General features: G+C 66.5%; 61 protein-coding genes (1 of these 61 cut by a window edge). 33 read left to right on the plus strand and 28 right to left on the minus strand.

All coding sequences use genetic code 11. The features are described 5' to 3' along the window. Positions 1-260 precede the first annotated feature (260 nt). Positions 261-740: a hypothetical protein gene (locus ACFQ50_RS00005; protein ID WP_377993448.1), complete on the minus strand. Its 480-nt coding sequence runs from the start codon at positions 738-740 to the stop codon at positions 261-263. 245 nt (positions 741-985) lie between these two features. Here ACFQ50_RS00005 and ACFQ50_RS00010 point away from each other — a divergent pair, with 245 nt between their 5' ends. From ACFQ50_RS00010 to ACFQ50_RS00020, 3 genes are all read left to right on the plus strand, one after another. After that, positions 986-1,519 carry an alternate-type signal peptide domain-containing protein gene (locus tag ACFQ50_RS00010; RefSeq protein ID WP_377993449.1) on the plus strand — a complete coding sequence of 178 codons (534 nt, stop codon included), beginning with the start codon at positions 986-988 and terminating at the stop codon, positions 1,517-1,519. Positions 1,520-1,655: 136 nt separating this feature from the next. Next, the gene (locus ACFQ50_RS00015; protein WP_377993450.1) at positions 1,656-2,255 is read left to right on the plus strand and encodes a hypothetical protein; all 600 of its coding nucleotides are present in this window, start codon (positions 1,656-1,658) and stop codon (positions 2,253-2,255) included. A gap of 97 nt (positions 2,256-2,352) precedes the next feature. Next, positions 2,353-2,997 (plus strand): signal peptidase I, encoded by a 645-nt coding sequence (locus ACFQ50_RS00020; protein ID WP_377993451.1) that lies wholly within the window; start codon positions 2,353-2,355, stop codon positions 2,995-2,997. 6 nt (positions 2,998-3,003) lie between these two features. Here ACFQ50_RS00020 and ACFQ50_RS00025 read toward each other — a convergent pair whose 3' ends face one another. Genes ACFQ50_RS00025 through ACFQ50_RS00035 form a run of 3 tightly spaced genes read right to left on the minus strand, consistent with a single transcriptional unit; the run spans position 3,004 to position 7,406 of the window. Then, positions 3,004-4,191, minus strand: a complete 1,188-nt coding sequence (locus ACFQ50_RS00025; RefSeq protein WP_377993452.1) for a glycoside hydrolase family 26 protein — start codon at positions 4,189-4,191, stop codon at positions 3,004-3,006. A gap of 23 nt (positions 4,192-4,214) precedes the next feature. Then, positions 4,215-6,776 (minus strand): Ig-like domain-containing protein, encoded by a 2,562-nt coding sequence (locus tag ACFQ50_RS00030; RefSeq protein WP_377993453.1) that lies wholly within the window; start codon positions 6,774-6,776, stop codon positions 4,215-4,217. 21 nt (positions 6,777-6,797) lie between these two features. Then, positions 6,798-7,406 (minus strand): hypothetical protein, encoded by a 609-nt coding sequence (locus tag ACFQ50_RS00035; protein ID WP_377993454.1) that lies wholly within the window; start codon positions 7,404-7,406, stop codon positions 6,798-6,800. A gap of 176 nt (positions 7,407-7,582) precedes the next feature. Here ACFQ50_RS00035 and ACFQ50_RS00040 point away from each other — a divergent pair, with 176 nt between their 5' ends. From ACFQ50_RS00040 to ACFQ50_RS00050, 3 genes are all read left to right on the plus strand, one after another. Further along, positions 7,583-8,320 (plus strand): GAF and ANTAR domain-containing protein, encoded by a 738-nt coding sequence (locus ACFQ50_RS00040; protein WP_377993455.1) that lies wholly within the window; start codon positions 7,583-7,585, stop codon positions 8,318-8,320. A 131-nt stretch (positions 8,321-8,451) separates the two neighbouring features. After that, positions 8,452-9,723, plus strand: coding sequence for a glycosyltransferase (locus ACFQ50_RS00045; RefSeq protein ID WP_377993456.1), 1,272 nt, complete (start codon positions 8,452-8,454; stop codon positions 9,721-9,723). A gap of 5 nt (positions 9,724-9,728) precedes the next feature. Next, entirely contained in the window at positions 9,729-10,403 is a 675-nt protein-coding gene (locus tag ACFQ50_RS00050) for a class I SAM-dependent methyltransferase (RefSeq protein ID WP_377993457.1), read from the plus strand. Between the two features lie 51 nt (positions 10,404-10,454). Here ACFQ50_RS00050 and ACFQ50_RS00055 read toward each other — a convergent pair whose 3' ends face one another. Further along, positions 10,455-10,751, minus strand: coding sequence for a hypothetical protein (locus ACFQ50_RS00055; protein ID WP_377993458.1), 297 nt, complete (start codon positions 10,749-10,751; stop codon positions 10,455-10,457). 101 nt (positions 10,752-10,852) lie between these two features. Continuing rightward, entirely contained in the window at positions 10,853-11,230 is a 378-nt protein-coding gene (locus ACFQ50_RS00060; RefSeq protein WP_377993459.1) for a MarR family winged helix-turn-helix transcriptional regulator, read from the minus strand. A gap of 97 nt (positions 11,231-11,327) precedes the next feature. Between ACFQ50_RS00060 and ACFQ50_RS00065 the strand changes: the two genes are divergently transcribed. Further along, a complete protein-coding gene (locus ACFQ50_RS00065; RefSeq protein ID WP_377993460.1) occupies positions 11,328-12,779 on the plus strand; it encodes an MFS transporter in 1,452 nt (483 codons plus the stop codon). 132 nt (positions 12,780-12,911) lie between these two features. Continuing rightward, entirely contained in the window at positions 12,912-13,085 is a 174-nt protein-coding gene (locus tag ACFQ50_RS00070; protein ID WP_377993461.1) for a hypothetical protein, read from the plus strand. 177 nt (positions 13,086-13,262) lie between these two features. On the opposite strand, the gene ACFQ50_RS00075 is transcribed toward ACFQ50_RS00070, so the two are convergent. After that, positions 13,263-14,171, minus strand: a complete 909-nt coding sequence (locus ACFQ50_RS00075; RefSeq protein WP_377993462.1) for a helix-turn-helix transcriptional regulator — start codon at positions 14,169-14,171, stop codon at positions 13,263-13,265. 145 nt (positions 14,172-14,316) lie between these two features. Between ACFQ50_RS00075 and ACFQ50_RS00080 the strand changes: the two genes are divergently transcribed. From ACFQ50_RS00080 to ACFQ50_RS00100, 5 genes are all read left to right on the plus strand, one after another. Continuing rightward, positions 14,317-15,690 (plus strand): DHA2 family efflux MFS transporter permease subunit, encoded by a 1,374-nt coding sequence (locus tag ACFQ50_RS00080; RefSeq protein WP_377993463.1) that lies wholly within the window; start codon positions 14,317-14,319, stop codon positions 15,688-15,690. Positions 15,691-15,725: 35 nt separating this feature from the next. Beyond that, positions 15,726-16,157 (plus strand): cupin domain-containing protein, encoded by a 432-nt coding sequence (locus ACFQ50_RS00085; RefSeq protein ID WP_377993464.1) that lies wholly within the window; start codon positions 15,726-15,728, stop codon positions 16,155-16,157. Positions 16,158-16,167: 10 nt separating this feature from the next. Further along, entirely contained in the window at positions 16,168-17,025 is an 858-nt protein-coding gene (locus ACFQ50_RS00090) for an aldo/keto reductase (protein WP_377993465.1), read from the plus strand. 12 nt (positions 17,026-17,037) lie between these two features. Then, positions 17,038-17,736, plus strand: coding sequence for a flavodoxin (locus ACFQ50_RS00095; protein ID WP_377993466.1), 699 nt, complete (start codon positions 17,038-17,040; stop codon positions 17,734-17,736). Between the two features lie 69 nt (positions 17,737-17,805). Then, entirely contained in the window at positions 17,806-18,138 is a 333-nt protein-coding gene (locus tag ACFQ50_RS00100; RefSeq protein ID WP_377993467.1) for a carboxymuconolactone decarboxylase family protein, read from the plus strand. 42 nt (positions 18,139-18,180) lie between these two features. Here the strand turns inward: ACFQ50_RS00100 and ACFQ50_RS00105 are convergent, their stop codons facing one another. From ACFQ50_RS00105 to ACFQ50_RS00130, 6 genes are all read right to left on the minus strand, one after another. Next, complete coding sequence (locus ACFQ50_RS00105; protein WP_377993468.1) at positions 18,181-18,570, minus strand: DUF202 domain-containing protein; 390 nt, start codon at positions 18,568-18,570, stop codon at positions 18,181-18,183. Positions 18,571-18,573: 3 nt separating this feature from the next. Continuing rightward, positions 18,574-18,975, minus strand: a complete 402-nt coding sequence (locus ACFQ50_RS00110) for a YidH family protein (RefSeq protein ID WP_377993469.1) — start codon at positions 18,973-18,975, stop codon at positions 18,574-18,576. 106 nt (positions 18,976-19,081) lie between these two features. Further along, positions 19,082-20,278, minus strand: coding sequence for a type II toxin-antitoxin system HipA family toxin (locus tag ACFQ50_RS00115; protein WP_377993470.1), 1,197 nt, complete (start codon positions 20,276-20,278; stop codon positions 19,082-19,084). After that, on the minus strand, positions 20,278-20,481 hold the full coding sequence (locus tag ACFQ50_RS00120) for a helix-turn-helix transcriptional regulator (protein ID WP_377993471.1): 204 nt from the start codon (positions 20,479-20,481) through the stop codon (positions 20,278-20,280). The genes ACFQ50_RS00115 and ACFQ50_RS00120 overlap by 1 nt, the downstream gene beginning before the upstream one ends. A gap of 502 nt (positions 20,482-20,983) precedes the next feature. Then, on the minus strand, positions 20,984-22,405 hold the full coding sequence (locus ACFQ50_RS00125) for an FAD-binding oxidoreductase (RefSeq protein ID WP_377993472.1): 1,422 nt from the start codon (positions 22,403-22,405) through the stop codon (positions 20,984-20,986). Positions 22,406-22,464: 59 nt separating this feature from the next. Further along, positions 22,465-23,517, minus strand: a complete 1,053-nt coding sequence (locus tag ACFQ50_RS00130) for a hypothetical protein (protein ID WP_377993473.1) — start codon at positions 23,515-23,517, stop codon at positions 22,465-22,467. 224 nt (positions 23,518-23,741) lie between these two features. Between ACFQ50_RS00130 and ACFQ50_RS00135 the strand changes: the two genes are divergently transcribed. From ACFQ50_RS00135 to ACFQ50_RS00145, 3 genes are all read left to right on the plus strand, one after another. Then, positions 23,742-24,386 carry a DUF998 domain-containing protein gene (locus tag ACFQ50_RS00135; RefSeq protein WP_377993474.1) on the plus strand — a complete coding sequence of 215 codons (645 nt, stop codon included), beginning with the start codon at positions 23,742-23,744 and terminating at the stop codon, positions 24,384-24,386. A gap of 1 nt (position 24,387) precedes the next feature. Then, positions 24,388-24,669 carry a hypothetical protein gene (locus ACFQ50_RS00140; RefSeq protein ID WP_377993475.1) on the plus strand — a complete coding sequence of 94 codons (282 nt, stop codon included), beginning with the start codon at positions 24,388-24,390 and terminating at the stop codon, positions 24,667-24,669. Positions 24,670-24,859: 190 nt separating this feature from the next. Further along, positions 24,860-25,477 (plus strand): hypothetical protein, encoded by a 618-nt coding sequence (locus ACFQ50_RS00145; RefSeq protein WP_377993476.1) that lies wholly within the window; start codon positions 24,860-24,862, stop codon positions 25,475-25,477. A 13-nt stretch (positions 25,478-25,490) separates the two neighbouring features. On the opposite strand, the gene ACFQ50_RS00150 is transcribed toward ACFQ50_RS00145, so the two are convergent. Further along, complete coding sequence (locus tag ACFQ50_RS00150; RefSeq protein WP_377993477.1) at positions 25,491-26,531, minus strand: NAD(P)-dependent alcohol dehydrogenase; 1,041 nt, start codon at positions 26,529-26,531, stop codon at positions 25,491-25,493. 95 nt (positions 26,532-26,626) lie between these two features. On the opposite strand from ACFQ50_RS00150, the gene ACFQ50_RS00155 reads away from it, so the two are divergent. The 3 genes from ACFQ50_RS00155 (at position 26,627) to ACFQ50_RS00165 (ending at position 28,488) form a co-directional block, all read left to right on the plus strand. Beyond that, on the plus strand, positions 26,627-27,304 hold the full coding sequence (locus tag ACFQ50_RS00155; protein WP_377993478.1) for a TetR/AcrR family transcriptional regulator: 678 nt from the start codon (positions 26,627-26,629) through the stop codon (positions 27,302-27,304). A 72-nt stretch (positions 27,305-27,376) separates the two neighbouring features. Further along, on the plus strand, positions 27,377-27,682 hold the full coding sequence (locus tag ACFQ50_RS00160) for a hypothetical protein (protein ID WP_377993479.1): 306 nt from the start codon (positions 27,377-27,379) through the stop codon (positions 27,680-27,682). A 116-nt stretch (positions 27,683-27,798) separates the two neighbouring features. Continuing rightward, positions 27,799-28,488, plus strand: coding sequence for a VTT domain-containing protein (locus ACFQ50_RS00165; RefSeq protein ID WP_377993480.1), 690 nt, complete (start codon positions 27,799-27,801; stop codon positions 28,486-28,488). Between the two features lie 19 nt (positions 28,489-28,507). Here ACFQ50_RS00165 and ACFQ50_RS00170 read toward each other — a convergent pair whose 3' ends face one another. Next, complete coding sequence (locus tag ACFQ50_RS00170) at positions 28,508-29,878, minus strand: sensor histidine kinase (RefSeq protein ID WP_377993481.1); 1,371 nt, start codon at positions 29,876-29,878, stop codon at positions 28,508-28,510. Continuing rightward, the gene (locus ACFQ50_RS00175; protein WP_377993482.1) at positions 29,875-30,573 is read right to left on the minus strand and encodes a response regulator transcription factor; all 699 of its coding nucleotides are present in this window, start codon (positions 30,571-30,573) and stop codon (positions 29,875-29,877) included. The genes ACFQ50_RS00170 and ACFQ50_RS00175 overlap by 4 nt, the downstream gene beginning before the upstream one ends. A 111-nt stretch (positions 30,574-30,684) precedes the next feature. Between ACFQ50_RS00175 and ACFQ50_RS00180 the strand changes: the two genes are divergently transcribed. Together ACFQ50_RS00180 and ACFQ50_RS00185 are read left to right on the plus strand one after the other, a co-directional pair. Beyond that, positions 30,685-31,956: a hypothetical protein gene (locus tag ACFQ50_RS00180; RefSeq protein WP_377993483.1), complete on the plus strand. Its 1,272-nt coding sequence runs from the start codon at positions 30,685-30,687 to the stop codon at positions 31,954-31,956. A gap of 245 nt (positions 31,957-32,201) precedes the next feature. Further along, entirely contained in the window at positions 32,202-33,293 is a 1,092-nt protein-coding gene (locus tag ACFQ50_RS00185) for an EAL domain-containing protein (RefSeq protein ID WP_377993484.1), read from the plus strand. Here ACFQ50_RS00185 and ACFQ50_RS00190 read toward each other — a convergent pair. Next, positions 33,290-33,802, minus strand: coding sequence for a VOC family protein (locus ACFQ50_RS00190; RefSeq protein ID WP_377993485.1), 513 nt, complete (start codon positions 33,800-33,802; stop codon positions 33,290-33,292). The genes ACFQ50_RS00185 and ACFQ50_RS00190 overlap by 4 nt on opposite strands. Positions 33,803-33,867: 65 nt before the next feature. Here ACFQ50_RS00190 and ACFQ50_RS00195 point away from each other — a divergent pair, with 65 nt between their 5' ends. Next, positions 33,868-34,662: a helix-turn-helix domain-containing protein gene (locus ACFQ50_RS00195; protein ID WP_377993486.1), complete on the plus strand. Its 795-nt coding sequence runs from the start codon at positions 33,868-33,870 to the stop codon at positions 34,660-34,662. On the opposite strand, the gene ACFQ50_RS00200 is transcribed toward ACFQ50_RS00195, so the two are convergent. The 4 genes from ACFQ50_RS00200 to ACFQ50_RS00215 are packed head-to-tail and all read right to left on the minus strand — an operon-like array spanning position 34,663 to position 37,748. Beyond that, the gene (locus tag ACFQ50_RS00200) at positions 34,663-35,706 is read right to left on the minus strand and encodes a sulfate/molybdate ABC transporter ATP-binding protein (RefSeq protein WP_377993487.1); all 1,044 of its coding nucleotides are present in this window, start codon (positions 35,704-35,706) and stop codon (positions 34,663-34,665) included. Further along, positions 35,703-36,524: an ABC transporter permease gene (locus tag ACFQ50_RS00205; RefSeq protein WP_377993488.1), complete on the minus strand. Its 822-nt coding sequence runs from the start codon at positions 36,522-36,524 to the stop codon at positions 35,703-35,705. Before ACFQ50_RS00205 ends, ACFQ50_RS00200 begins: the two co-directional genes overlap by 4 nt. 7 nt (positions 36,525-36,531) lie before the next feature. Next, positions 36,532-37,341, minus strand: coding sequence for a molybdate ABC transporter substrate-binding protein (gene modA, locus ACFQ50_RS00210; protein ID WP_377993489.1), 810 nt, complete (start codon positions 37,339-37,341; stop codon positions 36,532-36,534). Beyond that, positions 37,338-37,748, minus strand: a complete 411-nt coding sequence (locus ACFQ50_RS00215; protein WP_377993490.1) for a molybdopterin-binding protein — start codon at positions 37,746-37,748, stop codon at positions 37,338-37,340. The genes modA and ACFQ50_RS00215 overlap by 4 nt, the downstream gene beginning before the upstream one ends. Before the next feature lie 210 nt (positions 37,749-37,958). Between ACFQ50_RS00215 and ACFQ50_RS00220 the strand changes: the two genes are divergently transcribed. From ACFQ50_RS00220 to ACFQ50_RS00235, 4 genes are read left to right on the plus strand one after another with little or no spacing between them, the layout of a single operon-like run. Then, positions 37,959-38,702 (plus strand): phosphatase PAP2 family protein, encoded by a 744-nt coding sequence (locus tag ACFQ50_RS00220; RefSeq protein WP_377993491.1) that lies wholly within the window; start codon positions 37,959-37,961, stop codon positions 38,700-38,702. 38 nt (positions 38,703-38,740) lie between these two features. Continuing rightward, positions 38,741-39,412 (plus strand): response regulator transcription factor, encoded by a 672-nt coding sequence (locus ACFQ50_RS00225; RefSeq protein WP_377993492.1) that lies wholly within the window; start codon positions 38,741-38,743, stop codon positions 39,410-39,412. Continuing rightward, entirely contained in the window at positions 39,409-40,392 is a 984-nt protein-coding gene (locus tag ACFQ50_RS00230; RefSeq protein WP_377993493.1) for a sensor histidine kinase, read from the plus strand. Before ACFQ50_RS00225 ends, ACFQ50_RS00230 begins: the two co-directional genes overlap by 4 nt. A 20-nt stretch (positions 40,393-40,412) precedes the next feature. Then, entirely contained in the window at positions 40,413-41,048 is a 636-nt protein-coding gene (locus tag ACFQ50_RS00235) for a DedA family protein (protein WP_377993494.1), read from the plus strand. A gap of 28 nt (positions 41,049-41,076) precedes the next feature. On the opposite strand, the gene ACFQ50_RS00240 is transcribed toward ACFQ50_RS00235, so the two are convergent. Together ACFQ50_RS00240 and ACFQ50_RS00245 are read right to left on the minus strand one after the other, a co-directional pair. Next, a complete protein-coding gene (locus tag ACFQ50_RS00240) occupies positions 41,077-41,367 on the minus strand; it encodes an antibiotic biosynthesis monooxygenase family protein (RefSeq protein WP_377993495.1) in 291 nt (96 codons plus the stop codon). 68 nt (positions 41,368-41,435) lie between these two features. Next, complete coding sequence (locus ACFQ50_RS00245) at positions 41,436-42,086, minus strand: dienelactone hydrolase family protein (RefSeq protein WP_377993497.1); 651 nt, start codon at positions 42,084-42,086, stop codon at positions 41,436-41,438. A gap of 237 nt (positions 42,087-42,323) precedes the next feature. Between ACFQ50_RS00245 and paaA the strand changes: the two genes are divergently transcribed. The 6 genes from paaA to ACFQ50_RS00275 are packed head-to-tail and all read left to right on the plus strand — an operon-like array spanning position 42,324 to position 47,175. Next, on the plus strand, positions 42,324-43,355 hold the full coding sequence (gene paaA / locus ACFQ50_RS00250; protein ID WP_377993498.1) for a 1,2-phenylacetyl-CoA epoxidase subunit PaaA: 1,032 nt from the start codon (positions 42,324-42,326) through the stop codon (positions 43,353-43,355). Further along, a complete protein-coding gene (gene paaB, locus ACFQ50_RS00255; RefSeq protein WP_377993499.1) occupies positions 43,352-43,654 on the plus strand; it encodes a 1,2-phenylacetyl-CoA epoxidase subunit PaaB in 303 nt (100 codons plus the stop codon). The genes paaA and paaB overlap by 4 nt, the downstream gene beginning before the upstream one ends. Further along, the gene (gene paaC / locus ACFQ50_RS00260) at positions 43,651-44,562 is read left to right on the plus strand and encodes a 1,2-phenylacetyl-CoA epoxidase subunit PaaC (protein WP_377993500.1); all 912 of its coding nucleotides are present in this window, start codon (positions 43,651-43,653) and stop codon (positions 44,560-44,562) included. The genes paaB and paaC overlap by 4 nt, the downstream gene beginning before the upstream one ends. Continuing rightward, on the plus strand, positions 44,559-45,119 hold the full coding sequence (paaD, locus tag ACFQ50_RS00265; RefSeq protein ID WP_377993501.1) for a 1,2-phenylacetyl-CoA epoxidase subunit PaaD: 561 nt from the start codon (positions 44,559-44,561) through the stop codon (positions 45,117-45,119). The genes paaC and paaD overlap by 4 nt, the downstream gene beginning before the upstream one ends. 10 nt (positions 45,120-45,129) lie before the next feature. Next, positions 45,130-46,356: a 1,2-phenylacetyl-CoA epoxidase subunit PaaE gene (gene paaE, locus ACFQ50_RS00270; RefSeq protein ID WP_377993502.1), complete on the plus strand. Its 1,227-nt coding sequence runs from the start codon at positions 45,130-45,132 to the stop codon at positions 46,354-46,356. 39 nt (positions 46,357-46,395) lie between these two features. Beyond that, positions 46,396-47,175 carry an enoyl-CoA hydratase/isomerase family protein gene (locus ACFQ50_RS00275; RefSeq protein WP_377993503.1) on the plus strand — a complete coding sequence of 260 codons (780 nt, stop codon included), beginning with the start codon at positions 46,396-46,398 and terminating at the stop codon, positions 47,173-47,175. On the opposite strand, the gene ACFQ50_RS00280 is transcribed toward ACFQ50_RS00275, so the two are convergent. Continuing rightward, a complete protein-coding gene (locus ACFQ50_RS00280) occupies positions 47,172-47,651 on the minus strand; it encodes a VanZ family protein (RefSeq protein WP_377993504.1) in 480 nt (159 codons plus the stop codon). The genes ACFQ50_RS00275 and ACFQ50_RS00280 overlap by 4 nt on opposite strands. Positions 47,652-47,737: 86 nt before the next feature. On the opposite strand from ACFQ50_RS00280, the gene galU reads away from it, so the two are divergent. Then, positions 47,738-48,628: a UTP--glucose-1-phosphate uridylyltransferase GalU gene (gene galU, locus ACFQ50_RS00285; protein WP_377993505.1), complete on the plus strand. Its 891-nt coding sequence runs from the start codon at positions 47,738-47,740 to the stop codon at positions 48,626-48,628. 148 nt (positions 48,629-48,776) lie between these two features. On the opposite strand, the gene ACFQ50_RS00290 is transcribed toward galU, so the two are convergent. The 4 genes from ACFQ50_RS00290 to ACFQ50_RS00305 all read right to left on the minus strand — a co-directional run. Then, a complete protein-coding gene (locus ACFQ50_RS00290; protein WP_377993506.1) occupies positions 48,777-49,409 on the minus strand; it encodes an LPXTG cell wall anchor domain-containing protein in 633 nt (210 codons plus the stop codon). 170 nt (positions 49,410-49,579) lie between these two features. Beyond that, positions 49,580-51,451, minus strand: coding sequence for a DUF4012 domain-containing protein (locus tag ACFQ50_RS00295; protein ID WP_377993508.1), 1,872 nt, complete (start codon positions 51,449-51,451; stop codon positions 49,580-49,582). A gap of 30 nt (positions 51,452-51,481) precedes the next feature. Further along, positions 51,482-52,855 (minus strand): sugar transferase, encoded by a 1,374-nt coding sequence (locus ACFQ50_RS00300; RefSeq protein WP_377993509.1) that lies wholly within the window; start codon positions 52,853-52,855, stop codon positions 51,482-51,484. A gap of 152 nt (positions 52,856-53,007) precedes the next feature. Beyond that, positions 53,008-53,077, minus strand: the end of a protein-coding gene (locus tag ACFQ50_RS00305) for a sugar nucleotide-binding protein (RefSeq protein WP_377993510.1). The gene runs 1,361 nt beyond the window's last position; the window shows 70 of its 1,431 coding nt (coding positions 1,362-1,431); its start codon lies off the right edge, out of view; it ends in the stop codon at positions 53,008-53,010.

Here is a 53,077-nt window from a genome sequence, read left to right on the forward strand (position 1 = left end):
GAAGCTCTGAGAACGACGGCGGCCGGTTACCTTTTGTCCCCAAGGTGACCGGCCGCCGTCGTACGTCCCCAAACGTCTGGAGTTTTTGTCCAGATAATGGGGGTTAAACGCCCCGGAAGTCGCGACAAATGGACAAAAACTCCAGGCCGGCCTGTTCGAGCCTGCTTCTTGCTGCACGTCCTGACCTGCTTTGGCTGCCGGTAGTCCGCGGCTCGAAGGCACGACGGCGGCGCCCTGGCCACCGCCGAAGTCGCAGCCGGTCAGGGGCAGGCGATCTTGTTGTTCGAGTCGGACAGCGTGAGGACGAGCTGGGCTGATGCCGTGGTCCCGTCACCGTAGGTGGCCGTCACCTTGAAGGTCAGGGCGCCGGCCGGGCTGTCCTTGATGATCTGGGAGTTGATGTCCAGGCTGATGCTGGACCCGGGTGCACCGGCGTTGACTGTTCCCCAGGTATACGTTTTGGGGATGGAGCCGTTGCTCTGGAGCGCCCCGTAGGTAACGGCCGCGCTTTGGGGCAGCTGTAGTGTCAGCGTCGCGATCTTCTGGCTCGCGTTGTTGGCGCACGTCAGCGCGGTCACGGCCGGGCCGGGCCAGACTGATGCAGCAGAGACCGTCATGGTGGCCGTGGCGGACTGCTGCCACAGGGCGTGCGCGGCCGCGCCGCCGGCACCCAGCGTTACCGTCAGCCCGAATGCGATCATCGCAGTCCTGGCTCCCGGTACCCGGTCCACACGGCTCATTCTGCTCCTCGGTTGGCTGCGACGATTTCGCCTCCCATTGTTCTCCTTCCAGCTCAGGACTGCCGGCGGGTAAGCCACAGGATTGGCACAGGATCACGCCAGGTCAAGGGAGACCGAACAGGCGATCCGGATTGGTTGAATTCTTGAGTAACTCTTGACGGTCTTCAGCATGGATCCCTGAGCCGGCCACGGCATTGTTCATTTCAGAAGGAAATCCATTCAGCATTCACCCGAAGGGTCTCATCATGAAGAACAGCGCACTGATCAAGGGAACCGCCGCCATCGCCGTTGGCGCGGCACTGCTGCTGGGCGGCGGCGGCACCCTGGCGTCCTGGAACGCATCCCAGACCGCCACCCCCGGCACCATCGTCGCCGGCGACCTGAACGTCGCGGCAGATACGGGCGTCTGGACGGACCGGCTGGGCAACCCGGTCACCATCTCCACCTACAGGGTTGTCCCCGGCGACAAGCTCACCTACAGCCAGGTCCTGAACGTCACCCTGACAGGCAACAAGATGGCCGCCGACATCACCGCAACAGGCACCGGCGCGGACAACGGCTTCAACGCCGCAAACGTCATCGTCTCCGCCCCGGTCCTGACGGCGGGTACCTCCAGCACGGTTGTCAGCAACCCGCTGAAGACGTCCGGAACGGTCACCGCGACCATCACGTTCGAGTTCAAGTCCGGCACCGCGAACCGTGCCGACGTGACCAAGTCCTACGACTTCGGCAGCGTCGCCTTCGACCTGAACCAGGTCACCCAGACCGGCCTGTCCTAGGCTTAACGGAGCAAGAAACCTGATCGCGACCATCCGGTTTGGCCGGCGAGTCCGGCCGGCGGATGGCCGCCTTCAGGTTTCAGGCCGGGGGCAGCCAGTTCCCGGTGGGACAAACAGTGAGGCGGCAGGAGGGGTGATGCGCATTCCGCGGGCTTTGCGGGCGGCGGCGCTGACCGCCGCCGCGGTGCTGCTGGGCCTGCTGGTGGTCCAGGGCAGCTATGCGCTGTGGAACGCCACCGCCCCGGCGGCGCCCGGAACCGTCAACGCGGCATCCTTCGACGTGACCATCACCGGCGCACCGTCAACCCAGAGCATGACAATGACGACGCCGGCAGGGCAGCAGGCGTCCCTGGCGCTGACCACGCAGACCAACGGGTTGTCCGCGCTGACCCCGGGTTCTGCCGCGTACGCCAGCGTCACCGCAGCCAACAATTCCGACGCCGGCGGCCCGTTCAGCATCAGCCTCACCGCCGGGATACCCCAGAAGGTCAACGCCGGGTCCGGCACCCTGGCCGATTATCTGACGGTCAGGGCCAAGAACGCCTCCCTTCCCGCCGACTGCACCTCCGCCGCCGGGTACCAGGTGCCGGCCGGTGCCGGAATCACCTCGGGACCCGTGGCCAAGACCCGAACCACCATAATGTGTTTTGAAGTGACGCTCTCGGCGTCCGCCCCGACGAGTGTGAAGGGGCAGTCCGTGACCATCACAGTTCCCCTCACCGCTTCCCAGCTCTGAGCCGGCCCCGCGGACTGGTCAGCCCCGCCCCGAGCAGCCCGGACTGAGCAGCCCGCCCCGAGCAGCCCGGGGACGGCGTCTTGATACGCTTCCGTTCATGGGCAATCCGGATCGCGGGGGAGTACCCGGAGGACAGGGCCAGCCGGCAGGGGAAGCGGTTCCGCCGGACAGCTCGGCCACCCCGGAAGGGACAGCGCCGTCGCGTGGGAAACGCGTGTGGTCGGCTGCGGGACGGCTGGCCAGCATCGTTGTGTTGACGGTCATGGTGTTTGCCGCGCTGGTGCTCATCATCGTTCCGCGGGTTACGGGCTCCCACACCTACACGGTCCTGACCAACTCGATGGCGCCGAAGTACCCGCCAGGCACGTTCCTGGTGGCCAGGCCCGCAGCGTACAGCGAACTGACCTACGGCGACATCGTCACGTTCCAGCTGGAGTCCGGCAAGCCGGCTGTGGAGACGCACAGGATCGTCGGGTTCGGCTCGGCCCAGACCGGCGAAAAGACCCTGATCACCAAGGGCGACAACAACGACGTCAACGATCCCAACCCCGTCCGGGAAGTGCAGGTGCAGGGCAAGCTCTTCTACGCCGTGCCGTACGCGGGCTTCCTCGCCAACGCCGTGGGCAACAGCGACCGTGGCCTCTGGCTGAGCGTCGGCGCCGTCGTCCTCATCGGCTACGGGATCGTCCTCATCCTGAAAACCGTCCGCGGCCTCCGCCGAGGCACAAAAGCGGCCCCGTAAACCAAGTCACTGCGCCGGCGTGCATTCCTTGGGCTCTGGGGCGAACTGGAACCAGTCGGGAAGTTCCGCGGTGTAGGCCTTGGCGATCGCAGGGGTCCCGGCGGATCGCCAGTCAACCACGGCCTTGACCTCCACCTCGTTCTTGTTCCATTCGAACCAGTTGATCATCTTCAGCTGCGGGTAGTCCTTCGGGATCCGCGCGTCGAAGAGTTGCCGCCACCAGGCCTGCTTGATGGCCAGTTCCTTGGCGCCGCCGCGGCTGGGAACACTGAGTGCGGCGGTCTCCGGGATCGCCACCGGCTTGCCCCGGCGCTTGCCGTACTCGCCGTAGAAGTCGGGGACGGCGAGGTCGTTGCCGCCGGCGCCGTTGTAGGTGCCGGTCAGCTGCTGCAGGAATTTGCCGGGCTCGGGCACCACGTTGGCGCCCCAGGGGTAGGTGTTGCCCCAGTGGTAGAGCGACATGCCCACCCAGTCCACGGCGTCGTCGCCCGGGTAATAGGGCGCGTAGGGGTCGTCCGCCCCGGTCACTTCACCGTTTTTGTCGGTGTCCAGCGCCGTGAAGGCAGCGGTGCCGGCGACCGCCTGGTGCGCCCCGCCCGTGAACGGGTAGCCGCCGCCGTAGTTCGGCGCCCACATCGTGGCGCTGCCGGGCGCGAGCCGGTGGATCGAGCCGGCAACCCGCCGGAACGCGGCCTTGTACTCCGCCGGCTGCTGGCCCCATTCGTACCAGGAACCGTTCATCTCGTGGGCGAACCTGACGATCACCGGAACGCCGGCTTTGTTGAACCGGTCCAGCGTGCCGGCCAGCTTGTCCGTCACCTCCTGCGTCACGGCGGCGAGGCCCTTCCGCGGCTCCAGCGTCAGCAGCAGGATGCCGCCGTCGCCCCGCACCTGCCCGTAGGCCGCCTCGAGGTTCGCTTCGTCGGCGGTCGTGAACGGGAACTGCGTGAAGCTGACCACCACGGCGGGCCTGCGGCCCAGCCCGCCGGCGTACTGCCGCAGCGTCTCATGCTCCCAGTCCAGGTTCACCCCGGACAGAATGCCCGACGCCGGCGCCAGCTTGGCTCCGGACGTCACCTCGCACACAGCCACAGTCGGCGACGGAGCCTTCTGGGTTTCCGGCGCAGGGGAGCACCCTGCCAGCACCAGGCCCGCTGCCACCGCTATTGTTGTCCGTCCCCGGCTGATGTTCACAGGCTCCAATCTATGCCACCCCATCAGAAGTCCCGGTCCAGTGTGCCGGTTTCGGTTGCGGGGGCTGTGGAGCAGGCGGTGCCCGCCGCGTTTGTCACGGCCGCCAGGGGAGTCCACACCATGGCGGCTGCGGCACCGGCGGTCCGGATGCTCGACGCGGCGCTGGCAACGGTTCCCAGGGTGACCGTGACCACCGTCCGCGGGACGCCGCCGACGGTGACCGTCGCCGCAGTCATCGTGGCGTTGAACGTGACAGTCTTGCGGTTCTTGACGTAGTTCTGGTTCAGGTTCACGGCGCCGAGATTCACCGAGCTGCCCGTTCGTTGGACGTCAAGGCTATCCGCTGCGTTGCCCAGGCCCAGGAGGTTTCCGTCGCGGAGGCGCACGGTGACGGCCAGCGGCGTTCCGGTCCAGCCTGGGCTGACTGTGGCGGTGTTGACCTGCTGGGTGTAGGTGAAGTTCATGGCGTCGCCGGTTTCCAGCCGCCCTGCCGTGGCGCCGGCGTTGACGGTCTGGATGTCGGCCGCCCGGAGCGGGCTGTTGTCCACGCGGCGGCCCGTGACGGTGGCCGACGTCGTCTCCCGGCCGGCCCCATCCAGCAGTACCGCTCGCATGTCGTAGAGCCCGTCGGCAACCGTGGTGGTGTTCCAGGGGCAGGTCAGCGGCGTACCGGTGATGGTGCAGCGTGTGGTCCAGGTGGAAGTACCCGACGGCGCCGTCTGGATCCTGATGCTGGTGATGCCGGACGGTGCATTTGCGGCAGCCTTGAGGGTGACGGTGCCGGTCAAGTACGCGCCGGGGTCTTCCACCGAGACCGAGGAGACGGTGTTGTCCACGGTCCGCGCGGTGACCGCCGTCGAGATGGTGCTGGTGCCGGCGGCGTCGGTGGCAATGGCGCGGAAGGCGTAGCTGCCGTTGGCCAGGGCCGTGGTGTCGAACCGGCAGCTGAACGGAGCCACGGCCACCGTGCAGAACGTGGTCCAGTTGGTGGTTCCGTTCGGCGAATACTGGAGCTGGACCTGGGCAACGCCGGAGTCCGCGTCGGCAGCCGTGGCGGTGAACGTGCGCGTGCCGGCCAGCGGTGTTCCAGGATCGGTCATGCTCACCGTGGGCGCCGTGTTGTCCACCAGGACGTCGGTCAGTGTGGCCGAGTACGTGGTGGTGGTTCCGGCCACGGCCACGGCGCGGAGGTCGTAATAGTCGTTGGCGAAGGCCGTGGTTGCCCAGGTGCAGTTGTACGGGGAGAGCAGATTGGCGCAGAGCGTGTTCCACTTTCCGGCACCGGCCAGCGAGTACTCGATCCGCACGGCGTAGACGGCCGTGCCCTTGTTGAAGAGGTTGGCGGTGAGCGGGGTCTGGCCCTTGACGATCTCGCCGGGGTCAGACAGGGTGACCAGCAGGCTGTTGGCGACGACGGTGTCCACGGTGGCCGAGGTGGTGGCGAGCCCGGCCTTGTCGGTGGCGGTGGCGCGGAGGCTGTAGGTGCCGTCGGCACCGGCCTTCGTGTTCCACGCGCACGCATATGGCGAGGCGGCCGCAGTGCAGAGGGTGGTCCAGGCCGACGCGCCGGGGGCCAGGTACTGGATGGTGACGTCGCGGATGCCGGACTCGGCGTCGGCAGCGGACGCGCTCACGGTCACCGTGTCCTTGACCGTTGTTCCGGGATTGGCCAGCGTCACCGTGGGAGGGTTCCAGTCGGCGGCCGCGGCAAAGAGATTGCCTTCGTTCCTGGTGACGGAGGTGAAGGCCGCGGAGGCGAAGGCGGCTGCCCCCGCCAGAACCAGCGCACAGAGCGAGGCCACAACGCCCAGCACCCGGCCGGCTGTTTCGTGGCGGCGTCCAAAACGCGCTATTCGGCCGGCGGCCCGCCGGATCCGCGGCAGTCTCCGGCGTGCGGGAACGGACGTGCCCGACGGCGGCGGGTCACCGCCGTCGGGATCCTGACCGCCGCCGTCGGAATCCGGACCATCGCCGTCGGGGTGAGGTCCGCCGTCGTCTTCTTCCGGGCCTGTCCGCGCACGGCCCCCGACCGCTGCCCAGAGGCAGAGGAGGGTGACAGCCAACCAGAGGGCCAGCGCGGCGATGTTGCCGGTGCCCAGCCAGAGCCCGGGCAGGCCTACGGCGGGGACCAGCAGCCGGGCCATCCCCACGATCTGTTCACGGTATAGGGGAGCGGTGTCCAGCTCGGCGTTCGCGTCGCCGGCTGTGGTGTAGCTGCCGTCCGTGTTCTCGGAGACGATCCGGTGCAGCACGGTGGTGCCCGCATGCGGGCCACCCGGATCGGCAGGAGTGAACCGCACCACCCCGCCCACCGGAACGATGTCCCCGTCCGAGAAGGCGGTGGACAGCACCACGTCGCCCACGCTGACGTGAGGTTCCATCGACCCTGACCGCACCACGCTGCCCTGCCAGCCCAGGAGGACCGGTATCAGGGCAACGCCGGCCAGGCTCAGCAGAACGCCAAGATACAGGCGGGAGACGGTGGAGAGCACAAAAACAGGCCAGCCCTCCGGCGAGAGGATCCCGCGCACGCCGGAAGGGCCGGCAGACTCGGGGCTCTCCGGATTCACGGAGCGGCGGGGCATGCCGGGAGGCTCAGTGGGTGACTAGTCGGACTGCAGCTCCCAGACGAGGTCGATCGTGATGCGGGCGCCCTGCATGGCGTTGATCTGTGTCTGCGTCAGGCCCGTGGTGTCGAAACGCCATGACGCCCGGTAGCTCTGAGTTTCACCAGGCGTTCCCGTGGTCTGCCACTGAGAAGCACCCGAGGCATAGTCGTGGTACGTGGAGGCCAGCGCCGAGACCGCCCCGGCCGGAATGCCGTTCCCGGTCGGAGTGAAGCCCGTGCAGTCGTTGAACGATCCGCCAGTGCCCTGCTCCAGGTCGAAGATGATCCGGTCTTCCAGGCCTCGGGAGGCAACCAGGTTTTCGGCGTAGTCGCGCACCTTGCCCGGGACATTCGCCTGGGACGTGACCACGATGCACCTTTGTCCCGTTTGGCCCGGGACGATGTTCTCGACATGGAACGCCGCGGCGCCCTGGTCGTCATCAGCCAGGAGCACACTGCCGGTGCTCCAGGAGTTGCCGGCGTTGCGGGTGGTGGCCGTGAACGCGGCCGTTGAACCCTGCCAGACAAGGCCGCCAGCCAGAAGGACCGACAGGGGCCCTGCGCCGTAGGCGGCTATTTTATGTAGACGTGCAGAAGGCTTTTTCATGCTCAATCCCCCCAGGGTTGAAACCGATTGACATAACTGTCGTACGCCACGAGCATACTCATCCGGTCAACAGAACTGAAGCGGCCCATGACACACTCTGTCAACAGCTGACGCCGTAGCTGCCCACCGCGGGGTGGTCTTGTTCTGCTGTGCCGCGGCTCTTAACGTTTTAGGGTATGAGCACCGGAGATCAGTCGGACGACTTTGAGCAGCTGCATGCCCTGATCACCAATGGCGAGGACATCAAAGGGTTCCTGGACGGGATGACGGGTTTCGCGGCCGCAATGATGTCGCGTTCCACGGGCGACCGGATTGAGTGCGCCGTGACCCTGCACCGGCGGAAGCGCAGCGCATCGATCGCGGGCAGCAGCGACGAGGCAGTGGTGCTGGACGAAATCGAACAGCGCCTGGGCCAGGGGCCCTGCGAGGAAGCGCTTGAGACCGGGGCTCCGGTGCTCCTCGGTGATGTCGCCACGGATCGACGCTGGCCGCAGTACCGCGAGACCCTCGAGGCGGCGGGGTGCCGCAGCGCGCTGGGCATTCCGCTCAAGCTGGGGCCGGACGCCGCCGGGGTTCTGAACTTTTTCGCCCCGGCCACGGGTCTGTTCACCGAGGACGCCATCGCAAACGCCCAGGTTTTCGCCGTCATGGCCGGGCAGGCGCTGCATCTGGCGCTGCGGATTGCCGCCGCCGACCAGCTGGCCGAGAACCTCCGGGCAGCCATGGAAGGCCGGACCGCGATCGATCTGGCCTGCGGGATCATCATGGCCCAGAACCGCTGCTCCCATGACGAAGCCTTTGAGATCCTTCGGCGCGGCTCCAGCACACGGAACCAGAAGCTGCGCGCCCTCGCGGAGGAGATCGTCGGGGGGTTCTCAGGCGCGCCGGCGGCGGCCACCCACTTCGAGGACTGAAGGCGTCGGTTACGCCCTGGCCGGGTCAGGAATACGTTCGACGGCGGGAGGCTGGCCGACGCCGCATAAGTACGGCGAAATGGCCGGCCTCTGCACTATCCCCGGGCCCCCGCAGGCCATAAGCTCCGAGCATGTCATCAGTCATCGTTTGCAGCGGCCCCCACGACGGCCACGTTTCGCCCATGCTCGGAGTCGCTCGCCACCTGATCGACCGCGGTCACCGGGTGCGGTTCCTGACCGGCCCCGCCTACCAGGACGCGGTGAAGGCCGTCGGGGCCGAGTTCCTACCGCTGGGTCCCGGTGCGGAGTACGGTACAGAGCCCAGCGCGGCCACCGGCGTGCAGGCGATCCGCGAGGGCATCCGCGGGCTGGTGATCGAGCCGGCTCGCGGCCAGTACCTGCCCCTCGAGGCGGCGATCGCAGCCGAGCACACGGACGCCGTCCTGGCGGAGGTCACTTTCATGGGTGCAGCCACCCTGTCCAGGCTGCCGCGCCACCAGCGCCCCGCCGTCATCGCCTGCGGAATCCTGCCGCTGACACTGTCCAGCCCGGACTGCGCCCCCTATGGCTCGGGCCTGGCACCCGGCAAGGGAAAGGCAGCCCGCCTGCGGAACCGCGTGCTGAACTGGATGGTTTCCGACGTCGTGCTGAAGGACAGCCAGCAGCAGGTGGACGCCCTCACCCGCGAGCTCGTGGGCGTGGGGCTGGAGGGGCTGTTCATCCTCGACTGGGCCCGCCGCGCGGAACTCATCGCCCAGTTCACCGTGCAGGAGTTCGAGTACCCGCGCTCGGACGCGCCGGACAACCTCCGCTTCTTCGGGCCGATGTCCCGGCACGCCGCCTCGTCCTCGGTGACCCCGAAACCGGACTGGTGGGGGGAGCTGAACGGCTCCCGCCCGGTGGTCTACGTGACGCAGGGGACCGTCTCCAATGAGGACTTCACCGCCCTGGTGGGCCCCACGCTCGAAGGGCTCGCGGACGAGGACGTCACCGTCGTCGTCAGCACCGGCCGCCGCCCGCTGTCGGCCCTGCCGCCGCTCCCGGCCAACGCCCGTGCCGCCGAGTTCCTGCCGGACGCGGAACTCCTGCCGAAGGTGGCCGTCTACATCACCAACGGCGGCTACGGCGGCCTCCATTACGCGATGGAAAACGGCGTCCCCATCGTGGTTGCGGGGGACACCGAGGACAAACCGGAGGGGGCCGCCCGGGTGGCCTGGGCCGGCGTCGGAATCAACCTCAAAACGGGACGGCCCAAGCCGGCGGCCATCCGCCACGCCGTGCGAAAGGTGCTGGCCGACGGCCGGTACCGGGCCGGCAGCCAGCGGATCGGGGCCGCGATCGCCGCCTCCCCGGGTGTTGACGGGCTCCTCGACGAGATGGAAGCGATGCTGCGGAAGGTGTGAACGGCATGGACAGTGCAGGGGACGGCGGCAATACGCTGGAGCACCTCCAGCATCCCCGCTTTGCCCGCGCCTACGCGCGCGCCGTCGGGCGGATGAACCGCCGGGGCGCCACCGAACACCGCCGCCGCATGCTGGCTGGCCTGCACGGGACGGTCATCGAGATTGGCGCGGGGGACGGATCGGCCTTTGCGCTCTACCCGGTGGCAGTCACCCACGTCCTGGCCCTGGAGCCCGATGACTACCTGAGGAGCCTTGCCCTGCACCGCGCCGCCACGTCCGGCGTGCCGGTGACGGTGAGGGCCGCCGCGGCCGAGTGCATCCCGGCCGACGACGGCAGTGCGGATGCCGTCGTCGCCAGCCTCGTGCTGTGCAGCGTCGCCGACCAGGCTGCCGCCCTTGCGGAAATCCGGCGCGTCCTGCGCCCCGGCGGAACCCTGGCCTACTACGAGCACGTCCGTTCCGAGCGCCCTGTCCTGGCCGCCGTCGAAGACCTGCTCACGCCGGCATGGCAGCGCCTGGCCGGAGGATGCCATCCCAACCGGGACACGCTCGGCGCCATCACTGCGGCCGGATTCACCATCCAGGACAACCAGCGGTTCGGCTTCGCCGTCCAGTCCATGACCCCGCCGGTAGCCCACATCCTGGGCCACGCCACCAGCCCGGTACCGCCCGGGGATTGACGACGGCGGCGCCCGTGGGTCAGGCACCGCCGCCGCGCCGTCCGTCACTTGTCAGGCGTCAGCGCCAGGAGTGAAGTAGTTGTGCGCTTCGTGATAGGTAATTTTCGGCTGCTCCGGTATCCCGGCCTCTGCGCTGTAGGGACCGATCTGGTCCCGCGCGAAGGCCTCGTACTGCTCGCGGGATTGCCAGAGGTCCGTGACGAGCAGCCCATCGTCCGTTGCCGCCACCCAGTGCCCAAGGGCGCCGGCCGGACCAGGGCCGCCCTTGGTCAGGTTCATTTTTTCGATGACCTGGTCGTATTGCGCCAGCGTGGCGCCCTTGAATTCCATAATGACCGCGACTGCCATCTCCTGCTCCTCACACCTCGTTGTGCAACGGCCCGCATCTGGACCGATACGGCTGGTTTTACGCGCAGGAGGTAGCCCCGTCAAGGAGCAGTAAGAAGGGGTCAGGCCAGGTTTTCCTTGAGGAGCGCGCGGTGTTCGACGGCGGCGGCCTGGTGGAGCTTCCGGCCCGCCTCGGTGAGTTCCAGGTAGAGCGAACGGCGGTCGTGGGCACAGGACTGGCGGGTCAGCAGCCCGGCCTTCTCCAGCCGGTCCACCACCTTGGAGACGGCGCTCTGGCTCATGGGGGTGCGCTCGCCGAGTTCCTTCATCAGGCACGCTGCCTTGCTGTCCTCTGCCACGAGGTCCAGGATCTCGAACTCGTTCAGGCCGATGCTGAACTCGGCCTCAAGGGCGCGGTCAAGGGCGCACGATGTGCGGAAGTACGCGTCCTGGATGCTGCGCCATTGCTCAACCAGCAGGCGGTCCGTCGTCGAAGCCATGGACTGATTTTAGCCGAGACACGAACTCAAGTCCACGTCATAATATTCCGCGTCATATTCCTTGTCATTGAATGACGCGTCATATAGATTTTTGGACATGACATCACCCACCACCCTCGAACGAACTGCAGGACCCCTCGCCTCGGCCGTCCGCTGGACCCGTGCCCAGTGGCTCCTGCTGATGGTTGTCTGCACCGTCCTGGCCCTGGACGGGCTGGATGTGTCCATGGTGGGCGTGGCCCTGCCGTCCATCGGGCACGAACTGAACCTCGGCACGGACGCCCTGCAGTGGATCGTCTCCGCCTACGTCCTCGGCTACGGCAGCCTGCTGCTTCTGGGCGGCCGGCTCGCGGACCTCCTGGGCCGCCGCCGCATCTTCCTCATCGCCCTCTCCGTCTTCGCGGCCGCCTCTCTGCTGGGCGGACTCGTGGATGACCCCGCCATCCTCATCGCCACACGGTTCGTGAAGGGCCTCGCGGCCGCGTTCACCGCGCCCACGGGCTTCTCCATCATCACCACCAACTTCGCTGAGGGCCGCGAGCGCAACAAGGCCCTCTCCATCTTCACCACGTTCGGGGCCAGCGGCTTCTCGCTGGGGCTCGTCGTCGGCGGTCTCATGACCAGCCTGAGCTGGCGCTGGACGTTCCTGGTCTCCGTGCCGATCGCCGTCCTGGTGGTCATCCTGGGCAACCGCTTCATCCCGCGGGATACGCCCGACGCCAAGGACAGCGGCCACGACATCTGGGGCGCCGTCACGCTCGCGCTGGGGATGCTGGGACTCGTGTACACGCTGGTGTCCGCACCGGAACGGGGCTGGGGATCTGTGGCAACAATCGCCGGATTCGTCATCTCCGCCGCGGTGCTGGCGGCCTTCGCTGTCATCGAGAACAAGGTCAGACACCCGCTCATCCGCTTCGGCATCCTGCGCGAGGGCTGGGTGGCGCGGGCCAACCTCAGCGCGGTGGGGCTGTTTGGCTCCTACCTCAGCTTCCAGTTCATCGTGACGCTGTTCCTGCAGTCCGCCCTGGGGTGGAGCCCGCTGGCGATGGCACTCGCCCTGCTGCCCACCGGACTGATTGTCGCCACCAGCGCGCCGTTTGCCGACCGCCTGATCAACGCGTTCGGTGCCACCCGGCTGATCCTGGCCGGGCTGGCCGCCATGGGGCTCGGCTACGTCCTGTTCCTCCGGGTGGGCACCACGCCCAACTACGCCCTGGACATCCTGCCCTCGATCATCCTGCTGGGCATCGGCTTTGCCCTGGCGTTCCCGTCCATCAACGTCCAGGCCACCGCGGGCATCAGGGACTCCGAGCAGGGCCTGGCAGCCGGACTCATCCAGACCAGCACGCAGGTGGGGGCCGCCCTGGTCCTGGCGGTCACCACCGCCATGGTCAGCGGAGGGCATTCCGGCGGCGGCGCTGTCCCCAGTGCCGCAGCCATGCTTGAGCAGTACCGGCCGGGCCTGATGCTGAGTGCCGCCGTCGCCATCGCCGCGCTGCTGGTTGCGGCTGCGCCGGCACGACGGCGGACGGTCGCCTTGGCGGCGTAGCCGCCAGTCAGGCTCCGCCAGCTATACGCCCCGAGGGCAACGAAGGCTCCCGTCCGGCTCGCCGCCGGGCGGGAGCCTTCCGTCGAACCATTCCGGACAACCGCGCCATCCCGGACAACTTGGAGCGATCTCATGACCGGATCCAAGGGTGCTTCCAGTTTCCCGCGGTACGACTGGAACATGCAGGGCAAGAACATTGACGATTCGGCTCCGGGCCGCAACTGGTGGCCGTATATCAAGTACGGCTCGGTCATCCTCCTGGCCGCTTTTGCGGTGTGGATCCTCGTTGTGGGTCTTTCCGGATAGTTCCGGCCTGCTAGTTCCGGGATTATCATCCCTGCATGAAGGCGAAGCTCTACGTGTACCTCACACAAGGCCAGGAATGGAGCGCGGGAACATACCGGCCCGGAGCCAGTTGGTGACGCATCCGGCGAACGGGCCCCCGCAGCCATAAACTTCGGGGGCGTTTTGGGGCAGTGTTTCTCAGCCGGCGTCGGCAGGGCCCGCCGCTGATGGCGTTGGCGGGTTGGCTGGTGCTGGTTTGGCCGTGTTGCTGTTGGCGCTCCAGCTGGCGAGAAAGTTCAGTTGGTCCTGGGCGTGGCTGCCGGCTTCGGCGGTGTAGGCGATCAGGGTGAGTCCTTCGCCGGGGAGATCGAGGGCGTCGCCGGTGAGTTCGATGTCGCCCACCAGCGGGTTGTGCATGGTTTTGCGGGCTGTGCGGTGGAAGCGGACGTTGTGCCGTGCCCAGCGTGTAGAGAACTCGGTGCTGCCGGCGGCGAGGTCGCCGATGAGGTTGTTCAGGTTCCGGTCGCGCGGGCTCCGGCCCGATTCGGTGCGCATGGCCGCGGCGAAGTCGTCGGCGAGGGTCTCCCACTCCACGAAGAAGTCGCGGGAACGCGGGTCCAGGAACATGAACCGGGCAAGGTTCATGGGCAGCGTGGCTGGGCTGAGGATGTCCGTGTAGAGGGCGAAACAGAGGCTGTTCGCCGCCACGACGTCCATGCGGGCGTTGCGGACGTAGGCGGGCGTCCCGGTCATCCCCGCCAGCAGCCTTTCGATGCTGGGACGCACCTCGGACCGTGCCCGACGGACACCGGATGCCGGGGCGGGCGCGGCGGCTTTGGCCAGATCGTACAGGTGGGCGCGTTCGGCCTCGTCGAGCTGCAGCGCGCGGGAGAGGGAGTCCAGAACGGATTCGGACACTCCCCGGAGGTTTCCCCGTTCCAGGCGGGCGTAGTACTCGGTGCTGACTCCGGTGAGCATGGCCACTTCCTCGCGCTTGAGCCCGGCCACCCTCCTGGTTCCTCCGTAGGCGGGCAGCCCCGCCTGGGCCGGCGTGATGCGCTGCCGCCGGCTCATGAGGAACTCTCGAACGTCGCTCGTGTTGTCCATGGGGTCTACGCTACGGCGGGCCGGGCCGGTCTAACAGGAACTGCCAGTACACCTCACAGCAGACACTCCCGCGCTCATGAAAGTACTGGTTTTCTTGAAAGAGATCCCGTTCCCTCCGTGGAACTTCCTGTGTCGAAAGGACTCCATGTCCGTGTCTACCGTCAGCCGCCCGGCAGTTGCGGCCCGCCCGAGGGCCTCCCTGGCAGTGGCCATGCTGGGGTTCTTCGTTGTCGCTTTGGATGCCCAGATCGTCAACGTTGCGCTGCCGGGAATCCGGAACGACCTGGGTGGCGGCCTGTCCGGGCTGCAGTGGGTGGTCACCGGCTACACGCTGATGTTTTCCGCCCTCCAGCTGTTTGCGGGCACGTTCTCGGATCGTGTCGGCGCCCGCCGGGCCTACGGCCTGGGCATGATCGTGTTCGTCGTTGCCTCCGCTGCATGCGCGTTCAGCCCCGCCCTCCCGGCACTTGTGAGCGGCCGCATCCTGCAGGGCATCGGAGCGGCGATCATCACCCCGGCTTCCCTGGCCCTGATCCGGGAGGCCTATCACGACGCCGCCGCCCGCGGCCGGGCCATTGTGTATTGGGGGTTGGGTGGTTCCGTCGCTGCCGCCGCGGGGCCGGTGGTTGGCGGTCTGCTCACCCAGATCGACTGGCGGCTTATTTTCTTCGTCAATGTGCCCGTCGGAGCGGCAGCCCTTGCCGTCCTGTCCCGGGTAACCCCGTCGCCCCGGCGGCCGGCTCCCTTCGACTGGGCCGGGCAGATCAGCGCCGTGGCCGCGCTCGCAAGCCTGACCTACGGCATCATCGAGGGCGCCGAGGCAGGCTACGGGGCCCCGGGAATTCTGCTGGTGTTTGCCGTCGGCGCCGTGTCGGCCGCCGCGTTCATCATGCTCCAGGCCAGAGGCCGGCACCCGATGATCCCGCTGGACCTGTTTCGCTCACGTGCCGTGTCCACGACGCTGGTCATTGCCGTGGTCACCATGGCGGCCTTCTACGGCGTCGTGTTCGTTCAAAGCCTCTACTTCCAGCAGGTGCGCGGCTCCTCTGCCTTGGAGACCGGGCTCCTGTTCCTGCCGATGACGGCCCTGGTGGCACTTCTCAACCCCTGGGTTGCCCGTCTCATGGCCCGGTATGGGCACGCGGCCATGATCGCCACGGGCCAGGTGGTCATGGCCACCGGACTCGCCGGACTGTGTCTGCTGCCGCCGGATGCCCCGGTCCTGCTCGTCGCCGCGCTCATGGTTCCGGTCGGCGTCGGGGGTTCCTTCACCGTCCCGTCAATCATCGCCGTGGTGCTGGACCACGTTCCTGCCGAGCGGGCCGGTACGGCCAGCGGAGTGGTCAACACCGCCCGGCAGGCCGGCGGCTCGCTCGGTGTGGCCATCTTCGGGGCGGTACTGGCCAGCGGTGAATTCATGGCGGGCTTGCGCACCAGCCTCGGCGCCACCGCGGCTGTGCTCATCATCCTGGTGTTGGCGTCGCTGTCCCTGCGCCGGCGGCGCCAACGGGAAATCTGACCAATCGCACCTCACGTCAAACCAAGGAGCAAAGCATGCATCTTGCAGTTCCCGGGCCCACATCCAAGGGCCCGGCCGAAAAATTCACCGGCGACGTCTACCTCAACGCCCTGCACGGCGCCGAACACCCCTCACGGCTGGCATCCGCCATGGTCCGGTTTACCCCCGGAGCCCGCACACACTGGCACTCGCACCCCGTGGGCCAGACCCTGCACTGCACCGACGGCACCGGACTCGTGGCAAACCGTGACGGCGAGGTCATCCTCATGCGTGCCGGAGACACCGTGTACACCCCGGCCGGGGAGGAACACTGGCACGGCGCGACGCGGGACAGCCTGATGTGCCACCTGGCGCTGGTGGAACACGACGCCGGACAAACCGCCACGTGGTTCGAACCCGTCACCGAGGACGACTACCGCGCCGCCCACGCCACAACACACCCTGAAACCTTCAACGAACAACGCTAAGGAATCCCCCATGAAAAGTGTCACCCTCAACAACGGCGTCGAAATGCCCATCCTGGGCTTTGGTGTCTTCCAGATCCCCGAAGAGGAAACCCAGGCTGCGGTCGAAGCGGCGCTGGCCGCCGGCTACCGGCACCTGGACACCGCCGCGTCCTACGGCAACGAGGAAGCCGTCGGGGCGGCCATCAAAGCCAGCGGCATCGCCCGCGAGGAGCTGTTCATCACCACCAAGCTCTGGATCCAGCACGCACCCACGGGCAGCGTCTACGAGGACAGCAAGCTCTCGTTCCAGAATTCCCTGAACCGGCTCGGGCTGGACTACCTGGACCTCTACCTGATCCACCAGCCGCTCGGGGACTACTACAGCGAATGGCGCGCCATGCAGGACCTGAACAAGGAAGGCCTGGCCCGGGCGATTGGTGTCTCGAACTTCCATCCTGACCGGCTGGTGGACCTCATCGAGCACAACGAGATCGTCCCCGCCGTGAACCAGATCGAGACCCACCCGTTCCACCAGCGCGCCGCCGACCAGGAGCTGATGCGCGAACGCGGCGTCCAGATCGAGTCCTGGGGACCGTTCGCCGAAGGCAAGAACAACCTCTTCACCGATCCTGTCCTCAGCGCCATCGGTGCCGCGCACGGCAAGTCCGTGGCGCAGGTGGTGCTGCGCTGGCTCATCCAGCGCGGCGTCCTCGTCATCCCCAAATCGGTCCGGCCGGAGCGCATGGCCCAGAACCTCGACGTGTTCGGCTTCGACCTTACCGATGAGCAGATGACCCAAATCAGCGCCCTGGACACCGGCGCCAGCCTCTTCTTCGACCACCGTGACCCCGCCATGGTCGGCTGGCTGGGCGGGCGCCGGTACAGCTAAGTACGGACACCCTTGAGCACCAATCTGTTGGGCATCAGCCGGCGGTCCGCCCTTCGCGGGGCGGCCGCCGGCCTGACCGGAGCGCTGCTGGCCGCAGGAACAGCAGGCTGCACACCAGGAGGAGACAGCTCTGTGGCTTCAACGCAGCCATCGCGGCCGCCAGCCGGTTCGCGGGAGAGTAGCGGGCGCGTCCTGTTGGCCTACTTCTCCCGGGCCGGTGAGAACTATTACTACGGCGGCCGCACCAACCTCGACGCCGGCAACACCGAAGTGCTCGCTGGCATGATCAGCACGCGGGTCACCTGCGACGTGCACCGCATCGAGGCTGCAGAGCCCTACCCGGACGGCTATGACGCCACCGTGGCGCGCAACGTCCGCGAACAGGATCAGGGTGCCCGGCCTGCAATCGCCAACCCGCTGCCCGCCATCGACCACTACGACGCCGTCATCCTGGCCAGCGGCATCTGGAACGTCAGGGCACCGATGATCATGGCCACCTTCGCCGAAAACTACGACTTCACCGGCATAACCATCTATCCCGTCACCACACACGCCATGAGCGGGCTCGGCACCACCGTCCGCGACTACGAGGCGTCCTGTCCGGGCGCCACCATCGCGGAAGGCTTCTCGGTCAAAGGCGAGGAAGTGCGCCAGGCCGGAGCGGAGATTGACTCCTGGCTACAACGCACGGGACTCATCCGCGCCGGATAGAGCGGCGTCCCGGATAAACGGGCCGCCCCCACAGCATCAAACATCACACATCCCCCGAAAGGACCTCACATGAGCGCTTCACACCAGACCAGGGCCCAGCAACTCATCGGCGACTTCGCCCCAAAACTCGTCGACCTCACGGACGGCGTGCTCTTCGGCGACATCTGGGAACGGGAGGAACTCTCCGCCCGGGACCGCAGCCTCATCACCGTCGCCAGCCTGATCACAAGCGGCAGCACCGAACAGCTCCGCGGGCACCTCGCCCGGGCCCGGGCCAACGGACTGACCGAGACAGAACTGAAGGAGGCCATCATCCATCTGGCGTTCTACGCCGGATGGCCCAAGGCGATGTCAGCCATCACCGTCGCCAAGGACGTCTTCGCCGCAGCCGAACAGCCCTAGCTCCGCAACGGCAAGGATGGGTCCATCACGCCATGAGGATTCCTAGGACAGCACCAGCCAGATGCCCAACGCCCCGAGGGCAACGCAGGCTCCCGCGGTCCAGAGGACGGCTGCCGTGTCCGGTGTCAGGCGCCCTGCCCGGATTCCCTCGATGCTCCGCCGGTAGCGCCGCCGCTGGGTGAGGTAGATGCCGCTTCCCGCGGTGACGGTCAGCCCGAACATCGCCAGGACGAACGGCCCCTGGTCCGGAATCCAGCGGAGCGTCACGGCGCTCGCGGCAATCAGCGTGAGCACCGTCCGGCCCCAGGCAAGAGCGGTGCGTTCGGGCTGCAGCCCCGGGTCACCGTGAAGGTGACGGTCGGCGTGAACGGGACGGCCGCCGTCGTACGGGCCGTTGCCCGGCAGGGGAGCGGGGGCAGGGTTCTCGGTCAACGTTTAGGCAAGAACGACGACGGCGATCACCACCGCCGCTGCCACGGCGCAGCCGGCGGCGAGCAGCGGGCCGATCAGCGGCAGGGGCAGCGGACGGTTGGAACGCAGGCTGCGCTCCACCCGCAGCCAGCGGAGGGCAGAGCCAGCGCTGAGCAGCATGCCCAGCAGCAGAAGCAGGACCGACAGCCCGCGGCGGATGGGTTCCGGGAAGACATCGGACGTGAAGGCCTCCACCGCGATGCCGCCGGCCAGCAGGGCCAGGGACGTGCGGATCCACGCCAGGAAGGTGCGTTCGTTCGCCAGGGTGAATCGCGGGTCCGGCTCGGTGCCGCCGGGCAGGAGCCTTTCGGCGAGCCTGCCCCTGCGGGGGTCGGGACCGGACGGGGACGGCGGGGTGGACGGCACGGTCACAGTCTAGCTTCCGCGCTCCCACCCAACTGACTCGCAGTAGATGTCGTTTTGAGCGCCCAAAACGACATCTACTGCGAGTCAGTTGGGCAGCCGCGCGCACTTAACCGGTTAGTTCCGCCCGGCGGTGGCGCAGCTCCCTCACAGCCCGGTTCAGAGGGGACCCGTGGAACGGCAGCGCTTCGAGATCCACCGAGGCTGCGGCCTTCAGGGCTGCGGCGTTGGCTGATGCGGCGGCCCTCTGCGGCAGGCCGATCTCAGCCGCGAACTCGGCCCAGTGCCGTGCCCTCAGGTTCTTCGATCTGCCCGCGACCGGCAGCGCCATGGTGATGTCGCCGTAGACGAGCGTGCAGGGCACGTCATAGACGGGCGCGACGGCGTAGCCGCCTCCGTGCCGGCCGCCCAGGACGGAAACATTCTTGGCGTGCAGGTCACCGTTGCCGGTCAGCCAGGCGAACAAAAACTGCAGGTACAGGTTCCGGGCGGCCACGGCCGGAGCCTTGGACACCCGGGCCAGGGCTGCGACAACTTCTTCCGCGGCCACGCTGTACTTTGATGCGGGCGGCAGACCCAGCACCTGCGCCCCGTCCTCCGTCGGCAGGTGCGTCCACTGCCCGCCGTCACTGACCCGGTCGAAGCGTGTGACGAGCAGGCCTGGCAAGGCGTTCTTGTCGTGGACGATGGTGGCGGCCGCGACGGGGATTTTCAGCACCTTGGCCGCAGCCAGATGGGCTGCCTCGTTCTGGATGAGGTTGGCGTGGGTGGGCGGGTTCATCTTCAGGATGTATCGGCCGTCGGCCAAAGCCAGGGGCGCGGACAGCATGGAAGCGCTGACTTTGGGCTGGACGCCGGGCAGTCCGTGCAGGTCGAGCGCTTCGGCGAGGACGGTGAAGTCCAAGACCGCCGGATCTGTCGTGTCCGCGAGGGGCTCCGGCTCGGCCAGCGCTTCGCCTGCCGGGACGATCTGCACGTCGCCCGGCACATCGGCACCGACGGCCATGATCAGCGTCAGCTCATCGTCGAGGCTGGTCTTGGCAGCGTTCTTCAGCACGGTCAGCCGGTGACCTTCGGGCAGCAGGCCCGCGAAGAACGCAGGCAGGCCGCCGCCGTGGGTGACGATAGGTGCCTCTCCCGGCGGCAGTGTGGTGGCAATGCCGGGCAGCCCGGCCTTCAGGTAATCCGGGACATATGTGAATTCGCTACCGCCGTTCTCGGTCCTGGCCAACCGGCCGGCCAGTTCCCCTTGCTTGTAGACGTCGGCGGCCGGGAGGAAGCGCAGCCGCTGCAGGCCACCGGCCATCAGGCGGCCGCCACATGCAGGCCGAGTACGTTCGCAACAGATATGACGGCTGCCAGCGTGGGGTTGCCGGTGCCCGTCTCGATGGCCCGGACGGTGCGCTCTGAGACTCCGGCCAGATCGGCCAGGTCACTCTGCTTCAGGCCTGCTTCCTTGCGCGCCAAACGAACTGACAGCCCGATGCCCTGCACGTCTTCTTCTGTCACTGTCCCAGCCCGCTTCCATCGGCATCATGTTGCCGTTTCCGGCCCTTACGACCCACAGTCTTCCCCATGCGGGACATTTCGGCAATATATTGCCGTTTCGGGGCCTGGCTGGCTCTTGGCGGACGCCCACGAGCCGGATCGGCAGGATGTTGCCGGACTTGCTGCTGGGGGAAGTTCAACCGCTAACCCGCGATGCCTTCGCGATGCGTACATGAGTCACCGGGGCCGGAACGTATTGGGGGGACACTCCGGCCCCGGTAACCGGGGGCTAGCCAGTGGGGCCGGAACGTATTGGGGGGACAGTCCGGCCCGGCACTTGACCCGCAGCCTTGCTCAGAGACTGCGTCCCGTTGGGGTAGCAAGACCACTCTGTCCTGCACAGGCTACGGAAACCTTGAGGAAACTTGGGAAACCTTCCCGCAAAATGGCTGGCGCGCTGTGTCCCGGAGCCTGAGGTTGGCCTTGGGGGCCCCGGCCCGGCGTGGCCGGCGGGGACCGCGAATCAGGCGGGCGTCGGCAGGATGTTGTGGTTGTAGCGGAACACATTCTGCGGGTCGTAGCGGTTCTTGATGGCCACGAGGCGCCGGTATTTGTCCTGCCCGTAGGCCCGGCGCGCGGCATCCAGAAAGTCCTGCTGTCCGAGTTCGGCGCCCAGGAAGTTGACGTATTCGCCGTGCTCGGAGAACGGCTGCATGAGGGCGTACGCCTTCCGGGCGAAGGCGGTGAGCCGTTCATCCTCGGACGGGTCCTGCCAGAACCCGTACACGTTGAGCCAGTAGCGCGCGGACCGGTTCGGGAACGCTGTGGCATCTTCCGGTATCCGCCCGAAGGCGCCTTCCAGGTGGTGGATGTCAATCCCGGTCCCTTGCCAGGTCACCTCGGAGGCGAAACCCAGCAGGACGTCCACCACCTCCTCGTCCAGGCGGGAGAACGAGACGTTCTTCCAGTAGCCGCGCGAACCTTTGGGGAACACCGTGTCCATGGCACTTTGCCAGTCCAGCCAGGAGGTTGCGCCTACCTCCTGTTCGTCGGGCGGGGCCGCGGAGCGCAGCTGTTCAACCAGATCCAGGCCGGTCTGATGGTCTGCACCGGCCCAGGCGAATCCGATCACCATCCACGGATCGTCACCCATTCCGAACCCGGGCGGCAGCACCAGGAAGGAGATGATCGCGTTCATCGTGTCGGGCAAGTCCCGGGTCCAGGCCGCGAACGCCATGGGGGCGTTGCGCCATTGGGGTTGCCGGTAGAAGAGGTTTCCGCCCAGCGGCGACGGCAGCGGGTGCGCGCGGAAGGTAAAGGAGGAGACCACGCCGAAGTTCCCGCCGCCTCCGCGCAGCCCCCAAAACAACTCGGGGTTCTCCCGTCCGCTGGCGTGCAGGTGGTCTCCACCGGAAGTAACGACGTCGGCGGCGTCCAGGTTGTCCAGGCTCAGGCCGTAGGAGCGCGTCAGCCAGCCGACGCCGCCGCCCAGGGCGAGTCCGGCCACCCCGGTTCCGCTGATCACCCCCAGCGGAACGGCCAGGCCGTGTGCCGCCGTCGCCCCGTCCGCGTCCGCCAGCGTCGCCCCGGGTTCCACCGAGACGAGCCCGTTCCCGGCGTCCACATGCACGCCCCGAAGCGGTCCCAGATCCAGGACGAGGCCGCCCGCAACAGTGCCGTGCCCGGCGATGTTGTGCCCGCCGCCGCGGACAGCCAGCGCCAGTCCGCTGCGCCGCACGGCATCGAGCGCCGCGTCGATATCCGAGACGGCGCCCGCCCGGGCCACGGCGAGCGGACGGACATCCACCATGCCGTTCCATACAGCACGGGCCTCCTCGTAGAGCGGATCCCGCGGCTCGATCAACTGTCCGGACAGCCGCCCGCGCAACTCGTGCAGCGTCTGCTGGATCTCACGTTCGGGGCCGTTGTGCTGAACTGTAGCCATCGGTCGATGCTTCCGGGTCAAAGGGTGGGTGCGCGGCCGGACTCGGCGCGCCTGTGAGGTTACCGTGGTGCGGCATGTCTGCCTGCGTCCGTGTCCGAGCCCGACGTCGGAACGAAGTTCCAGTCGAAAGACCCGTCGGCCCGCAGGGTCAGCCGAAGGAAACCGTGGGTGTTGCTGAACCGCTTCACGATGTACGGCGGACTGCTGGTGAACGATCGGAGACCGATGCCTCCCGTGGAAACCTGGAACGCTGTCATCCCATCCTTGACGCACTGGTCAGCGTTGTTCACCGGACATGAGCGTTCGTAGTTGTGTTGTGACCCGGACAGGGTGAGCCGCACCCGGTGCTTCCACATCACGTCGATCCACGGTTTGAGCTCAGTGGACCGCCCATGTGCGTCGGTGTTCGACGTGAAGTACGGGTCGTGGTGCACCACCGCCAGGTACTTTCCCGCCGCCTGCGCGGCAGCGAGGTCCTTGTCCAGCCACGCCGTCAACGCCCGGGCCTGTACCGGGTTGTACCGCCAGTGCGCGGAGGACAGGAACGCGAAGTGCCACCGCCCGAAGTCCTTCGAATAGGGTTGCCCGTTCCCGATGAACCCGCGCTGCTGGTTGATCGCCGCCTTCGCGGGGGCACCCGGGCATTGGCCATTCATGAAGTTGTCGAGGTCCTCGTTCCGTCCGGGCTCCCAGTCATGGTTGGGTGCGGACACCCAGTACAACTTGGGTTTCGTGCCACCCCAAAGCGGCGTCCAGTAGTTCACGTAGTCAGCGCAGTAGGCGGTGCTGTACTGGAAGTCCCCGAGCCCCAGGAACGCATCAATCTGGTTCTTCTGGACGAGCCGGGTGATGGCCGCGGCGTTCCGCCCGGACGGGCTGTCCGGTGCGGCCATGTTCGCGCCGTTCATGTCGCCGACAGCAGCGATCCTCACGTCACCCGGACGTGAAGCGGTCTCGATGGGTGACGGTGTGGGTGGCCCGGCGAGAGTCGTCGTTGGTTGCGGCACTTCCCCCTCGGCGTTCCCGCTGCCGATAACGAGGGACACGCCCCAGAGGCCAGCGACGCCGAGGAGAAGAGCGGACGTTCCAGCGATAACACGATTGCGGCGCATGGGGCTTCGCCTCCCTTAATCGGGGTGCGGTGTGCACTGCTTCGGGCAAACTGCTCCACTCCAAGTGTCCGCCGGGACCCTCTTGTGATGTCCAGAGTTTAAGTTCACGGCCTGCGCTGGGCAACAGCGGATTTGTTCATCGCCGGGGCATTAACGCCCGACGGCGATCGTCCGGGCATCCGCTGTTCCCGCGGTCACCAATCACCGCTAGGCTCCACTTTGTGATGTCAGGCTATGTCCCGGCACAGCCGGTGCCCCGGCGACGGCGGGTTGGGCCGGCCGCCGTTTCAGGCATGGCCGGGGCGGTCCTGTTCGTGGCCGCGTTCACCGCCCAAGGGTGGATGGACCCCGGCTACTCCTGGACCGGCATGTTTGTCAGCGAGCTGTCCCTCGGACCCCGCGGCTGGGTCCAGATCCTCAACTTCCTGCTGACCGGCGCGCTGATGCTGATCTTCGGCCGCGGCCTCGGCACCCATTTCAGCACCGGTCCGGCTTCACTGGCCGGACCGCTGGTTGTGCAGTGCATGGGGAGTTGCCTGATGGCGTCCGGGCCTTTCACCACCGATCCGTCGTCGTTGTCCGGCCAACCCACCACGCACGGCCTGCTGCACGGGATCTTCGGGGCCCTGTTCTTCACGTTGGCGCCCGTCTGCTGCTTTGTCTTCCACCGGCGCTTCCGCGGCGAGCCGGCCTGGCGCCCCCTGGCGGGGTGGACGCTGACCGCCGGAGTCCTCCTGAGCCTGGGGATCGTCATGCTCAAAATCAGCCAGCAGCCCGGGACGGGACTCTTCGCGATCATGGCCTGGATCTTCGCCGTCGCGTTCCGCCTTCGCACCAGTTCCGCACATCATGGAGGGGGAGGTACTTAAGATGTCTGATTCCGAGCTTGCAGCACTCCGGGAGCAAGCGGCCCGCGGGGACCTCGACGCCGTCGCCGAACTGATTGAACGTGCCGCGGAGCGGGAAGACTTCGAAGAGCTGCGGAGTCTTGCGGAGCGCGGCAGCAGGGACGCCGCAGACCAGCTTGTTGAACTCGCCGCAGAAAAATCGGACCTGGATGAGCTTCGGCGGCTCGCCGCCGGCGGCAATAGCGATGCTGCCGACATTCTCGCCGAGCTCACGGATGAAGGCTCCGACGACGACGACGAATAAGGGTCCGTGGCCGACGCCGGGTCAGCCCCCTCCCGGGGCCGGCGCATTAAGAGAACGTCAATTTCTGCCCTGCTGGCGTATGGAAAGCGTTAAGGCCCGTTCCCTGAGCCGTCGCCGGTGGTGCCATTAAAGGAAGAGGACACAGCAGCCACCCTGGCCGCCGTCCGATCCTTGGCAGGAGCCAACCAGCATGAACACCACCTCGCGGATGGAGGACGCATCCGGTCTTTCCTCCGCTGCCGGTCCCGACCGGGACTTTGTGGCCGTCGATGAGAGCGGGGAGTTTTCGTATCACCGGTCCGAACAGGATCTGGTGGCTGCATTCGAGTACCCTGCCGAGGCTGCGTGCATCATCGACCGCAGCGGCGGCGGCTACCGGCTGGCACTGGATCCGGACAGGCACCTGGTTCTGGGGCCTGCACGCGGCCCGGTGGAATTCCATTGGCTCCGGCAGGCGTGGCTGGACGCGCAAAACGACCACCCGGAACGGCACCGGCTCCGGCGCTTCTTCCCGCCTACCCGGGAAGAGGTGATGCAGGACGTGTTCGAAACCCTCGCCCTGGAACACGGGCCAGAGCCGGCCGAGGGTTCGTGGTCTCTGGGCGTCAACGGCACCGCGTTCTATCCAGCGAATCTGGCGGACCTCGACAGCTGGCTCGCACGCCAGGACCGGATGGAGCATATTCTCGTGAAGGACCCCTTCGGGCACCTTTACCGGCCGTCGCGGCACCGCGGACACTGGTACCTGCCCGCGGACGCGGGGTTCATCCTGTACGTTGAAGTCCCGGCGCCGAACGTCTCCCGCTGAATCCTGCCAACGGTCATTTATCGTCGCTGAGAACCCTGATGGCAATTTTGCCGCGCACGTCCCCGGCCTCAAGGTGGCGCATGGCATCCGGAACCTCGTCGAGCGTGTAGGTCCTGTCGATGCTCGGCGTCACCTGGCCGGACTCGATAAGCGGGGTGAGCCGTTCGAGGTCGCTGGCGCGCTCCTTGGAAGCGAGCATGGTCAGGCGCTGACGCAGGAACAGGGACACCAGCGGTGCCCGCAGGCTCCGGCCGAAGCCTCCCGTCCACCTGCCGCCTTCCTCGCCTCCAACGATGACGGCGGTTCCCGTGGGCGTGAGGGCGCGCCGCAGCCGTGAGAGCGGAGGGTTCCCTCCGATGTCGAGTATCAGGTCGTATTGGCGCGTTCCGTCGGCGAAGTCATCCTGCGTGTAGTCCAGCACGTGGTCGGCCCCGAGGGAACGCACCAGATCTGTCTTTGCGGTGCTGCTGACGCCGGTGACCTCGGCCCCGAGGGCCTTGGCAAGCTGCACGGCGTAGCTGCCGACGCCGCCCGAGGCGCCCAGGATGAGCACCTTCTGCCCGTGCTGCGCCCTCCCGGCGTCGTACAGGGCCTGGATGGCCGTGCCGGCCGAGATCGGAACCACCGCCGCCTGCTCGAATGACAGGTTCGCCGGCTTGTGGGCGAGCTTGTCCTCCAGCGCCGCGGCGTACTCGGCGAACGATCCCCGGGACATTCCGTACACCTCGTCGCCGACGGCGAACCGGGTCACCGAGGCGCCGACGGCGGCGACTGTTCCGGCGACGTCGATCCCGGGCACCCGGTTCTTCGGCGCGCGGAACCCGAACCCCATGATGCGCATGAGGTACGGACGGCCGGCCATGACGTGCCACGTTCCGCGGTCCATGCCCGCCGCGTGCACACGGACCAGCACTTCGTTCTCAGCGATATCCGGGAGCGCCATCTGGCCGCGACGAAGAACGTCAACGGTGCCGTATCCGTCCTGCACGATGGCCTGCATAGTGTGGGCGATAGCTGCGTTGTCCGCGGACTTCGGGCTTGTGGGGTCAGTCATGTCGATCCTTTCAATGTGTTTGCCTTACAAAGTACGGTTAATGTACCGTACAAAGTACGAACGGTCTATGCCCCGAATCAAAATCTGGAGTCTGCATGCCTGCGCCAACGAACAACAGCCGCCCCCGCCTCAGCCGGGGGGAAGTGCTGCGCGGCGCCGTCGCCGTTGCCGATGCCGGCGGCATCGCATCCCTGACCATGCGCTCACTGGCCGACGCGCTCAAGGTCAAGCCAATGTCCATCTACCACTACGTCGCCAACAAGGACGAGGTCCTCGACGGCATCGTCGACATGGTCTTCAGCGAGATCGAGTTGCCCACAGTCGGCGGCGATTGGCGGGCAGAGATGCGGCGGCGGGCCGCCTCCGCGCGTGAAGCGATGCGGCGCCATCCGTGGGCGATCGGCCTCGTCCAGACGCGAACAAGCCCCGGTCCGGCCACCCTGAAGCACCATGACGCCGTCATCGGCGCCCTGCGCGGGGCGGGCTTCTCGGTGGCGATGACCGCCCACGCCTTTGCCCTGATCGACGCGTACGTCTACGGCTTCGCCCTCTCCGAGGCGACGCTGCCAATCAGCGGCCCCGAGACCGTCACCGAAGTCGCTGAACAGATGATGGGTCAGTATTCCGCCGGGGACTACCCCCACCTCGTCGAGTTCTCAATCGAGCACGTGATGAAACCCGGCTACGACTACGGTGCGGAGTTCGAGTTCGGTCTGGACCTGGTCCTCGAAGGCCTCGCCAAGGTGTCAGGGGCGCCGGGCACCTTGAGTTGATGCCACGGTATTGCCGCCCTCGCAGGGTGCTACTACGATGTGCGCATCTTGAGACCAAAGGAGGTCCTTGCCATGTCATGCATCGTCACGGTTAAGATTCACGGTGATACGGATGCCTTCACCAAATCGCTCGAGGAACGCTCGGACGAGTACCGCGAGATCTCCGGACGCGGCCGGGAGCAGGGCGCCATCCACCATCAGTTCGCCGTCGGGGATGGCTTCATTCTGGTGGTCGACGAGTGGGAGTCCGCGGAAGCATTCGAGAAGTTCTTCAGCCAGCCAGACCTGAAGGCCTTCATCGGATCCGTCGGCGGCGACCCCAACACACCCCCGGAGATTACCTTCGGGGAATCCATCGACTCTGCGGACAGGTTCTAAGCTGACCACGCTCTTGGCGCAGCCCGCCGTCGACGTCATCGATTCGACGTAGACGAACGGGTTGTGCCAGGTGGGGACCCTTCACGCGGGCCGGGCACGGGCATACGCTGGGGGCCATGCATCCCGTGGGTATCACCGCCGTCCTGTCTGTCCGGCCGGTCACCGGGCTTCTTCCGCCGTGGATGGATCCGAACGTGTTCCTCCGCGATCCCGCCGTCGCGCCCTGGGTCATCGTGGTGGTGTGCGCGTTCCTGTTCATCGAAACGGGCATTCTGGTCGGGTTCTTCCTACCCGGGGATTCACTGCTGTTCACCGCCGGGCTGCTCGTCGCCACCGGCACAGTGCATGTGAACATCCTGCTCCTGGGAGCCGCCGCGTTCGTTGCGGCGTTCGCGGGCGACCAGACGGGCTACCTGATCGGGCGCAAGGCCGGACCCGCGGTCTTCAAAAAGCCCGGCTCCCGCTGGTTCCGCAGCGAATACACGGACAGGGCCCACGAATTCTTTGAAAAATACGGGCGCCGGTCCGTTATCCTGGCCCGCTTCGTGCCGATCGTGCGGACCTTCCTTCCCGTCACCGCCGGCGTGGGCAGGATGGGGTACCGGACGTTCATCGCGTTCAATGCGATCGGTGCGCTGCTGTGGGGTGTGGGCGTGCCGCTGCTCGGGTTCTGGCTGGGCAGGTACGACTGGATCGGCGCGAACATCGACCTGATCTTTATCCTGATCGTGCTGATCTCCTTGGTTCCGATCGGGATCGAACTGTTGAAGAACCGGCGGACAAAGTCTGGTGACACCCAGGCCTGAACCAAGCCGGACGGTCAAGCTACCGGACGTCCAACTGGAGTACGGGGATCGTCAGCCGCACGATCAGGCCGGAGTCGGCTGCGTTCTCGAGGGTGACCGTGCCGTTGACCGAGGCCGCTGCGGCGGCGACGATTGCCAAACCCAGACCGGACCCGTCCGCGGTGCCGCGCACTTTGTCTGCCTGCGAGAACCGGTCGAACGCGTGGGGGAGGAACTCCGGATCGATGCCGGGCCCGTTGTCAGCCACGATGGTGGTGAGGTTCGGGGGATCCCACCTGATGGCGGCGGTGATCTGCCCTTTCCCGTCGAGGGCGCGGAGGGCGTTCGATAGCAGGTTGTCGAGCACCCGGCCGTAGAGGAGTGCCGGCATCGCCACCGGTGCTTCGTGTTCGGCGCGGTCGGGCACGATCAGGTCAATCTCGACGTCGTCGCTCATTGCCCGGAGCCGCGCCCGGTCGATGGCCTCGCCGGCCTCGTCGACCAGGGCGCCCACGGTGGTTGGTGTCGGCGGGCGTCCGGCGTCCAGGCGGGACAGTTCGAGCAGGCTCTCGACGAGTTCGGTCAGGCGTGTGGTTGCCCGTTCGGCGCCGGCGATGTCGGAGTCGATGCTGCTGCGGTCGCCGGCGCGGAGCAGCTCCAGTTGCGCCTGGAGAACGGCCAATGGCGTGCGGAGTTCGTGGCTGGCATCCGAAACCAACTGCCGTTCCCGCGAGGCTGAGGCCCGGAGGTCGTCGATGAGCCGGTTGAGGGTCCTCGCCAGATCCGTGATTTCATCCTTCGCCGGGCCCACGGGCAACAGTTCTTCGGTGCCGGAGGCGACGATTGCTTCCGCGCTCCGGCGCAGCTGGGTGACCGGCCGGAGAGCGGCCCCAATCAAATGCCAGGAGACAGCGCCGAACAAAAGGGTGAGGGCGCCCAGGCCCAGGGTGAGGCCGGCCGTGAGGTCTGTGAGGACCAGGGCGGATTCGTTCTGGTTGCGGGCAGAGATGATGGTCCAATTACCGGCGCGGGTCTGGACGGTTTCGACGGCCACCATGTAGGTGGCGCCGCCCGCGGACACCTGCTGCGGGCCGGTGTCGGCGAGGTCGATGAGGGCCATATTCGAGGTGATCGAGGCCGGCAGTGTCGAAGTCTTCGTGGTCCCGGCGGGGTCGATGACGGCCACAAGCTGACCTTCACCGGGATTATCGGCCGGTTCGTTCGGCTCCTGCTGGATGGCCGTCTCGAACGGGACGGCATCGTCTTGGAGCACTTCGAACGCCGCATTCTTTACGATCTGATCGACCTGCTGCCGGACGAGGAGGGAGACGGAGCCGAAGAAGACGGCGGCCAGCAACAGCGTGCCGATGGTGATCCGGGCGCGGACGGAGAGCCTGTTCAGGGCTGTCATCGGTCCCGCGTCAGCTCGAAGCCGACACCCCGCAGGGTGCGCAGGCTCACCCCGGTGGGGAGGCGTTCAAGTTTGCGGCGGAGGTAGCTGATGTACTGGTCGACGATGTTCGGATTGGTGTGCTGAACCGTCCCCCAGATCTCCAGCAGGATCGCCTCGCGCTGCACCGTCTCGTCGACGTTCTGGGCCAGGAACCGCAGCAGCGCGAATTCCTTCGGGCTCAGCGGAACCACCTTCTCGCCCGCCTTCACCACATGGTCGTGACTGTCTATGGTCAGCCCGCCAACCTCGATCCGGGGGCTGATGGCCAGACTCTCCCTGCGCCGGAGCGCGCGGAGCCGGGCAGTGAGTTCGCTGAAGGCAAAGGGTTTGGTGAGATAGTCGTCGGCGCCCGCATCCAGGCCCCGCACGCGGTCACTGACGTCGTCCCGGGCTGTGAGCATCAGGATGATGAGCGAACTGGAGGCATCGCGTAGCCGCCGGCAGAGTTCGAAGCCGGACATCCCCGGCAGCATCACATCGAGCACAGCGATGCGGTAGTTCCCTTCCTGCGCGGTGATCAGGGCCGTCGTGCCGTCTTCGATCCAGTCTGCTTCATAGCCCTCGCTGGTGAGTCCGCGGGCGAGGAGAGGGCCGAGCTCGGCGTCGTTTTCGACGACGAGAACACGGACGGGACGGTCGGATGCTGCGGCCATGGGGCAATTCTTGCCGTGGTGGCGCTTTCTGAACAAATCATGTGAGAACTCTCAGACTGACGTGCTTCGGTTCGCAGTTCCGCTGAAGCATCGGCTGGAAATGTGCAGCCCATGAGCACACGAGAGATGACATCCCCGCCCACAGTCACACGGCGGCTGAGCAAAGTCCCCGAGATCACCATCTGGTTCTGGATTGTCAAGATCCTCTGCACCACTGTCGGCGAGAGCTTCGCCGACTTCATCAACGTGGCCCTCGGAGTGGGCCTCGTTCCAACCGCAATCATCTTCACGGTCGCCACGGCTGTCGTGCTTGCCGTGCAGATGAGGCTGCGGCGCTACCGCCCGGGCGCGTACTGGCTCATGGTCGTCATGCTGAGTATCACCGGAACCCTCTATACAGACCTCCTCACCGACCAGGCCGGCGTACCCCTCTGGGTAAGCTCCAGCGTGTTCGCCGCGATGCTTGCCGTTGTTTTCACCATCTGGTTCGTCAAAGAACGGACCCTCTCCATCCACAGCATCGTCACCGTGCCCCGCGAAGCCTTCTACTGGCTCGCCGTTCTGGTGACCTTCGCTCTCGGCACGGCGCTGGGCGACTGGACCCTCGAGCTCACCGGCTGGGGACCCGGCGTCTCGGTCCTGCTGCCCCTGGTCCTCATCGGCATCGTCACCGCCCTCTGGCGTTTCGGCGCCAACCCGGTACTCGCCTTCTGGATCGCCTACATCCTCACCCGCCCCCTCGGAGCGAACATCGGCGACTGGCTCGGTCTCACCGCCCCCGAGGGAGGCCTGGGCCTCGGCACCCTCACGACGAGCATCATCTTCCTCGCCGCGATCCTGGCCACCGTTGTGTACCTCTCGGTCAGCAAAGCCGACGTCGTCGAACACGCATCCAACAAGGCAGCGCCCGCAGCGCCGCCCGCACGCCGGCGGACCGCGTTGGGCATCCTGTCTGCTGTCGCCGTCGGCACGGTAGCGCTCCTCGCGTACACGAACAGCCTCCCGCACGCCAGCGCCCTTGCCGCCGAAGGCCCCGCAGCGGGCTGCACTGCCGGCTCCGCCCCACTGACCGGGTCAGAGGCCAAAGCGGCAGCGCATGCCAACTTCCCCGCCGCAAACGTCGCCGAGTTCCGAACCATCGCCTCCGACACCCTCGCACTCGTCAAAAAGGGCGACCAGTCCGGTGCGGCGGCCCGGATAACCGACCTGGAAAGCGCCTGGGACGACGACCAGCCTGCGCTCAGCGCCGCGGACTGCGCCGCGTGGACCTTCATCGATCAGCAGATCGATCCCGTCCTGACCGCTGTCCGCTCCCACACTCCCAACCCGGCGACGGAACAGGCAGTCTTGAATGACCTCCTCGCAACGCTCGGAGGTGCCTGACGCCACCCGGATGGTGGTGTCACGCTGGCCCGGCGGCGGGCCAGGAAGTACGACGCCGGTGCCTCACCTTAGGGGGCAGGTCAGCACCCGCCACGCCTAACGGTCGCGGTCCAGCCAGTGCCGTTGTTTTACAGGCAGCGAAATACTCTTCACAGATCTGTAAAGGCGGCTCACCTGCGTTTATGATGCATCCAGAGGCAGAAGTCCAGCCAGCGGCCAGCTGCCCGGAACCTGAGGAGTGCCCATTGGACAGTACCCGGTTCCCTGACGAGGACAGCTGGCCGGGCGAGGACTCCGGCTCCGATATCCCCCTGGTGCGGGAGCAGGCCTACGAGATCATTGACGCGGTCCTGGCCGGCACGGATCCGGAAGGGGCCGAGGTCCGGGACCGGCTGCGGGAACATGTGGCGGCGCATCCCGGAAACCCGGAAGCGGCACTTCACGAGCATCTGGTTTTCACCCGTTCCCTGGCCCGGCAAACCAGCACCGGGCCCGCGGCCGGCGGACGGAGTGAGGACGTAAGCCATGGCCGGGCGGCCATCGAGGCGGTCCTCCACGCGGGCATGCTCGTCACGGCCTTCCAGCCGATCCATGATCTTGGCCGCGGCGGTGTCATCGGCGCGGAAGCCCTGACGCGTTTTGTGTGGGAGCCCGACGGCGACGGCGCGGGTTCCTGGTTCAAAAATGCCGCGGCCGCCGGCCTGGGTGCTGACCTGGAGTTCTCAGCGCTGCAGGCGGCTGTGGCCGCGGCGCAGGATCTGCCGCACCACCTGGTTGTGGCACTGAACCTCTCCCCGGCCGTGTGCCTGGATCCCCGGCTGCCGGGATTCCTGGAACATGCGCCCCTGGAACCGTCCCGGATCATGCTGGAACTCACCGAACCGCTCCAGCCCGGTGAAGTGGACCCCCTGCTGGGTGCCCTGGCGCCACTGCGAAGTTCCGGCATGGGGTTGGCGGTGGACGAGGCCGGCACGGACGCTGCCTCCATGCGCCACATCCGGTCCCTGCGGCCGGAGGTCATCAAGATCGGGCGCGGCATGGTTGCAGGGATCGACGCCGATCCAAGCCGCCAGTACCTGGTGGCCGACCTGGTCGAGTTCGGACGCCAGACGGGAGCCGCGCTGGCCGCCGTCGGAATCGAAACCGCCGCTGAACTTGCTGTCCTGACCCGGCTGTCAGTGGCCGCCGGCCAGGGGCACTTCCTGGGAAGGCCTACGGTCGACGCCAAGGAATGGGCCACGTGGGCCAGCCATGCCACCCCGGCAGCCGAAAGCGGGCACGGAAGGCACGGCCGCCACACGGCCGGACGGCCGCAGCCGGACGGGCACCAGGGTTAGCCCTGCTGCGCGGCCCATTCCTCCACCCGGCGGTTGCTTTCCTCTTCGGAGAGGTCTTCCACGCGGGTCATGATGGACCAGCGGACGCCGAAGGGATCCCGGATGCTGGCGTACCGGTCGCCTGAGACAAACGTGGACAGCGGCTCGCGGATCGTGGCTCCGGCCTGCTCCGCACGATGCACCAGGGCGTCTGCGTCCGCGCAGTAGAGGCCCAGGGAGTAGCAGTCGTTCTCACCCTCCGGCGCCGGAACCAGGCGGTATTCGGGGTTGGGTTCGCCCAGCTGCAGGTGGCCGCTTCCAAAGTCGAGTTCCGCGTGGACCACCACTCCGCGCATCTCCGTGGCGCCGACCACCCGGGCGCCGAACACGTCCTGGTAGAAGGCGATCGCTGCCCTGGCGTTGGTCACGGCCAGGAACGGCGTGAGGCTGGTCAGGCCGTTCGGAATTCCGTGCGTGGTGTGCTCTCCGTGGGCGGCGGTGGTGGATTCGGTGCTTGTAGTATCTGTCATGTCTATGACGCTACGTGCCCGGCCCGTGGCGGCGCTTGGAGATTCGCGACAGTCTGAGGGGACCGGTGGAGAGTTCGTTCAAGGGGATCCTGTACCCGGCCCGGCTTCCCACATTTCACCGCCTTCCGGCGCCGGCCTCCGTGGCGGACCTGGTCCAGTGGTTCTGGATTCCCGAGTGGGACATCGAGCCCGGCCGCACATCCCGCCAGCACCTGATCGCCTACCCCGCTTCCAACCTCGTGGTGCAGCCTGACGCCGTCGTCTTCTCCGGCCCCACCACCCGGGCCGCCCACCGGGACCTGGCTGGACGGGGCTGGGCGGTGGGTGCGCTGCTGCGGCCGGCGGCCGTGCCACTGTTCACCGGGGATCCTTCCGGCCTGCGGGACACGGAGGAGGCGGTGGCTGCGGAAGGACTGCACCGTTCCGTTCTGGAGGCCATGAACACGCACGACGGCGGTACCCGCCGTGGGCGGGCAGTGGACGCCTTTGCGGGGTGGCTGGCGTGCTTTGCCGGGCCCGCGGTGACCGAGGAGGCGCTGCTGGCCAACCGGCTGATGGAGCTCGTTGCTTCGGACGCCTCTCTGGTCCGGGTGGAGGACGCCGCGTCTGCGCTGGCGGTGTCGCAGCGGACCCTGCAGCGCGTGGCCAGGAAATACATCGGCCTCAGCCCGGCCGCGCTGATCCGCCGTCGAAGGCTTCAGGACGCTGCGGAGCGGACGCGGCTGGATCCTTCAGCGGATCTGGCAGCGATAGCTGCCGAGCTGGGCTACGCCGACCACGCCCACCTGACGAATGACTTTCAGAAGTACCTGGGTTTCACACCGAGCACGTACCGGCGGGCGGTTGCCGGCGAGCGGTGATTATGCGGGGTAGATGGTGATGGCCGCGGCCTTGATGACGAAGTAGACGTCGGTTCCCGGCGCGAGGCCGAGGTCGGCGGATGCAGCGGGGGTGATGTCGGCCGCGAGGTGACCGGCCCGGGCCCGGATGAGGTCGCCGTGGGGTTCGAGGTCGGTGATGGTGACTTTGAAGGTGTTCCGTGGGCTGCCGTGTTCGGCGGTGGGGTAGATCGAGACCGCCGACGGCGGGAAGGCCGCCACGCCGGGATTGCCGGGGTGCGCTGTGTCGTCCCGGTGTCCGGCGATGTCCAGGCCGTGATCCGTGGTGAGGCCGGTCCCGGTGATGGTGCCGGTGAGGAGGTTCAGGCCGGACAGGCCTGCGGCGAAGCGGCTGCGGGGTTTTTCGAGGACCTCCCGGGTGGGGCCGTGTTCGGTGATGTGGCCGTTCTCGATGACCATGACCCGGTCGGCGAGCATGAGGGCGTCGAGGATGTCGTGGGTAATGATGATGGCTTTGCGGCCGGCGAGAACGCGTTTGAGCAGGCGCCGCAGGAGCGGCGCGGCGTGGATGTCCAGGGCGGCCATCGGTTCGTCCAGGAGGAGCAGTTCGGGGTTGGTGGCCAGTGCCCTGGCGACTGCGACGCGCTGGGCCTGGCCGCCGGAGAGCTGGCCGGGGCGGCGTTGGGCGAGTTCTGCGGCGTCGACTTCGCCCAGCCAGTGCCGTGCCGTTTGGTGCGCCTCCTTGCGGGAGGCTCCTGCCGCGCGGGGGCCGAAGGCCACGTTTTCCAGCACGCTCAGGTGCGGAAAGAGCAGCGGTTCCTGGGCCAGCAGCGCGGTGCCCCTGGCGTGCGGAGGCGTGAAGTGGCCGCCGTCGACGTCGAAGAGCGTTGCGTCGCCGAGTTCGGCGTAGCCGGTGTCGGGCCGGAGCAGCCCGGCCGTGATGCCGAGCAGTGTTGATTTTCCGGCGCCGTTGGGTCCGAGGACCGCCACGGTTTCAGCCGTTCCGAGGCTGAGGGAGACGTCGAAGTTGCGGGCGAGCAGGGCCGCGTTCAGTGTGAAGGTCATGCTGTGGTTGCCTCCGTGGCGGGCTGCGTGCGGGACCGCCGGTAGGAGAGCCCGACGACGGCCACGGCCACCGCCACCAGGACCAGGGAGAGGGCGACGGCGGCGTCGGCGTCCGTTTCGCGCTGCAGGTAGATCTCCAGCGGCAGGGTCCGGGTGACGCCCTGCAGGCTGCCGGCGAAGGTCAGGGTGGCGCCGAATTCACCGAGGCAGCGGGCGAAGGACAGCACTGCGCCAGACGCCAGTCCGGGCAGGACCAGCGGGATGCTGACGCGTCGCAGGACGGTGGTGGGGCGGGCGCCGAGGGTGGCGGCGACTGCTTCGTACTTGGTGCCGGCGGTGCGCAGGGCCCCTTCGAGGCTGACCACCAGGAAGGGCAGGGCAACGAAGGTCTGAGCGAGGACCACGGCGGTGGTGGAGAACGCGATCTGGAGCCCCGCCAGTTCGAGGGATTTGCCGAGCAGGCCCTGCCGGCCGAACGTGTAGAGCAGGGCGATGCCGCCCACCACCGGTGGCAGCACCAGCGGCAGGAGCACGAAGGCGCGCAGCAGCCGCTGCCCGGGGAAGTTCCCGCGGGCGAGCACCAGCGCCAGCGGCACTCCGAGGACGATGCACAGCGCCGTGCTGGCCGCGGACGTGCGCAGGCTCAGGCCCAGCGCAGTGAGCGAGGACTCGGAGGTGATGAGTGGAACGAACTGGCTCCAGTTGACCTTGGCCACCATGGCCGCCAGCGGCAGCAGGACGAAGAGCCCTCCTGCTGCCGCGATGGCGTAAATCCACAGCGGAATGCCGGTGTAGCCGGCCCCGCGGCGTGACGTCATCCTGCGGTCACGGGGCGCCGAATCCGGCGTCGGACAGGACCTTCTTGCCCCCGGCGCCGGTGACGGCGGCGATGAACGCCTTGGCCAGGTCCTTGTTCTTGCTGGCACCCACCGTGGCGATCGGGTAGGTGTTCACGGCCTTGTCCGACTCGGCGAACGGGATGCCCTTGACCCTGCTGCCGGCGGTCTTGACGTCGGTGACATAGACCAGGCCGGCGTCGGCCTCACCGGAGGTGACCTTGCCCAGGACATCGGTGACCGAGGATTCCTCGCTGACCGGCTTCAGCGTGGTGCCGGTGGCCTGTTCCACCTTGTCGGTCGCGGAGCCGCAGGGCACCTGCGGGGCGCAGACCACAACCTTGACCCCGGGCTTGGCGAGGTCGGCGAAGGACGCGATCGACGCCGGGTTGGACGCCGGCACCGCGATCTCCAGCACGTTGGTAGCGAAGTTCGTGGCGGAGCCGTCAATGAGCTTCGCGTCGGAGAGCTTGGTCATGTTCTTCGTGTCGGCGGAGGCGAACACGTCCGCGGGCGCGCCCTGGGTGATCTGCGTGACCAGGTCCGAGGATCCAGCGAAGTTCAGCGTGACCTTGGCGCCGGGGTTGGCGGCCTCGAAGTCGGCGGCGATCTTGGTGAAGGTGGCCTTCAGTGATGCTGCGGCGAACACCGTCACCGTGCCGGCGGGCTTGGCGGTTTCGCTGGCGCCGGCCGTGCTGGTGGCTACCGGGGTGGTGTTGCCTCCGCCGCAGCCGGCCAGGCCCGCGGCGAGGGCGCCGGCGGCCAGCAGGGCTGTGATGTTCTGGCGGGTGATCCTCATATGATGCTCTTTCCCTGGGGTGTTTCGATGATGACTGTGGTGGCTTTGACCACGGCCGTGGCCACTGAACCAAGCTCCAGTCCGAGTTCACGGACGGCTTCGCTGCTCATGAGGGACACCACCCGGAAGGGGCCGCACTGAAGCTCCACCTGCGCCATGACCTTGTCGGCGGTGATCCCGGTGACCAGGCCAACGAACCGGTTCCGTGCGGACCGGCCCACCTTGGTGGGGTCATCGGGCAGCTGGGCCTGCTGCCGGGCGAGGTGGGCAAGTTCAAGCCCGTCCACGGCCAGGCGGCCGGAATCATCCTTGATGGGCGCAAGGGTCCCGTTTTCGGTCCAACGCCGTACGGTGTCGTCGCTGACACCGAGGAACCGTGCTGCTTCAGCGACTCGTATCTTGGCCATAAACCCAGATTATTCCCTATATGCGGTCCCAGGCAGGCATTTGACCCGTAAATTCGAATATGACCGGCAGGCTGTCCTGCCGGTAGACATCGCAGCGGAGCCCGGGACGATTCGAAGCCACGGGTTTTTTAGAGTTTTCTTAGTGCCCTCCTTCCACACTAAGAGGAGGCAGGCATAGAGCGCTGCCGCAGCAACCAGGAGGAGTGGCCAGTGGGCAGGGCTGAGATCGAACGAGACGTCACAGCGGAGCGAACACGCTTGGCGGTGCTGCCGCAGCTGCAGCACTGGATCGCGGTGCCGCTGATGTTCGCCATCCTGATCATCGCCGCAGGATTCTCGCTGCGATCCTCACGGGACTTCACGGCCGCAGACCTCTCTGTCGATGCCGCGTTGAGCCATCACCACACGCCGCCCCGGACCGCGATCGCACTGGCCGTCAACGTCCTCTTCAGTCCCGCAGCCGGCGTAGTGATCATCGCCGCGATTTGCCTGTTCCTGCTGCTGGTCCGCCGGAGCCCGGTGAATGCGTTCGCCACCGGACTCGTGGCGGCCGGCTCGTGGGTCAGCAGCGAGCTGTTCAAGCTCATTGTGGCCCGGCACCGTCCCGACTCCGCAGCGCTTTTCGACCCCCTGACCCCGGAGCCGGGTACGGACAGCTTCCCCAGCGGGCACACCGCCCTCGCGGTGGCCATCGTCATCGCGCTGTTCCTCCTGGCGCGGGGCAGCCGCTGGCAATGGCCGGTCCTGGTGGTGGGAGCTGCGGTGGCCCTTACGGTTGCCCTCTCCCGCATCTACCTGGGCGTTCACTACCCAACGGACGTGGCGGCGTCGTTCCTAACGTCCCTGACCGGAGCCTCCTTCATCACGGGACTCTGGAACAGATACGGGCTGGCGGCGCTGGCGCGCCTGCCGTTCCTGGCCCGGCTGGGGCCGGTTCCCGCCCCGGTCTCCTGACCAACAGGGCCACACCGGATTGGGAGAGAATGGCAGTCATGGACGCGGACCGGAAGAAGCGTGTGCTGCTGGTTGAAGACGACCGGCAGCTCGGGCCCCTCATCGCTGAACTTATCGGGGACGACTTCGACGTGACCCTGGCCCGTGACGGCCAGCAGGGGCTGCACCTCGGCCTTACGCGGGAGTGGGATGCCCTGGTGGTGGACCGCGGGCTCCCGCTTCTCGACGGCGCAGCCCTCGTGACGGCGCTCCGGGGCAAGGGAGTGACTGCGCCGGTGCTGATCCTCACCGCCCTGGGGACGGTGCAGGACAAGGTGGACGGCCTGGACGCGGGCGCCAACGACTACCTGGTGAAGCCGTTCGACGCCGCCGAGCTCGCCGCCCGGCTCCGCGCCCTGACCCGCACGTTCCGTCCGCCGCTGCGGACCCTGCCGCTCGGGGACTGGACGTACGACGCCGGCACCCGGCTTTTGCTGTCACCCTACGGTGACCGCGTATCGCTTTCCCCCAGGGAGGGTTCGCTGCTTGAGGTGCTGGCCGCCGAACCGGAACGGGTCTTCTCCCGGGCGGAGCTCCTCGGGAGGGTGTTCTCTGCGGCGGATCAGCCGGGCGCCGTTGACACCTACGTGCACTATCTCCGCCGGAAGGCGGGCCGCGGCATCATCCGCACCGTGCACGGCGCCGGATACCAGCTGGGGGATCCATCATGAAAGCGTCCGACGCCGACCGGCAGATCCTGCGGACCGCCGCCCGTAAGGTGAGTGCCCAGATTGCGCTGGTATGCGCCGCGAGCGTCGCCGTCGTGATCCTGGCGCTGGTGTTGTTCGCACTCTACCGTTCCCAGCCCGCCGAACTCGTGCAGCATCCTGCCGGCGCCGGCAGGATCTACATCGACGAAGCCGATGGCCTGCTGGCGCTGATCCTTGGCGGCGCGCTGGGTGTGGTGCTGGCGGCCGCCGCTGGCCTGGTCAGCGCCAGGAGTGCGGTGAAGCCACTGGGCGAGGCACTGTCCGCACAGCGGCGCTTCGTTCAGGATGCCAGCCATGAGCTGCGGACCCCGTTGGCCGTGCTCGACGCCCGGCTGCAGCTCGCCCAGCGGAAAGCCGGGCCGGAGAGCCCGGCCGCACCGACACTTGCCCGGCTCCGCCAGGACAGTGCCGGGCTCGCGGAATTGGTGGACGACCTGCTGCTGATGTCCGCGCCGGCATCCACGGAACAGCTGGAGCCGACGGACATAGCCGCGCTGGTCCCGGCCGTGACGGACGATCTTCGGCTCCTCGCAGGAGAGGCCCGGATCGCGCTGCAGTGCACCGTTGCCGCCGGCCCTGCCGGACTTCCCCGCGTGCGGGTTCCCGCGCATCTGCTGCGGCGGATGGTCACGGCACTCGTGGAGAATGCCCTCGCGCACACCCCTGAGGACGGCCGGATCGACGTCAATGTTTCGGCGGCGGGCCGGAAAGTCCGGATCATGGTCCGGGACACCGGTCCTGGAATCCTGGGCATCGAGCCCGGGCAGGTGTTCGAACGGTTCGCCCGCGGAAGGCCGGCCTGGCACAACCCGGCACGGCGCAGTTACGGAATCGGACTGGCACTGGTGAAGGAGGCGGCCCTGCGCCACGGAGGCGATGTGACGGTGGCAGAAACCGGGGCGCAGGGAACAGCCCTGAGCCTGGAACTGCCGGCGGCCTAGCAGGACGGGACGGAACCGGCGTGGGCGGACTCATTGAGGGCATCCTGGGCGTCAGCCCTGCACTGGCCTACACCCTGGTGGCCCTGCTCGTTTTCGCCGAGGACGCCCTGTTCGTCGGCTTCGTGATACCCGGCGAGACGGCCGCGGTGCTGGGCGGGGTGGTGGCCAGCCGGGGCCAGGTGCAGCTGGGGCTCATGATGGGCCTGGTGGTCCTGGCCGCGGTCATTGGTGACACCGTCGGGTATGAAGTCGGCAAGCATGCGGGGTCCAGGCTGCTGGAAACCAGGGCCCTCAAACGCCACCGGGACAAGCTGGACAAGGCGCAGGACTTCCTGCGGCGGCGCGGCGGTGCGGCCGTGTTCCTGGGCCGCTTCATTGCATTCTTCCGCGCAGTGATGCCTGCGCTCGCCGGTATTTCCCGGATGCACTACCCCCGGTTTCTGGCCTTCAACGCCGCCGGCGGGCTCGCCTGGGGTGCAGGCTTCGTGCTGCTGGGCTACCTGGCCGGCAATTCCTATGAGACTGTTGCCAAAACCGCCGGCAGGGATGTCACGGCCGTCATTGTGGTCGTGGCTATTATTGCCGCCGTGGTGTGGCGCGTCCGCACCGCGCGACGGAGAAGGCAGCGGACGCACCAGCCCGGCGAGCGCAGCTAAAAGCACGCAGAGGAGAGCAGCCCTTAGGTCAGAATTCGACGACTTCGAATTCGAGCAGGTCTGCACCCGTGGCCACCGGCTGGCGGTCGCCGCCGTGCGCTTCGCGGGCCTGGCCGCTCCGCCAGTTCTGGAAGTCCTCTTCGGTGGCCCAGGTGGTGACCACGAAGTAGCGGTCGTCGCCCTTGACCGGGCGGAGCAGCTGGAAGCCTTCGAATCCGGGCTGCCCGTCGACGGCGTGTGCCCGGGCGGCGAAGCGCTGCTCGAGTTCGGGGCCCTTGCCTTCGGGGACGTGGATGGCGTTGATCTTCACAACAGACATGGTGTTCCTTTCGTGGGGAGGAGCTGGGCGATCTTCTGCATAACGAGCAGGCGGTTACCAGAAGTCTGTCATCCCTCCGGAGCATCGCGCTCCTGCAGCAGGTAATGGATGAACCAGTCGGCGGCGAGGGTGGCCGCCTGGGCCAGTGTCCCGGGTTCTTCGAAGAGGTGGGTGGCTCCCGGGATGATTTCGAGCCGCGTTGGCGCCCGCATCAGGGCCATGGCCTGGCGGTTGAGCGCGAGGACCTGGGGATCGGCGCCGCCGACGATCAGCAGGGTCGGGGCGCGGACGGCGGTTAGTCGGGGACCGGCCAGGTCCGGGCGTCCGCCTCTCGAAACAATGGCCGCGATCCGCGCGTCCGGTTCGGCTGCTGCCCAGAGGGCGGCTCCGGCTCCGGTGCTGGCCCCGAAGTATCCGATGCTGCACGACGCGGTGTCATCCCTGGTGCCCAGCCAGCGGGTTGCCGCTGCGAGCCGACGTGCCAGCAGGGCGATGTCGAAGACGTTTTCACGGTTGCCCTCTTCATCGGGGGTCAGCAGATCCAAGAGCAGAGTGCCCAGCCCGGCGTCTTGCAGTACCGAGGCGACGAACAGGTTGCGGGGGCTGTGCCGGCCGCTGCCGCTGCCATGGGCGAACACCACAACAGCCTCGAACTGCGCGGGCAGATGCAGGCTCCCGAGGACGCTGACGTTGCCAGCGTCTATTTCCACGTCAGGCATGGCGGGTTCTCCAAGCTCAAGGCCGCTAAGGGCAGGCTGCGGGCGAATTCCAGTAGATACCCGTGAGGCAAGAGGGGCAACTGGGGCGAAGGATCCGCCCGCGGGCTGCGGATCCGGCCCCGTACATGTGCCGGGTGTTGCTTGACGCCCTTCGCCGCTTCCGCATATCCTGAACGAACGGTCGGTAAATAATCCCGGTACAAGTTCCAGTACGGACGTGAATGCATAGGAGCAACCATGGCAGCGCAGAACCTGCAGTCAGTGCCTGACCAGCCGGCAGCCCCCAACGAGCCAGCCCCCCGCGCCAAAGAGGCACAGGCCCAGCTGGAGACCGAGGGCCAGGCATACTTTGACCGCGTGATCTCCGACGACTCGCGCATTGAACCCAAAGACTGGATGCCTGCCGCCTACCGCAAGACCCTCCTGCGCCAGATCTCGCAGCACGCGCACTCGGAGATCATCGGCATGCAGCCGGAGGCCAACTGGATCTCCCGCGCCCCCAGCCTGAAGCGCAAGGCCATCCTCATGGCCAAGGTCCAGGACGAGGCGGGCCACGGGCTCTACCTCTACTCCGCCGCCGAGACGCTGGGCCAGTCCAGGGACCAGATGATGGATGACCTCATCGCCGGCAAGGCCCGCTACTCCTCGATCTTCAACTACCCGGCCCTCACCTGGGCGGATATGGGGGCCATCGGCTGGCTGGTGGACGGCGCCGCCATCTGCAACCAGGTGCCGCTGTGCCGCGCGTCCTACGGTCCGTATGGCCGGGCCATGGTGCGCATCTGCAAGGAGGAGTCCTTCCATCAGCGGCAGGGCTTCGAGATCCTGCTGGAGCTCTCCAATGGAACGCCCGCGCAGAAGCAGATGGCCCAGGACGCCGTGAACCGCTGGTACGCCCCGGCCCTGATGATGTTCGGCCCGCCGGACGACGATTCCCCCAACTCCAAGCAGTCCATGGCCTGGAACATCAAGCGCTTCAGCAACGATGAGCTGCGCTCGCGGTTCGTCGGCATGATGGTGGAGCAGGTCAGGGTCCTGGGCCTCACCCTCCCGGACAGCGAGGTCCGCTTCAACGAGGACACCAGGAAGTGGGAGCACGGCCCGCTGGACTGGAACGAATTCAAGGAAGTCCTGGCCGGCCGCGGCCCCTGCAACTCGCAGCGGCTTGAGCGCCGCCGGGAAGCGCACGACGACGGCGCCTGGGTCCGCGAGGCAGCGGCCGCCTACGCAGCAAAACAGTCAACGAAGACGAAGGAATACGCAGCATGAGCGACGAAGCAACCCACCGCAGCGTCTGGCCTCTCTGGGAGGTCTTCGTCCGGTCCAGCCGCGGCCTGAGCCATGTGCACGCCGGCAGCCTGCACGCGCCGGACGCCGCCATGGCCCTGCGCAACGCCCGCGACCTCTACACCCGCCGCAACGAGGGCGTCTCCATCTGGGTGGTCCCGGCGGACGCCATCGCCGCGAGCGATCCGGACGCCAAGGGCTCGTTCTTCGAATCGCCCCAGGGCAAGGACTACCGGCACGCCACGTACTACACCAAGAGCGAAGGCGTGAAGCACCTGTGAACCCGGAAACAGAAACGCAGGCAGGCCACGGCGACATCTCGGTCGGCGTCGCCGGGGCAGGCGCCAGCGGCGACGGTTCGGCCAGCGCCACCCGCATCACGCCCGGCAACGCGCTCCGCCCGGAGGACATCGCGCTCGAGGTCCGCACCGGACTGGCCAAGCCCACGAAAGATGCGGCCGAGTACGCGCTGCGGCTGGGCGACGACGCCCTGATCCTCGCCCAGCGCCTGGGCCACTGGATCTCCCGCGCGCCGGAACTGGAGGAGGACGTGGCGCTGGGCAACATCGCCCTGGACCAGCTGGGCCACGCCCGGTCCTTCCTCAGCTACGCCGCCGGCCTCGACGAGAAGACCGAGGACGACCTCGCCTACTTCCGCCGCGAGCACGAGTTCCGCTCCGCGCACCTGTTCGAACAGCCCAACGGGGACTTCGCCGTCACCATCGCCCGGCAGTTCGTGGTGAGCTACTACCAGTTCGAGCTGTACCGCCGGCTGACCGAATCCACCGACGCCACGCTGGCCGCCATCGCCGCCAAGGCCGTGAAGGAAGTGGACTACCACCGCGACCACAGCGCCCAGTGGATCCTGCGCCTGGCCCAGGGCACCGAGGTGTCCCGCCGCAAGATGATCGCCGGCCTGAACCTGATCTGGCCCTACGTCGGCGAGCTCTTCGCGGATGACGAGCTGACCACCCGCCTCAGTGAAGCCGGTGCCGCCGTCGAGCCTTCCAGCCTGAAGGCGGACTTTGACCGCCTCACCGGAGAGGTCCTCAAGGAAGCCGAGCTGGACGTCCCCGACGTCCCGGCAGCACCGGGCGGCGGCCGCCAGGGCAAGCACTCCGAACACCTGGGCTACATCCTGGCCGAGATGCAGGTGCTGGCCCGGGAGCACCCCGGAGCAAGCTGGTGACTGCCGTGTACGTATCGGACTTCGAGACCAAGGCCGGCGTCGCCAGGGAACAGAAGGCCCGGCAGAAGGCGTGGGACATCGCCGCCACCGTCTGCGATCCGGAGATCCCGGTGCTCAGCATCGAGGACCTGGGCATCCTGCGGAACGTGGACGTGTTCGACGACGGCGGGATGGTGCCCGCTGTCCAGGTCACCATCACGCCCACGTACTCGGGCTGCCCGGCGATGGACGCCATCCGCGACGACCTCAAGGCCGCCTTCCATAAAGAGGGCTATCCCAGCGTGCACGTGGAGCTGGTGCTGGCCCCGGCGTGGACCACGGACTGGATGACCGAGGCCGGCAAGGCCAAGCTGCGGGAGTACGGCATCGCCCCTCCAACGGGCATGTCCAAAGCAGGCGGCCACTCCGGCCCCGTCCGGCTGAGCCTGGCCGTGAAGTGCCCGCAGTGCTCGTCGCTGAACACCAAGGAACTCACCCGCTTCGGTTCCACCTCCTGCAAGGCCCTGTACGTGTGCCAGGACTGCAGGGAACCGTTCGACTACTTCAAAGTCCTGTAAGGAATTTCCCATGCCTGTTGTCCGCCAGACTGCCGCCGAATCGGCGCAGGCCACCGGCCGCCGTCGTCCGTCCTTCCATTCCCTCACCGTGGCGGAGGTGCGCCGGCTCACCGAGGACGCCATCGAGGTGACGTTCGCGGTGCCGGCCGGGCTCGCCGGGCAGTTCGACTACCTGCCGGGCCAGTACGTGGCCCTGCGCACCACGCTGCCGGATGAGGCCGGCGAGCCGAAGGAGATCCGCCGCAGCTACTCCATCTGCGCCGAACCGCGCAGCTTCGCGGACGGCAGCAGCGAGATCCGGGTGGCCATCAAGAAGGACCTGGGCGGGCTGTTCTCCACGTGGGCCAACGCCGAGCTGAAGGCCGGGGACACCCTGGACGTGATGAGCCCCATGGGCGCGTTCGTCTCCAAGCACGGCCGGGACGGGCAGGCCGTGGAGCAGAACGTCATGAATTCGATGAATCATCCGGAGGAGCTGGCGGGGGAGGCCGGGAACTTCGTGGCCATCGCCGCGGGCTCGGGCATCACCCCGGTGATCGCGATCGCCCGCACGCTGCTGGCCGCCAGCCCGGACACCCGGTTCGACCTGATCTACGCCAACAAGGCCGCCATGGACGTGATGTTCCTCGAGGAGCTCGCGGACCTGAAGGACAAGTACCCGCAGCGCCTGGCGCTGCACCATGTGCTGTCCCGCGAGCAGCGGATCGCGCCGCTGCTGAGCGGCAGGATCGACGCCGAGAAGCTGCGGGCGCTGCTGGGCACCGCCATCCACGCGGACGACGTGGACGAGTGGTTCCTGTGCGGGCCGTTCGAGCTGGTGCAGCTGTGCCGGGACACCCTGGCCGAGCGCGGCGTGAAGCCGGAGCACGTGCGGTTCGAGCTCTTCACCTCCGGCAAGCCGGACCGGCCCGAGGGCAACGCTGGCCGCCCCGTCATCGAGGACGAGTCCAAGGAGACCTACAAGATCACGTTCAAGCTGGACGGCCTGCAGGGTGACGTGTCCAGCCCCACGCACGCCCGCGAGTCCATCCTCAACGCGGCGCTGCGGGTCCGCCCGGACGTGCCGTTCGCGTGCGCCGGGGGAGTGTGTGGCACCTGCCGCGCCAAGGTGGTCACCGGCACCGTGACCATGGACGAGAACTACGCGCTGGAGCAGGATGAGCTGGACAAGGGCTACGTCCTGACCTGCCAGTCGCATCCCACCAGCAAGGAAGTCACCGTCGACTTCGACGTGTAGGCCTGTCCGAACATCCGGTCTCAACTTTCAGGAGTCCCCATGATCTCCCTCTCCATCGCCGGCGGCGTCGCCGAAGTGGTCCTCAACGCCCCGCACAAGCTGAACTCGCTGGACGAGCAGGCACTGGCGGATTTGTCCCAGGCGTACGACGACGCCGCTGCCGCCGCCTCCCGCGGTGAGGTGCGGGCGCTGCTGCTCAGGGGAGAGGGACGCGCCTTCTGCGCAGGCCGGGACATTGCCGGCGTGACGCCGGAGAACGACGACGCCGAGGCGTACCTGGGCGGGCTGGTGCAGCCGCTGCTGCAGAGGATGAGTTCGTTCCCGGCCCCCACGTTCGCCGCGGCCCAGGGTGCGTGCCTGGGCGTGGGGCTAGGGCTGCTGCTGGCCACGGACGTGGTGTACGTGGCGGAGAACGCGAAGTTCGGCTCGCCGTTCGCCAAGCTGGGCGCCACGCTCGACTCGGGCGGACACTGGTACTTCACGGAGCGGCTGGGCATGCACCGGACGCTTGACCTGATCTACACGGCGGAGCTGATTTCTGGTACTGAAGCCGTGGCCCAGGGGATGTTCAGCCGGGCTTTGCCGGCGGACGAACTGCTGGACACCACACGCGCCATCGTGGCGAGGGTGGCCACCGGCGCCACGGGCGCGTTCAAGGCCAGCAAGGAACTGGTGGCGCACATCCGCGACCAGCGGCTTGGACTGTGGACCTCGATGCAGGAAGAGAACGCCGAGCAGGCGCGTCTGTGCAAGAGCGAGGATTACGCCGAGGGCTTCCGGGCGTTCCAGGAGAAACGCGAGCCCAAGTTCAAAGGCTAACGAATCTTTGGGGGCCGGGCAGGCTTCGGCGGGAGCGCCGGCTGGGCCCGTTGGATCCACTGCTCCAGAATGCCCAGCACCCAAATCCCCAGTATTGCCCCGGCAGTGTTGGCCACGATGTCCATGGCGCTGGGAAACCGGTCGTGCAGGAACAGCTTCTGTCCCAGCTCGATGCAGCACGAAGCCAGGAAGGCGCTCAGCACGATCCGTCCGCGATGGAACGCGGGGAAGGCTAGAGCTGTGAGCATGCCAATCGGTGTGAACATCAGGATGTTGGACGCGAATTCCACGAAGCTGTAGTTGATCAGTTCGGGAACTCCCGAGTGGTGAAGAGCAAACAGCACCGCCTGCAGCCGCCCGGCCACAGGACGGTCAACGGGGGTGGGCCAGAACGCAACAAAGGCAAGGGCTGCCAGATACAGAGCCAGCAGGGCGCGCGAAGATCCCACGACGTCGGCCCGGCTCCATTTCCCCATACGAAAACGCTACGCGAGTCTGTATCCATGCCGAAATCTGGCGCCGGAAATTTCACTTTGCGCAAGTCAATTTGTAAGGTTCGATCATGACATTGGGGAAATCAGTACGTAAAGCAGTTATTCCGGCCGCCGGTTTGGGCACGCGTTTCCTGCCTGCCACCAAGGCGATGCCGAAGGAAATGCTGCCGGTGGTTGATGCGCCGGCCATCCAGTACGTCGTTGAGGAGGCCATTGGCGCCGGCCTGGACGACGTGCTGATGATCACGGGCCGCAACAAGCGGGCGCTGGAGGATCACTTTGACAGGGCTCCGGCTCTGGAGCGCACGCTCGAGCTGAAGGGCGACCAGGCTCGCCTCGACGCGGTCCAGCATGCGTCGGGTCTCGGCCCCATCCACTATGTACGGCAGGGCGAGCCGAAGGGTTTGGGTCACGCGGTCCTGTGCGGCCGCCAGCACGTCGGTGACGAGCCGTTTGCGGTTCTGCTGGGCGATGACCTCATCGACGAGCGGGACGAGCTCCTGACCACCATGATCGAGGTCCAGGCTAAGACGGGCGGATCGGTGATAGCCCTGATCGAAGTGGAGCCGTCCCAGATCAGCGCGTACGGCTGCGCTGACATCTCAACCGTTGATGGTGAGGGATACGTTAGGGTGAACAGCCTGGTGGAGAAGCCGTCGGTGGATGAGGCACCGTCCAACTTGGCAGTCATCGGCCGGTACGTGCTACACCCGGCAGTATTCGACGTCCTGGAGAAGACGGAGCCCGGCCGCGGCGGAGAAATCCAGCTTACCGACGCACTGCAGACTCTCGCCGCAGGCGAGGGTGAGGGGTCTGGCGTGTACGGTGTGGTTTTCCGCGGCCGTCGCTACGACACGGGGGACAAGCTGAGCTACCTGAAGGCCGTGATCACGCTGGCATCAGAGCGTCCCGAGTTCGGCGAGGACCTGAAGGCTTGGATGAAGGAATTCATCGGATAGGCAGCGCTGGCAAAAGCCCTGTAGCGAGAAAGCCCCGACGTTCGTCGGGGCTTTCTCATTTGCTGCTCATGTTTGCTTAGAACAATGAAGCGGGCCAGTACCGGGGAATCCGGAACTGGCCCGCTTCATGAAGCGTAAGGCTTGGTGCTTAGGCAGAAGGCTCAGCGTTTGCGCGGCGGCGAACAACGACCACCGAAGCGGCGCCGGCAGCGAGTGCACCGGCACCTACGAGCGACCACAGCACCAGGCTGGAGTCGGCGCCGGTGTTGGCCAGGCCGTTACCGCCGGTGTTAGCCAGACCAGCGCCACTGCCGCCGGTATTGGAGAGGCCGGTCCCGGCGCCTGTTGCTGCACCAGCAACAGTGACGCTCGTTGTAACCGAGTGATTTGCACCTGCAGCAGTCAGCGTGTAGGTGCCCGGTTCGTTGAGGCTGAGCGGGAACGCGAACGAACCATCAGCCCCGGCAGTCGTGGTGAGGGTCTGCGGAGCAGCCAGCACGGTGATCTTGGACGGAACCGACATGGCGGCGCCGCCCGAGAAGCCGCCGCCGAGTGCCTGCGGAGTGCTGGTAATCGTGATCGTAATGGTGATGGTTTCGCCAGGCACGAAGCCAGTGCCGGAGAAGGTGAAGACCTGACCGGGCGTTACGGTGCCGTCTGAGACGGCGCCGGTTCCACCTGAACCGGCACCGGGTGCCGGGTAGGTGGCAGCCATAGCCGGCACGGCGCCGGTGAGTGCGATAGAGCCCGCAAGTGCGAGCGCAGCGATAGACTTCTTCATTTGTGTCCCCCCTGAGACCTTTTAACACGGATGTCACATTGATGTGGAGATTCCCCATCCCCATGTGACCGTGGGGCGAATCTCGTGGTGTTACCCAAGGAGAGATTAGCACCCCGCGGGCGGTGTCTCCAAAGTGAATCCAAACACTTTACATACTGTTAATGAGCTGGTTATGAGGCCGGAGCGCATGTCGCGGTTTCTGTCTTCCGGACTACGTCCTTTATCGCTTGCACAGTGGGTGTAACTGCCAGTACTGGCTCGGTGTGCTGCACGATCTTTCCAAACGTGAATTCCACTGTGGTGCTCTGACCTGGCGCGAGCCGGACTGTGACCGTTCCCACGGGTCGTCCGACATGCCGCTGAGACGAAAACGGGGTTTTCTTGCCAGCCACGAATGCTGTTTGGACGTTCGACTGCACCGGGCCGTACGCGACTATGTTTGTCTGAACGCTACCTGCCGGGATACCAAACGCACCGCCACCCGTTACGTATTCGGGCAGCACTGTCGCCGCGTCCTTTGGCGCGGTGTTCGTACTTGTAACACGCACTTTTATCTGCACGTAACCATCGGCAGGGCACTCCTCCACGAGTTGCACAGTTCTCTTCACGTGGTAGTCCATTTTGGCTCCGGTGCCGTCGTTGAAATAGACGCCAAATTGTGCTGGCGACGTGCTCGGTCCGGAAATTGATCTGCCGACTGCGTACTTTGTAATTACGGACTGCTCGGCCTCGTTAGCGGACCAGACCATAATCCGCCCTTCTTCCCCACCTCGTGCTACACCCGCGATGAGCTTTGCTGCATCGCCATTCCCGGCGGATAGTGAACCAAAAAGTTCCTTCGCGACCGCGGCGAAGTAGACGTCCTGTAGCTTCGGGTCAGGAATTTGTGAGTAGACGTCAGATAGCAGAGTCTTGACGACGTTCCCCCCAGTAAGTTTCGTCGGCAGGCCGGGGCCGATAAGTCGCTGGAGCTCGGGGTCCAGCTGGACTGGCCCCGTGGCGGTAAGTAAATAACTTAGGGCGACGGGATCAATGGAGATGGCACCGTCCAGGCGCTCGCCGTATTTCTGCTCCCACATTGCCACGGCTGTCTTCGCGGATGTCGGAAAATCGGGGGTGAGGTTCACGTCCTGCATGAACTTGCCCACTCGAGCGGAGTAGATTAGCTGCTGTTCCGGGTCAATCGGAACTACAGGGGACATGGTGCCCAGCTCTGTGGCGCTGGTCTGCTTGACAAGGGCTAGCTTTCCCTTTTCGACTTCTAGCACCGCCAGAGCTCCTGGGATTCCGCCAGTGGCGCGACTCTCGGCATTGTTTTGGATGAGAAGTAGGTAGTACCGCTTTTGAGAAGCTCCCATCATGGATGGTGCGACCTTTGCGGCGTCAGAAGCTGCGACGAGGCCGTCCTCGAGCAAACCTAGCTGTTCTCGGGCCTGAACGAGTGGTTGGGATATCTGTGGCAACAGAGCGCTGGTATCTAATTCGCTCAGCCTCTCCGCAGTCTGGCTTACTACGTAGGCCGCAGCCGTCAGCTTTGGTTCGGCAGCCTTCAGCGGTGCGAGGTTGACGCCTTGCTCATTGGGAGTGAGTTCCTCCCAGTCCAACGACTTCAATGTGCTCACTACAGGGGCGACGCCCTGCTTCGCGACCTCATCGGCTGCAGTCGCAATGGTGCTCACGGCCTGGAAGTTCTGACCAATGAACGGTAGCGCCCCTGCCAACGTCCAGAGAGGATCGGCGGCAGCCTGACGTGCCTGCGCGGTATGTTCATTGAGCTCTCCGGCAGACTTAGCCGCAGCTTCAGGGTCACGTTGGACAATATTCTGTTTGAGTACGGGCGCCAGCTTCGATGCCGCTTCCAAATGATTACTGATGGTAGACGCTCGAGTACCCAGCCAGACAACGGCCAGTGCCAGCAGGCCCAGTGCAACGGCCAGCCAGATCAGGGTCTTTAGCCTAGACGGCTTCTTGCGCCTGGGGGTGCGGCTCGAAGCGAGATAAGCATCATCGCGCCTAACATCAGTCGTGCTCGGTTCCGTCATGTAATGACGTCCTTCCGGTGTATTAGGCGATCAGTAGGCTCCGGTGCTGTGGAACACGGCGCGAACGGTCCGCAATAGAATGACCAAGTCGCCGGCCAGGGACCAGTTTTCGACATAGTACAAGTCGAGGCGAACAGAGTCCTGCCACGAGAGGTTTGACCGCCCACTCACCTGCCACAACCCGGTCAGGCCCGGCTTTACCAGTAATCTGCGGCGAACGTCGCGCTCATAGGCTTCGACCTCTCGTGGGAGTGGTGGACGAGGGCCGACCAAGCTCATCGATCCTCCGAAGATGTTGAAGAGTTGGGGTAGCTCATCGAGGCTGGCTCTTCGTAGGAAACCGCCAACTCGCGTGACTCTGGGGTCGTTTTTGAGCTTGAAAAGCACTCCATTGCCTTCGTTGCGGTGTTCAAGATCTGCGAGGCGGGCTTCTGCATCCATGACCATGGAACGGAATTTCAGCATTTTGAAATGAGCGCCCTCGATCCCGACACGCTCTTGCTTGAACAGGATTGGTCCTCGACTGTCCAACTTGATTAGAACTGCCAGAACGGCCATCAGGGGGGCCATGACAACTATCAGGATGCCGGACACCGCGATATCGAAGAGTCTTTTCGCAACACGCTGGCCACCTTCGAGGGTGGGGGTCGTTACGTGAATTAGAGGAAGCCCAGCTACTTGCTGGGTGTGGATTCGCGGTCCGGCTATGTCCGTAAGCGCGGGCGCCATGATCAAACCTACATTGCGCGAAGCTAGCTCCCACCCCAAATGTCGGAGCATCTGGGGGTGCAGTTGAACGCCCGCAGACACAGCAACACTGTCCGCCGCGCAATCTTGGATCGCGTCAAGAATCGCGTCTACTGCGGGTTCGTTTCCGAGGACGGGAAGCCCGGCTATTGACTGCGCAATGTTCTGATCCGTTGCTGCCGGTGTGTATGCCGCGATCGGGAGGTAGCCAGCATGTCTTGCCTTCATGAGAGTGCCGGCCAGGTGGGATACTGCGCTGGGGCCGCCCAGTATGAGCAAACGGGACATGCTTTGCCCAGCCTGACGACGAACATTTAAGTGTTGGCGGAAGAGATACCGGGCAAGAAGCAGTCCCAGCAGACCGACAGGTAGAGCTATTCCAACGTACCCGCGGGCGGTATCAAATCGCAGGACGTACGAGAAAATGGCGACGAGACCAAACAGCCACAGTGATGCAGCAGCCACTCGCTTGTACTCATCGGCTCCGGAGCCCAGGACTCTGCTCTGCCGGCTGTTCCAAGCGCCGAGCATTAGCCACCACGCGACGACAAGCCCCAGGGAAAGCCAGAGGTACAGATATTCCTGACCATGGGCAACGAAGGTGGGTTCAAACCCGAACCTGACTATGTACGCGCCCGACACTGCCCAAACAATCACGAAGGCATCTACGACACGCAAAGTGCGAGAAGTTCGCGCGCGCCAATCTGGCTGCGTCCCCAATTTTTGTCCCCATTTTTACTAGTCGCCCTGCGGCCGAGTCCTGACGATAGGATATCCCGAGCCACCATACCTGCCGTAATGTTGCTTGCTCAGCGAGCCCCGGGCAGGAGGTTCTTCGCCACATAGTCCTTGAGCCGTAGGTGCGCCGACGGCGCGTTA

The organism is Arthrobacter sp. NPDC056493, from assembly GCF_042795115.1.
Classification (GTDB): domain Bacteria; phylum Actinomycetota; class Actinomycetes; order Actinomycetales; family Micrococcaceae; genus Arthrobacter.

Excerpts from the sequence above, each read along its gene's own strand:
- ACFQ50_RS00005 (WP_377993448.1), bottom strand. The coding sequence starts at position 740 with ATGAGCCGTGTGGACCGGGTACCGGGAGCCAGGACTGCGATGATCGCA.
- ACFQ50_RS00010 (WP_377993449.1), top strand. The coding sequence starts at position 986 with ATGAAGAACAGCGCACTGATCAAGGGAACCGCCGCCATCGCCGTTGGC.
- ACFQ50_RS00015 (WP_377993450.1), top strand. The coding sequence starts at position 1,656 with ATGCGCATTCCGCGGGCTTTGCGGGCGGCGGCGCTGACCGCCGCCGCG.
- ACFQ50_RS00020 (WP_377993451.1), top strand. The coding sequence starts at position 2,353 with ATGGGCAATCCGGATCGCGGGGGAGTACCCGGAGGACAGGGCCAGCCG.
- ACFQ50_RS00030 (WP_377993453.1), bottom strand. The coding sequence starts at position 6,776 with ATGCCCCGCCGCTCCGTGAATCCGGAGAGCCCCGAGTCTGCCGGCCCT.
- ACFQ50_RS00035 (WP_377993454.1), bottom strand. The coding sequence starts at position 7,406 with ATGAAAAAGCCTTCTGCACGTCTACATAAAATAGCCGCCTACGGCGCA.
- ACFQ50_RS00040 (WP_377993455.1), top strand. The coding sequence starts at position 7,583 with ATGAGCACCGGAGATCAGTCGGACGACTTTGAGCAGCTGCATGCCCTG.
- ACFQ50_RS00045 (WP_377993456.1), top strand. The coding sequence starts at position 8,452 with ATGTCATCAGTCATCGTTTGCAGCGGCCCCCACGACGGCCACGTTTCG.
- ACFQ50_RS00050 (WP_377993457.1), top strand. The coding sequence starts at position 9,729 with ATGGACAGTGCAGGGGACGGCGGCAATACGCTGGAGCACCTCCAGCAT.
- ACFQ50_RS00055 (WP_377993458.1), bottom strand. The coding sequence starts at position 10,751 with ATGGCAGTCGCGGTCATTATGGAATTCAAGGGCGCCACGCTGGCGCAA.
- ACFQ50_RS00060 (WP_377993459.1), bottom strand. The coding sequence starts at position 11,230 with ATGGCTTCGACGACGGACCGCCTGCTGGTTGAGCAATGGCGCAGCATC.
- ACFQ50_RS00065 (WP_377993460.1), top strand. The coding sequence starts at position 11,328 with ATGACATCACCCACCACCCTCGAACGAACTGCAGGACCCCTCGCCTCG.
- ACFQ50_RS00070 (WP_377993461.1), top strand. The coding sequence starts at position 12,912 with ATGACCGGATCCAAGGGTGCTTCCAGTTTCCCGCGGTACGACTGGAAC.
- ACFQ50_RS00075 (WP_377993462.1), bottom strand. The coding sequence starts at position 14,171 with ATGGACAACACGAGCGACGTTCGAGAGTTCCTCATGAGCCGGCGGCAG.
- ACFQ50_RS00080 (WP_377993463.1), top strand. The coding sequence starts at position 14,317 with ATGTCCGTGTCTACCGTCAGCCGCCCGGCAGTTGCGGCCCGCCCGAGG.
- ACFQ50_RS00085 (WP_377993464.1), top strand. The coding sequence starts at position 15,726 with ATGCATCTTGCAGTTCCCGGGCCCACATCCAAGGGCCCGGCCGAAAAA.
- ACFQ50_RS00090 (WP_377993465.1), top strand. The coding sequence starts at position 16,168 with ATGAAAAGTGTCACCCTCAACAACGGCGTCGAAATGCCCATCCTGGGC.
- ACFQ50_RS00100 (WP_377993467.1), top strand. The coding sequence starts at position 17,806 with ATGAGCGCTTCACACCAGACCAGGGCCCAGCAACTCATCGGCGACTTC.
- ACFQ50_RS00115 (WP_377993470.1), bottom strand. The coding sequence starts at position 20,278 with ATGGCCGGTGGCCTGCAGCGGCTGCGCTTCCTCCCGGCCGCCGACGTC.
- ACFQ50_RS00125 (WP_377993472.1), bottom strand. The coding sequence starts at position 22,405 with ATGGCTACAGTTCAGCACAACGGCCCCGAACGTGAGATCCAGCAGACG.
- ACFQ50_RS00130 (WP_377993473.1), bottom strand. The coding sequence starts at position 23,517 with ATGCGCCGCAATCGTGTTATCGCTGGAACGTCCGCTCTTCTCCTCGGC.
- ACFQ50_RS00135 (WP_377993474.1), top strand. The coding sequence starts at position 23,742 with ATGTCAGGCTATGTCCCGGCACAGCCGGTGCCCCGGCGACGGCGGGTT.
- ACFQ50_RS00140 (WP_377993475.1), top strand. The coding sequence starts at position 24,388 with ATGTCTGATTCCGAGCTTGCAGCACTCCGGGAGCAAGCGGCCCGCGGG.
- ACFQ50_RS00145 (WP_377993476.1), top strand. The coding sequence starts at position 24,860 with ATGAACACCACCTCGCGGATGGAGGACGCATCCGGTCTTTCCTCCGCT.
- ACFQ50_RS00150 (WP_377993477.1), bottom strand. The coding sequence starts at position 26,531 with ATGACTGACCCCACAAGCCCGAAGTCCGCGGACAACGCAGCTATCGCC.
- ACFQ50_RS00155 (WP_377993478.1), top strand. The coding sequence starts at position 26,627 with ATGCCTGCGCCAACGAACAACAGCCGCCCCCGCCTCAGCCGGGGGGAA.
- ACFQ50_RS00160 (WP_377993479.1), top strand. The coding sequence starts at position 27,377 with ATGTCATGCATCGTCACGGTTAAGATTCACGGTGATACGGATGCCTTC.
- ACFQ50_RS00165 (WP_377993480.1), top strand. The coding sequence starts at position 27,799 with ATGCATCCCGTGGGTATCACCGCCGTCCTGTCTGTCCGGCCGGTCACC.
- ACFQ50_RS00170 (WP_377993481.1), bottom strand. The coding sequence starts at position 29,878 with ATGACAGCCCTGAACAGGCTCTCCGTCCGCGCCCGGATCACCATCGGC.
- ACFQ50_RS00175 (WP_377993482.1), bottom strand. The coding sequence starts at position 30,573 with ATGGCCGCAGCATCCGACCGTCCCGTCCGTGTTCTCGTCGTCGAAAAC.
- ACFQ50_RS00180 (WP_377993483.1), top strand. The coding sequence starts at position 30,685 with ATGAGCACACGAGAGATGACATCCCCGCCCACAGTCACACGGCGGCTG.
- ACFQ50_RS00190 (WP_377993485.1), bottom strand. The coding sequence starts at position 33,802 with ATGACAGATACTACAAGCACCGAATCCACCACCGCCGCCCACGGAGAG.
- ACFQ50_RS00200 (WP_377993487.1), bottom strand. The coding sequence starts at position 35,706 with ATGACCTTCACACTGAACGCGGCCCTGCTCGCCCGCAACTTCGACGTC.
- ACFQ50_RS00205 (WP_377993488.1), bottom strand. The coding sequence starts at position 36,524 with ATGACGTCACGCCGCGGGGCCGGCTACACCGGCATTCCGCTGTGGATT.
- modA (WP_377993489.1), bottom strand. The coding sequence starts at position 37,341 with ATGAGGATCACCCGCCAGAACATCACAGCCCTGCTGGCCGCCGGCGCC.
- ACFQ50_RS00215 (WP_377993490.1), bottom strand. The coding sequence starts at position 37,748 with ATGGCCAAGATACGAGTCGCTGAAGCAGCACGGTTCCTCGGTGTCAGC.
- ACFQ50_RS00225 (WP_377993492.1), top strand. The coding sequence starts at position 38,741 with ATGGACGCGGACCGGAAGAAGCGTGTGCTGCTGGTTGAAGACGACCGG.
- ACFQ50_RS00230 (WP_377993493.1), top strand. The coding sequence starts at position 39,409 with ATGAAAGCGTCCGACGCCGACCGGCAGATCCTGCGGACCGCCGCCCGT.
- ACFQ50_RS00240 (WP_377993495.1), bottom strand. The coding sequence starts at position 41,367 with ATGTCTGTTGTGAAGATCAACGCCATCCACGTCCCCGAAGGCAAGGGC.
- ACFQ50_RS00245 (WP_377993497.1), bottom strand. The coding sequence starts at position 42,086 with ATGCCTGACGTGGAAATAGACGCTGGCAACGTCAGCGTCCTCGGGAGC.
- paaA (WP_377993498.1), top strand. The coding sequence starts at position 42,324 with ATGGCAGCGCAGAACCTGCAGTCAGTGCCTGACCAGCCGGCAGCCCCC.
- paaB (WP_377993499.1), top strand. The coding sequence starts at position 43,352 with ATGAGCGACGAAGCAACCCACCGCAGCGTCTGGCCTCTCTGGGAGGTC.
- paaE (WP_377993502.1), top strand. The coding sequence starts at position 45,130 with ATGCCTGTTGTCCGCCAGACTGCCGCCGAATCGGCGCAGGCCACCGGC.
- ACFQ50_RS00275 (WP_377993503.1), top strand. The coding sequence starts at position 46,396 with ATGATCTCCCTCTCCATCGCCGGCGGCGTCGCCGAAGTGGTCCTCAAC.
- ACFQ50_RS00280 (WP_377993504.1), bottom strand. The coding sequence starts at position 47,651 with ATGGGGAAATGGAGCCGGGCCGACGTCGTGGGATCTTCGCGCGCCCTG.
- galU (WP_377993505.1), top strand. The coding sequence starts at position 47,738 with ATGACATTGGGGAAATCAGTACGTAAAGCAGTTATTCCGGCCGCCGGT.
- ACFQ50_RS00290 (WP_377993506.1), bottom strand. The coding sequence starts at position 49,409 with ATGAAGAAGTCTATCGCTGCGCTCGCACTTGCGGGCTCTATCGCACTC.
- ACFQ50_RS00295 (WP_377993508.1), bottom strand. The coding sequence starts at position 51,451 with ATGACGGAACCGAGCACGACTGATGTTAGGCGCGATGATGCTTATCTC.